This window comes from Aequorivita vitellina, assembly GCF_022008365.1.
In the GTDB taxonomy this organism is placed as follows: domain Bacteria; phylum Bacteroidota; class Bacteroidia; order Flavobacteriales; family Flavobacteriaceae; genus Aequorivita; species Aequorivita vitellina.
This window is the reverse complement of sequence record NZ_JAIRBA010000011.1, coordinates 57,672-106,115: the sequence shown is the minus strand read 5'-3', so window position 1 is coordinate 106,115 and position 48,444 is coordinate 57,672. Positions and strand designations below refer to the sequence as shown.

43 protein-coding genes and 1 other RNA gene (1 of these 44 cut by a window edge) are annotated in these 48,444 nt (G+C 36.9%); 22 read left to right on the top strand and 22 right to left on the bottom strand.

Annotated elements, in window-relative coordinates:
• Positions 1–588 precede the first annotated feature (588 nt).
• Together K8089_RS07735 and dcm are read right to left on the bottom strand one after the other, a co-directional pair.
• Positions 589–1,896 (bottom strand): MvaI/BcnI family restriction endonuclease, encoded by a 1,308-nt coding sequence (locus K8089_RS07735; RefSeq protein WP_237602700.1) that lies wholly within the window; start codon positions 1,894–1,896, stop codon positions 589–591.
• Positions 1,859–3,094 (bottom strand): DNA (cytosine-5-)-methyltransferase, encoded by a 1,236-nt coding sequence (gene dcm, locus K8089_RS07730; RefSeq protein WP_237602699.1) that lies wholly within the window; start codon positions 3,092–3,094, stop codon positions 1,859–1,861. Before dcm ends, K8089_RS07735 begins: the two co-directional genes overlap by 38 nt.
• A gap of 502 nt (positions 3,095–3,596) precedes the next feature.
• Between dcm and K8089_RS07725 the strand changes: the two genes are divergently transcribed.
• Positions 3,597–6,053 carry a helix-turn-helix domain-containing protein gene (locus K8089_RS07725; protein WP_237602698.1) on the top strand — a complete coding sequence of 819 codons (2,457 nt, stop codon included), beginning with the start codon at positions 3,597–3,599 and terminating at the stop codon, positions 6,051–6,053.
• Here K8089_RS07725 and K8089_RS07720 read toward each other — a convergent pair.
• On the bottom strand, positions 6,050–6,718 hold the full coding sequence (locus K8089_RS07720) for a ZIP family metal transporter (protein WP_237602697.1): 669 nt from the start codon (positions 6,716–6,718) through the stop codon (positions 6,050–6,052). The genes K8089_RS07725 and K8089_RS07720 overlap by 4 nt on opposite strands.
• The gene (locus K8089_RS07715; RefSeq protein WP_237602696.1) at positions 6,718–7,449 is read right to left on the bottom strand and encodes a class I SAM-dependent methyltransferase; all 732 of its coding nucleotides are present in this window, start codon (positions 7,447–7,449) and stop codon (positions 6,718–6,720) included. Before K8089_RS07715 ends, K8089_RS07720 begins: the two co-directional genes overlap by 1 nt.
• Before the next feature lie 119 nt (positions 7,450–7,568).
• On the opposite strand from K8089_RS07715, the gene K8089_RS07710 reads away from it, so the two are divergent.
• Positions 7,569–8,726 carry a THUMP domain-containing class I SAM-dependent RNA methyltransferase gene (locus K8089_RS07710; RefSeq protein WP_237602695.1) on the top strand — a complete coding sequence of 386 codons (1,158 nt, stop codon included), beginning with the start codon at positions 7,569–7,571 and terminating at the stop codon, positions 8,724–8,726.
• A 53-nt stretch (positions 8,727–8,779) separates the two neighbouring features.
• Here K8089_RS07710 and K8089_RS07705 read toward each other — a convergent pair whose 3' ends face one another.
• The 5 genes from K8089_RS07705 to K8089_RS07685 form a co-directional block, all read right to left on the bottom strand.
• Entirely contained in the window at positions 8,780–9,529 is a 750-nt protein-coding gene (locus K8089_RS07705) for a DUF6048 family protein (protein WP_237602694.1), read from the bottom strand.
• A complete protein-coding gene (locus tag K8089_RS07700; RefSeq protein ID WP_237602693.1) occupies positions 9,492–9,989 on the bottom strand; it encodes a DUF6452 family protein in 498 nt (165 codons plus the stop codon). The genes K8089_RS07705 and K8089_RS07700 overlap by 38 nt, the downstream gene beginning before the upstream one ends.
• Before the next feature lie 104 nt (positions 9,990–10,093).
• Positions 10,094–11,503: a 23S rRNA (uracil(1939)-C(5))-methyltransferase RlmD gene (gene rlmD / locus K8089_RS07695; protein ID WP_237602692.1), complete on the bottom strand. Its 1,410-nt coding sequence runs from the start codon at positions 11,501–11,503 to the stop codon at positions 10,094–10,096.
• Between the two features lie 76 nt (positions 11,504–11,579).
• The gene (locus K8089_RS07690) at positions 11,580–11,972 is read right to left on the bottom strand and encodes a response regulator (RefSeq protein WP_237602691.1); all 393 of its coding nucleotides are present in this window, start codon (positions 11,970–11,972) and stop codon (positions 11,580–11,582) included.
• A gap of 10 nt (positions 11,973–11,982) precedes the next feature.
• Positions 11,983–13,833: a PAS domain-containing sensor histidine kinase gene (locus tag K8089_RS07685; protein ID WP_237602690.1), complete on the bottom strand. Its 1,851-nt coding sequence runs from the start codon at positions 13,831–13,833 to the stop codon at positions 11,983–11,985.
• A gap of 436 nt (positions 13,834–14,269) precedes the next feature.
• Here K8089_RS07685 and rocD point away from each other — a divergent pair, with 436 nt between their 5' ends.
• Positions 14,270–15,511 carry an ornithine--oxo-acid transaminase gene (gene rocD, locus K8089_RS07680; RefSeq protein WP_237602689.1) on the top strand — a complete coding sequence of 414 codons (1,242 nt, stop codon included), beginning with the start codon at positions 14,270–14,272 and terminating at the stop codon, positions 15,509–15,511.
• A 110-nt stretch (positions 15,512–15,621) separates the two neighbouring features.
• Here the strand turns inward: rocD and K8089_RS07675 are convergent, their stop codons facing one another.
• A complete protein-coding gene (locus K8089_RS07675; RefSeq protein WP_237602688.1) occupies positions 15,622–17,547 on the bottom strand; it encodes a T9SS type A sorting domain-containing protein in 1,926 nt (641 codons plus the stop codon).
• 180 nt (positions 17,548–17,727) lie between these two features.
• Between K8089_RS07675 and K8089_RS07670 the strand changes: the two genes are divergently transcribed.
• A complete protein-coding gene (locus K8089_RS07670; protein ID WP_237602687.1) occupies positions 17,728–18,273 on the top strand; it encodes a Smr/MutS family protein in 546 nt (181 codons plus the stop codon).
• Positions 18,274–18,396: 123 nt separating this feature from the next.
• Here K8089_RS07670 and K8089_RS07665 read toward each other — a convergent pair whose 3' ends face one another.
• Both K8089_RS07665 and K8089_RS07660 read right to left on the bottom strand, forming a co-directional pair.
• A complete protein-coding gene (locus K8089_RS07665; RefSeq protein WP_237602686.1) occupies positions 18,397–18,924 on the bottom strand; it encodes a DUF6933 domain-containing protein in 528 nt (175 codons plus the stop codon).
• A gap of 72 nt (positions 18,925–18,996) precedes the next feature.
• Positions 18,997–19,887, bottom strand: coding sequence for a hypothetical protein (locus K8089_RS07660; RefSeq protein ID WP_237602685.1), 891 nt, complete (start codon positions 19,885–19,887; stop codon positions 18,997–18,999).
• Between the two features lie 281 nt (positions 19,888–20,168).
• Here K8089_RS07660 and K8089_RS07655 point away from each other — a divergent pair, with 281 nt between their 5' ends.
• Positions 20,169–21,323, top strand: coding sequence for a cysteine desulfurase family protein (locus K8089_RS07655; RefSeq protein WP_237602684.1), 1,155 nt, complete (start codon positions 20,169–20,171; stop codon positions 21,321–21,323).
• A gap of 82 nt (positions 21,324–21,405) precedes the next feature.
• Here the strand turns inward: K8089_RS07655 and K8089_RS07650 are convergent, their stop codons facing one another.
• Together K8089_RS07650 and K8089_RS07645 are read right to left on the bottom strand one after the other, a co-directional pair.
• Positions 21,406–23,865: a TonB-dependent receptor gene (locus tag K8089_RS07650; protein ID WP_407932379.1), complete on the bottom strand. Its 2,460-nt coding sequence runs from the start codon at positions 23,863–23,865 to the stop codon at positions 21,406–21,408.
• Positions 23,866–23,874: 9 nt separating this feature from the next.
• Positions 23,875–25,566, bottom strand: a complete 1,692-nt coding sequence (locus tag K8089_RS07645) for a M23 family metallopeptidase (protein ID WP_237602683.1) — start codon at positions 25,564–25,566, stop codon at positions 23,875–23,877.
• A gap of 150 nt (positions 25,567–25,716) precedes the next feature.
• Between K8089_RS07645 and K8089_RS07640 the strand changes: the two genes are divergently transcribed.
• The 4 genes from K8089_RS07640 to rny all read left to right on the top strand — a co-directional run bounded on the left by K8089_RS07640 (position 25,717) and on the right by rny (position 28,088).
• The gene (locus K8089_RS07640) at positions 25,717–26,007 is read left to right on the top strand and encodes a SusD/RagB family nutrient-binding outer membrane lipoprotein (RefSeq protein ID WP_237602682.1); all 291 of its coding nucleotides are present in this window, start codon (positions 25,717–25,719) and stop codon (positions 26,005–26,007) included.
• 10 nt (positions 26,008–26,017) lie between these two features.
• Entirely contained in the window at positions 26,018–26,308 is a 291-nt protein-coding gene (locus K8089_RS07635; protein WP_237602681.1) for a cell division protein ZapA, read from the top strand.
• Between the two features lie 53 nt (positions 26,309–26,361).
• Positions 26,362–26,469: non-coding RNA, 6S RNA (ssrS, locus tag K8089_RS07630), on the top strand.
• A gap of 56 nt (positions 26,470–26,525) precedes the next feature.
• Positions 26,526–28,088, top strand: coding sequence for a ribonuclease Y (gene rny, locus K8089_RS07625; protein WP_237602680.1), 1,563 nt, complete (start codon positions 26,526–26,528; stop codon positions 28,086–28,088).
• A gap of 145 nt (positions 28,089–28,233) precedes the next feature.
• Here rny and K8089_RS07620 read toward each other — a convergent pair whose 3' ends face one another.
• Positions 28,234–29,181, bottom strand: coding sequence for an aldo/keto reductase (locus tag K8089_RS07620; protein WP_237602679.1), 948 nt, complete (start codon positions 29,179–29,181; stop codon positions 28,234–28,236).
• A 141-nt stretch (positions 29,182–29,322) separates the two neighbouring features.
• Positions 29,323–30,219, bottom strand: coding sequence for a site-specific tyrosine recombinase XerD (gene xerD / locus K8089_RS07615; RefSeq protein WP_237602678.1), 897 nt, complete (start codon positions 30,217–30,219; stop codon positions 29,323–29,325).
• A gap of 114 nt (positions 30,220–30,333) precedes the next feature.
• Here xerD and K8089_RS07610 point away from each other — a divergent pair, with 114 nt between their 5' ends.
• The 3 genes from K8089_RS07610 to aroQ all read left to right on the top strand — a co-directional run bounded on the left by K8089_RS07610 (position 30,334) and on the right by aroQ (position 32,085).
• Positions 30,334–30,876, top strand: a complete 543-nt coding sequence (locus K8089_RS07610; RefSeq protein ID WP_237602677.1) for a porin family protein — start codon at positions 30,334–30,336, stop codon at positions 30,874–30,876.
• A gap of 231 nt (positions 30,877–31,107) precedes the next feature.
• The gene (locus tag K8089_RS07605) at positions 31,108–31,599 is read left to right on the top strand and encodes a hypothetical protein (RefSeq protein ID WP_237602676.1); all 492 of its coding nucleotides are present in this window, start codon (positions 31,108–31,110) and stop codon (positions 31,597–31,599) included.
• A gap of 69 nt (positions 31,600–31,668) precedes the next feature.
• Positions 31,669–32,085 (top strand): type II 3-dehydroquinate dehydratase, encoded by a 417-nt coding sequence (gene aroQ / locus K8089_RS07600; RefSeq protein ID WP_237602675.1) that lies wholly within the window; start codon positions 31,669–31,671, stop codon positions 32,083–32,085.
• 86 nt (positions 32,086–32,171) lie between these two features.
• Here aroQ and lpdA read toward each other — a convergent pair whose 3' ends face one another.
• From lpdA to K8089_RS07580, 4 genes are all read right to left on the bottom strand, one after another.
• Positions 32,172–33,548, bottom strand: a complete 1,377-nt coding sequence (gene lpdA / locus K8089_RS07595; protein ID WP_237602674.1) for a dihydrolipoyl dehydrogenase — start codon at positions 33,546–33,548, stop codon at positions 32,172–32,174.
• Positions 33,549–33,738: 190 nt separating this feature from the next.
• Positions 33,739–34,143, bottom strand: a complete 405-nt coding sequence (gene msrB / locus K8089_RS07590) for a peptide-methionine (R)-S-oxide reductase MsrB (protein WP_237602673.1) — start codon at positions 34,141–34,143, stop codon at positions 33,739–33,741.
• Positions 34,127–34,624: a peptide-methionine (R)-S-oxide reductase MsrB gene (msrB, locus tag K8089_RS07585; protein WP_237602672.1), complete on the bottom strand. Its 498-nt coding sequence runs from the start codon at positions 34,622–34,624 to the stop codon at positions 34,127–34,129. Before msrB (K8089_RS07585) ends, msrB (K8089_RS07590) begins: the two co-directional genes overlap by 17 nt.
• 1 nt (position 34,625) lies before the next feature.
• Positions 34,626–35,159, bottom strand: a complete 534-nt coding sequence (locus tag K8089_RS07580; RefSeq protein WP_237602671.1) for a collagen-like protein — start codon at positions 35,157–35,159, stop codon at positions 34,626–34,628.
• Positions 35,160–35,381: 222 nt separating this feature from the next.
• Between K8089_RS07580 and K8089_RS07575 the strand changes: the two genes are divergently transcribed.
• From K8089_RS07575 to K8089_RS07540, 8 genes are all read left to right on the top strand, one after another.
• Positions 35,382–36,200, top strand: coding sequence for a M48 family metallopeptidase (locus K8089_RS07575; RefSeq protein WP_237602670.1), 819 nt, complete (start codon positions 35,382–35,384; stop codon positions 36,198–36,200).
• Positions 36,201–36,295: 95 nt separating this feature from the next.
• Entirely contained in the window at positions 36,296–37,615 is a 1,320-nt protein-coding gene (locus tag K8089_RS07570) for an MFS transporter (protein WP_237602669.1), read from the top strand.
• A gap of 50 nt (positions 37,616–37,665) precedes the next feature.
• Positions 37,666–39,063 (top strand): DUF6252 family protein, encoded by a 1,398-nt coding sequence (locus K8089_RS07565; RefSeq protein ID WP_237602668.1) that lies wholly within the window; start codon positions 37,666–37,668, stop codon positions 39,061–39,063.
• Between the two features lie 292 nt (positions 39,064–39,355).
• Positions 39,356–41,806, top strand: a complete 2,451-nt coding sequence (gene lon, locus K8089_RS07560) for an endopeptidase La (protein ID WP_237602667.1) — start codon at positions 39,356–39,358, stop codon at positions 41,804–41,806.
• A 223-nt stretch (positions 41,807–42,029) separates the two neighbouring features.
• Complete coding sequence (porQ, locus tag K8089_RS07555) at positions 42,030–43,049, top strand: type IX secretion system protein PorQ (protein ID WP_237602666.1); 1,020 nt, start codon at positions 42,030–42,032, stop codon at positions 43,047–43,049.
• Complete coding sequence (gene cmk / locus K8089_RS07550) at positions 43,049–43,744, top strand: (d)CMP kinase (protein WP_237602665.1); 696 nt, start codon at positions 43,049–43,051, stop codon at positions 43,742–43,744. The genes porQ and cmk overlap by 1 nt, the downstream gene beginning before the upstream one ends.
• A gap of 76 nt (positions 43,745–43,820) precedes the next feature.
• Positions 43,821–44,255, top strand: a complete 435-nt coding sequence (gene mscL / locus K8089_RS07545) for a large-conductance mechanosensitive channel protein MscL (RefSeq protein WP_237602664.1) — start codon at positions 43,821–43,823, stop codon at positions 44,253–44,255.
• A 53-nt stretch (positions 44,256–44,308) separates the two neighbouring features.
• Complete coding sequence (locus K8089_RS07540; RefSeq protein WP_237602663.1) at positions 44,309–46,366, top strand: ATP-binding protein; 2,058 nt, start codon at positions 44,309–44,311, stop codon at positions 46,364–46,366.
• A gap of 85 nt (positions 46,367–46,451) precedes the next feature.
• On the opposite strand, the gene K8089_RS07535 is transcribed toward K8089_RS07540, so the two are convergent.
• The gene (locus tag K8089_RS07535) at positions 46,452–46,823 is read right to left on the bottom strand and encodes a PH domain-containing protein (protein ID WP_237602662.1); all 372 of its coding nucleotides are present in this window, start codon (positions 46,821–46,823) and stop codon (positions 46,452–46,454) included.
• A 43-nt stretch (positions 46,824–46,866) separates the two neighbouring features.
• Positions 46,867–47,283, bottom strand: coding sequence for a helix-turn-helix transcriptional regulator (locus K8089_RS07530; protein ID WP_237602661.1), 417 nt, complete (start codon positions 47,281–47,283; stop codon positions 46,867–46,869).
• A 111-nt stretch (positions 47,284–47,394) separates the two neighbouring features.
• On the opposite strand from K8089_RS07530, the gene K8089_RS07525 reads away from it, so the two are divergent.
• Both K8089_RS07525 and K8089_RS07520 read left to right on the top strand, forming a co-directional pair.
• Positions 47,395–47,598 (top strand): hypothetical protein, encoded by a 204-nt coding sequence (locus K8089_RS07525; RefSeq protein WP_237602660.1) that lies wholly within the window; start codon positions 47,395–47,397, stop codon positions 47,596–47,598.
• Positions 47,576–48,444, top strand: the 5' portion of a protein-coding gene (locus tag K8089_RS07520; protein ID WP_237602659.1) for a M14 family zinc carboxypeptidase. It continues 298 nt past the right edge of the window; the window shows 869 of its 1,167 coding nt (coding positions 1–869); it begins with the start codon at positions 47,576–47,578; the stop codon falls past the right edge of the window. Before K8089_RS07525 ends, K8089_RS07520 begins: the two co-directional genes overlap by 23 nt.

Below are 48,444 nucleotides of genomic sequence, written 5' to 3'. Positions count from 1 at the left end.
GGAGTATCTATGGAGTAGAGTCGGCATTGAGTCGGCTAGGAGTCGGCATTACGTCGGCATTTTATCGGCATTAAGTCGGCTTTGAGTCGCCATTTTGGAATAGAAATATGAGTATGGAAGAACAATATTGACACAAGATACAACAAACGGACCCCGAAAGTCAAGTACATGGCTCATTTTTTGGTTTTTATATTTATTCAGCTATAAACTTTATCATCAATTTCACCGATTCTCACAAATGCGCTTATATTCTAAAAACGGTCTTGTGTATGAAACGTAGCGTATAAATAGACGCTAACTTTTCGGATTTAGCACGAGCCGAATTTTTTATTTTTATGTTTAATTTTCTTTTATAAATATAACCAAATAAAAAATTTGGCGTACCTTGTAAATATACAAAAACCTCTCGGAAAGCCTATAATAGCTATGTTTTATACACGTTGTAATTAGTGCTTTTCACGTTCAGCTTGGTTTTCCGATGTTTGTTATTTAGTTCAAATGTGAGCGTTGGCAAGACAGACTCTTTTGCAATTTTTGGCGTAGCCTTGGCTTTAGCGAATTGCAAATGTGTATGGCTTTAAGCGTTGGCTATTCCGCAATATCAATTATTTCATTCTGTTTATATAAATTTGGTAAAAAACCAGACTTTATTCTAAACTGACTTCGTTTCTTAATTTTAGGTTTGGTAGAAATATTTTCCAATTTAATTCCTGGGTCGTAATAAATATTCCCAAGAGCCATTTGCGAAAGAAATAGTTGGAAATCAGTTCCTGTTCCTAAAATTATTTCATTTCCATATCTGTACTTTCTTTCAGGTTTAATTTCTGATAATGAAGGTACATAACAAGCTTGATTATGTTTTCTGTTCCAATGTGTTAGCATTGAGGAAAAACTCCAAGAAGCTGTTTCATTCTCTTTTTCGTCCAGTAATGCAATTCTACCATTCGTATTGCGTATTTTTCCGCTTTCAACGTCAAATCCGATTAATTGCATTGTTAAATCTGTGAGATGATGTTTTTCTCCAACTTTGTGAACTCCTCCAAAATTCAATCTATCTGGTCTTCCTCTTTTGTCTTCGTAACCATAAGTTCTGACAAAATATTCCGTTCCCTCGGTTTTGTATAATCCGTCTGTTGGTTCAGGTGTCATTAGAGTAATGGCTTTGGATTTAGTACGATTGAAATTCGCAACACCAAATTGCTTAACTTCCCAACCCATAAAATCAGGTTCAGAATAGCCATTTGGCGTAACCCCTAATTCTGCTTCTAAAGTATAACCACCACAATTAGGTGCACGACAATCCATAATATTTCCATTAGTGTCTAGTCTTTTTGAATCAATCCAACCTAGTTCGTGAATACGTTTTAGTTCGCCTAGTAAAACTGCTCGATTGTTTTTGGCTTTCGGCAAATCTATTACAGAGAAAACTCCGTGAACTGAATCAAATTCTGTTTGATTAAATTCGTTTGCTATTTCAGAGTCTGGTGCTGTTACATAACCTAAAATTGTTCCATTTTGAGCAACTGAAAAGAAAAGCAATCTACCAGCTAATCTCTGGGTCATTAATTCGGAAGGTGCTTTTTTACATCTTGCAAGAAAGCCAGAGAAACGTACTTCAGGATATTTGGGGTAGAGTATAAGTTGTGCTTGTGGTGCTGGAAAAATAGAACCCTCATCGTCAATCCAAGAAAAATTGATTTTAGCTTTAAATCTTTCTTTATTCCAGTCTCCTGCTTCTTCAGTCACAATTTCTGAAAGTGGTAATATGTTTAAAATTTCAAAACTACCACCAAAATAAACTTGATTTTTAGAGTTGTCATTTGGTGCGAGAGTTTTTACATAAATCTTCTTACATCCATTATTTATGAACAGCGATTTTAGATTGGTTAGATTCATTAATTTTTGAAAGTTCTTTTACAATATTTTTTGCAACAGCTTGTATTAAAGGTGTTACAACAGAATTGCCAAATTGTTTATATGCTTGATTATTTGAGACAGGAATTATAAATTTATCTGGAAATCCTTGAAGTCTCGCACATTCTCTTGGTGTTAATCTTCTTGGATTTTTTCCTTTTTGTGGAATTAAAACCTCTGAACCATCTTTATAATATCTTGCACTAATTGTTCTTGAAATACCATTTAAGTCAGTCAATCCAAAACCAAAACCATTTCCTTTAGCTTTATGTTTTCGTGCGTGTTCTTGTAGATAATTCCAGAGTTTATCAGACAAAGTATATTTGTCGTCAACTTTAGGTTCAAGAATATCTTTGAAAACAAAGTTTGATTCTTGTGGGTCTGGAAACTCAAACGTTTCTTTACTTTTAAAAACAGTCTTTTTGAATCCTACAATTATAATTCGTTCACGATTTTGAGGAACATAGTGTTTGCCATTTAGAATCTTGAAATGAACGTTGTAGCCTAATTTTTCTAAAGTACTAATTATGACTTTAAATGTTTTCTTTTTGTCGTGAGACACGAGATTTTTTACATTTTCAAGCATAAAAGCCTTTGGCTTTTTATGTTTTATTATTCTTGCGATGTCAAAAAATAAAGTTCCTTGAGTTTCATCCAAAAAACCGTGTTTTCTTCCCAACGAGTTTTTCTTCGAAACTCCTGCGATTGAAAATGGTTGACAAGGAAAACCACCTAACAGAACATCGTGGTCAGGAATATCCTTTTCTGAAATTTGAGTTATGTCTCCAAAAGGTACTTCTCCAAAATTAGCTTCATAGGTTTTTTTTGCATAAGTGTCCCATTCACTTGTGAATACACACTTTCCGCCATTATTTTGATAAGCCAATCTTATTCCTCCAATTCCAGCAAAAAGGTCAATAAACTTGAATGTTGGGTTTTCTGTTGGTGGAAATGGAATATCCCATTTTATCGGTAAATAATATTGAAAGTTTGGTTCTTCTGCTATATTCAGTTCCTCGTGCAGTTCGCTCAAATATTCAGTTGCAGATGATCTAAAACATTGAGAAACACCATTTTTGTGATTTTGAAAATAGTGTGTCAAATGTGCCAAGTCGTTAGTAGTTTTCTTATCTACAACGATTTGAAGTTTTTCTTTTATGTCTGAATATTTTTTGCCCATAACTAATCTGTAAAGTAACGAAAATTTAGGATAAATTCCATTTTTCCATTTTCCATTTTTTAACAATCTTATGAACGTGTGTAAGCGTTGAAAAAAGACAAGCTCTTTTTATTTTTTGAGGCACGAAAAAAATGAAATGTGCTTGACTATGCGGTTGGCTTTTTTAGTTCAAATGTTCAATTTCAGCTCAATTTCTGCATTACTTACAACTTGGCTGTAACTCAATTCATAGTAATTACAGGAATAACCACAAACTTTCAGTCTGTATTTGAACTGTGGGAGCTTTGTTTACATGCTATCGCATTGTGATGGTAGGGGTGTTAGGCGGGAAAGCTGTACAATACTATTATTGCATTTACTTCCGTCAGTACCGAATATAAACTGACTAAAAGGCTCAAACAACTATTACCATCCAATTTTACAATTCAGATTTTATTTTTCTGCTATATTTAGTATATTTATTCATCGAAAAACGAAAGCCTCCCCGCCACAATTTTTTATAATGATTCAAAATCCTGAAATCGATCTGGCTTGGAACTTCGTCAATTATACCGACAGGAATATTTTCCTGACCGGAAAAGCGGGGACGGGGAAAACTACGTTTCTACATAAATTAAAAAAGGATTCCCTAAAAAGAATGGCAGTTGTAGCACCCACCGGAGTGGCGGCTATCAACGCGGGAGGGGTGACCATCCATTCCTTTTTTCAATTGCCTTTTGGCCCCATCTTACCCGAAACTGCAAATGCACAAGGCAATTCACTTTCTAAAAAATTCAGTAAAAAGAAAATCAATATAATTAAGTCTTTAGACCTCTTGATAATCGATGAAGTAAGTATGGTTCGAGCCGATTTACTGGATGGTATAGACCAGGTTTTGCGCAGGTTTAGAGATAGAAGTAAACCTTTTGGTGGTGCCCAACTATTGATGATTGGCGACTTGCAACAGCTGTCGCCAGTAATAAAAAATGATGAATGGCAGCTTTTAAAAAAACACTACAATACAGGGTTATTCTTCGGGAGTAATTCCTTCCAAAAATCCAACGCGCTTACCATTGAATTGAAACACATCTACAGACAGGAAAGTGCAGATTTTATAAAAATATTAAACGAAATTCGAAATGATTCCCTAACGCCCCAATCTTCCGAAACACTCAACAAACGGTATATTCCTAACTTTTCGGCAAAAGACGGCGACGGCTATATAACATTAACCACGCATAACAATAGAGCCGATAGAATTAATTCTGTGGAACTAAAAAAACTGAAAAAGAAAAGTTTTATCTACGAAGCAGAAGTAGAAGGTAAGTTTCCAGAATATACCTTTCCCACGCATTTAAAATTAGAACTAAAAGTAGGCGCTCAGGTCATGTTCGTTAAAAATGACAGCTCTCCAGAGAAGCGTTATTTCAATGGAAAAATTGGAACTGTTATAGATTTAGACGAAGACGAAGTGCTAGTGCGTTGTCCCGGCGATAATTTCGATATCGTCACTAGCCCAGAAATATGGAAGAATATTCAATATTCCATCAATCCAGAGTCAAAGGAAATAATAGAAGATGAAATAGGTTCCTTCACACAGATTCCGCTGCGCTTGGCTTGGGCTATAACTATTCATAAAAGTCAGGGGCTCACTTTTGAAAACGTTATTATCGATGCCCAAGAAGCCTTCGCCCACGGGCAAACCTATGTGGCTTTAAGCCGCTGCAAAACTTTGGAAGGAATTGTTTTAACCGGTCCGCTCTCCCGAAAAAGCATCATCAACAATCACGAAGTTGCCTCCTTTAGCAAAAATGCTGAAGCGAACCAACCAGATTCTTCCATTTTGGAAACTTCGCAAATAGCATATCAACTTAATTTAATCAACGATATTTTTAACTTTCATACTTTTTTACATCCGGTTAGTCGTATTATAGATATTTATTTTAAAAATAAAGGCAGCATCAACGGAAACTTACTCGACCAACTTACCATTTTAAAGGAAAAAGGAGTGACGGAACTTTTAAAAATTAATACGAGCTTCCAGTTTCAATTAAAAAATTTAAGTGAGCACGATGCTCCAGAAAATAATCTTCTGCTACAAGAGCGCTTTAAAAAGGCAGTTTTTTATTTTGAAAAGCATTTGCAAGATTTTATCATTCAACCTTTAGCCGATCTAAATTTTACTACCGATAATAAAGCAATTAAAGAAGATATTTCAACTCAGCTAAATAATTTGGAAGAATTGATTGCCGTAAAACAGTATTGCTTTAAAGGTTTAAAAGAAGGTTTTAAAACTTCAAAATATTTGGATTTGCGGGCTAAAGCAGCGCTGCAGGAAATAGAAAAACCAAAACGCAAAACTAACTTTGTCGCATCAACCGAAAATAACGAATTATTTGAAATGTTGCGAGAACTCCGTACCGTATTTTCGGAAGAAGAAGCTATCCCGCCCTTTCAAGTTTTTACTCAAAAAGCGCTTTTTGAAATGTGCGAAGTATTGCCGACAAACGCAAAACAACTACGCGCAATTACCGACATAGGAAAAGTTAGGCTCGAAAAATACGGCGCTGCTATTCTTGAAACCATCAGTGATTATTGTGAAGAAAATGCAATTGTACCCAATAAGAAAAACATTTCAGTTCCTAAAAGAAGTGAAACTCAGCAAATCTCCTATAATTTATTTAAATCGGGAATGAGCATTCCCGAAATTGCCGAGGAACGCGGTTTCCCCATTGGCACTATTGTACGGCATCTCGGTGTTTTTTTGGCTTCGGGAGAAATAAAAATAACCGAATTAAAACCAGCTGAAAAATATCTGGAACTCAAAAAAATAATGGAAACCACAACTTACAAAGGGCTTAGCGATTTAAAGAATAAAATAGACGATAAATATTCTTTTGGCGATTTGCGAATGGTTACCAATGCACTTCAATACGAGAAAAGCATCAAATCCCACTCAAATACTATAAAAGTAAATTAAATAAAATACGCAATTATAACCGCTAAAATTACTGCCGTCATCTTCGAAAGATTGAACTTGTGATTTTTTGAGCTTTCAAATAGAATTGTAGTTGATACATGAAGAAATATCCCAATTACCACTGCTGTGATGGGGGTTTCATATTGATGAATTAGATTGTAATTGGTAGAAATAAAACTTCCCAAAGGCGTCATAATCGCGAAAAAGAAAAGGAAGAGCAGGGTGGTAGTCTTTCTGTATCCTGCTGTTATAAAAAAGAACGACAAGATTATCGCTACCGGAATTTTATGAATAATAATAGCAATTAATAAGTTATTGTGTTCCGAAATGGGAAAACCTTCCATAAATGCGTGTATGCTTAAACTGATAAACAAAATCCACGGAAAGTGTTTCGCTTCTGAATGTAAATGTACGTGCCCGTGTTCGGCTCCTTTTGAAAAGAATTCTAAGAATATTTGCAACAATATTCCCAGCATAATATAAACTCCTATGCTTTTTGAATGGTCTTCAAAAACGTGTGGCAATAATTCAAAAACGGTTATAGAAAGTAAAAATGCACCGCTAAAGGCCAGAAAAACCTCCATGTTTCGCAACTCTTTTTTCTTCAAAAAAAGTGCGACAACGTAACCTAGGGCTACAGATAAAAATAATAATAGATAACTCATTAATTAAAAATTAATATTAATCGTTCGGAAGTGTTTTTATCAAAATCGTTCAAACTATAATCGCCAAATACGTGTTTTAATTCGGCTGTGGTTTCGTCAAAATAAGCTTTAAAATCTTCTAAAGTCAACGCTTTTACCCGTTCTGCAAAAAAGTAATCTTCACCTTTATCTGTAAAACGAATGTTTTTAATTATGTAGCCGTCTTCAACATATTTTTCAATATGAAATACAATATTGCCCACTTTCTTTTTTTCGGAAGGTATTAAGTTTTTTATAACCAATTCAGCATTTAAAAAGTCGATAACTCCAAAACCCGAAGGCTTTAATTCAGCTTTTATGGCGCGAATGGTTCTTAAATTGTCTTCTTCATTTTCAAAATACCCAAAGCTTGTAAATAGATTAAAAACTGCATCAAATTGTTGTGGATACGGCAAGCACATATCGTGCACTTCAAAGTGAAGGTATGGTTTTTCATATTGTTTTGCATAGCGAATACTTTCCGCAGATAAATCTACACCGGTAACATCAAAACCTTGTTTGTAGAGATATTTTGAATGCCGCCCTTTTCCGCAGGCCAAATCTAAAATAGTGTCTTTGGGTTTTAATTTTAAAAAAGTGGTAAGCTGGTTCATAAAAAGAGCCGCTTCCCTGTGGTTTCGGTCTTTATAAAGTATGTGATAATATGGGGTATTGAACCACGAAGCGTACCAATTGTCTTTATCTTTTTGCATAGTTATCGTTTCGCCCTGCAAAAATACTGTATTTTTGTGGCCTTATTAAATTGAAGTTTTTTAATTTCATTAAAATATACAATTAATTAAAAAGTTCTCTGCTTTTAAAGGGATTACTTATGACGAATAATTTTAAAATGGTTGCTAAAACCCTCTTTGGGATGGAAGAACTCCTCGCGCAGGAGCTTCGCCAATTGGGAGCTTCAGCTATAGAAATTGGTGTGCGGAACGTTTCGTTTGAAGGCGATACCGGGTTTATGTATAAAGCAAATCTTTGTTGCCGAACGGCTATTAAAATATTAAAACCAATTTCGGCTTTTAATATTTTTACCGAAGACGATTTATATAAAAAGATTTATGAAATGCCGTGGGAAAACTATATGGATGTAAAAGGCTCATTAGCCGTTAATGCAACCGTTTTCTCTGATGTTTTTACGCATTCGCAATACATTGCTTTAAAAACCAAAGATGCTATTGTAGATAGGTTTCGCGATAGGGAAGGGGTTAGGCCCGATGTAGATTTAGATCATCCTACCTTGCGAATAAATATCCATATTGATAGAAATATTTGTACTGTTTCTTTAGACAGTTCGGGCGAATCTTTACACAAACGCGGTTATAAGGTAGAGAGTACCCTCGCGCCCATAAACGAAGTACTTGCAGCAGGAATTTTAATGCTCGCAGGATGGCAAGGCCAGTGTAATTTTCTGGACCCAATGTGTGGTGGTGGAACGATGCTTACCGAGGCCGCATTGATAGCTTGCAATATACCGCCAAATTTAAATCGCGATGAATTTGGCTTTGAAACTTGGCCAGATTTTGATGTAGATTTATATGAAAAAATTGAAGCAGCCGCTTTAAAAAAGGTGCGCGATTTCCCGCATAAAATTTATGGATACGACACCGATCCAGTGGCAATCCACAAAGCGAAAGAAAATATTAAAAGTGCCAATCTTCAGGATTTTATTGAGGTGAAGCAACAAGATTTTTTTGAAAGTGAAAAGGAAGAAGACAAGTCGCTTTATATTGTTTTTAACCCACCATACGACGAACGTATTTCAGTAAACGATGTGAAAGCGTTTTACAGTTCCATTGGGAATACGCTTAAACGAGGCTATCCCGGCACCCAGGCTTGGATGATTACTTCAAATATGGAAGCATTAAAATTTGTTGGCCTTAGACCGTCACGAAAGATAAAACTCTTTAACGGGAAGCTAGAGTCTAAACTTGTACGTTACGAAATGTACGAGGGAAGTAGAAAGACTAGTAAGCAATAATTCAGTCTTCAGTGTTCAATGAATCAGTTTCAGAGAACCTTTAAACCCTAGCGTTACTCTCCCTTCGGGGGTTGGAGATTTTGTTGGGGGGTAGATTGCTTCTTAAAAATTGGCACTAAGTACGAAATAGAGTACCCATAACCCACGCCAAATTCGCTATAATCGTACGTTCTATTATAACCTGGGATGTACAAATTCGCAAAATTATCTGGTTCTGTTTCTGAAATTTTTCGTTTCAATTGTACATTTAAGGAGAGGTATAAGTTGTTGAGTATTTCAGTTTTAACGCTAATAATTAACTCTGCCCAATGTGCTGTAAGGCCACTAAATTCTTGAGGATCATAAATGGTTTCGGTAGGAAATGCAGGGTTGTCTGTATAAATTCGGTAACTGAGTAACTTCTGGGTAAAACTAGAAATTCCGTAGCGCATGCCAAGTGTAATGGCGTTTTCCATCCCTAGCCAATTTTCATACGCATTGTAGTCAAACCCAATTTTAGCGTAGCTTCCGCTGGTATTTGTTGAAATATAAGGCTCAATCCAATCTTTCTTTTCATTACCGAGTTCTACTGCAGCATAAAACTTTTTGGATACTCTAAAGTCACCCATAATTTCAAATCCAGAATAACCATCTTCAATTATGGTTCGCAACGGTTTTGCCAAATCTACGCCCACCCGAAGGCCAAACTTTTCAATTTTGGGGAGGGTGTCGGTTGCAGTTTCACTATTCTTTTGCGCCACCATAAAATGTGTGCCGCAAAAAAGGCTAATGCAGCATAGTAATGTGGGCGCTATTTTCAACATTTACAGTATCTCGTTTTACAACAATTTCTTGAATCCAATTTTCGTTTCCTTCAGGTGCTAAAGTTGCCTCAAGGTTAAAGTATTCGGTATTAAATCCGCAGGCACGATTAACATATCCAATGCGTCTCTGGTACACAAACATCACTTTATCTGTATTGATTAGTGTGTCGTTGGTAGTGAAGGTTGTGCGAATAAATTTATATTTTGTAGTATCTGAAGTAGTGCTAAGCGGTATCGCAATTTCTCCTGTTTCAAGCTTTGAAATTAACACAACGCTATCTTCATAGTCTGTTTCAACGGTTAAAACATTTACTTTCTTTTCATTGACGGGGTTCGCAATATCGTTAAACGTGATAACCATTTTTGCGGTCGTCGCAGTTCCATCGGGACAGATGTCGTCCTTGGTACAACCTTTAAAGGCGAAGATTATAAATATGAGAAGAATAATTTTTTTAAACATAATTCTTTTTAAATAGACCTAAGGCTTTTTGACATAAACGAAAGACTAATACCGCATCAAAACATTTATAAAAAATTAAAACCCATCTCTGTTCTTTTGATGAATTAACGTTTTTCCAAAAATACAACATTTTCTACGTGATGCGTTTGTGGAAACATATCTACCGGCTGCACTTTTGTAACTTTATATTTTGAATCTAAAAGTGCTAAATCGCGAGCTTGGGTTGCGCTGTTACAACTTACATAAACAATTTTTTCGGCGGCTAAATTGAGCAGCTGTGCAACAACATCGGCGTGCATGCCATCTCGCGGTGGGTCTGTAATTACAACGTCTGGTTTTCCGTGGGTATTAATAAATGCTTCATTAAAAACCTTTTTCATATCGCCCACGTAAAACTCAACGTTATCAATATTGTTTAATTTAGCGTTTGCTTTAGCTGCCTTTATAGCGTCGGGCACAGATTCAACACCAATTACTCTTTTAGCTTTTCTGGCCACAAATTGCGCAATTGTGCCTGTTCCGGTGTAAAGGTCGTACACTAATTCATCGCCACTTAAACCGGCAAAATCGCGGGTTATTTTATAAAGTTCGTAGGCTTGTTCGCTATTGGTTTGGTAAAAAGACTTGGCGTTTATCTTAAATTTTAAACCTTCCATTTCTTCAAAAATATGATCTCTTCCGTAGAATAGTTCAATATCTTGATCGTAAATGGTGTCGTTTCCTTTTGAATTAATTACGTATAAAAGTGATGTGAGTTGCAGAAATTCTTCAGCTATCGCCTGTAAAAGAAGCTTTCTATTTTCTTCATCTTCGTGAAAAAACTGCAGCAAAACCATAGTCTCCCCAATTGAAGATGTACGAATCATTAAAGTGCGTAAAAACCCTTCCTGATTTCTTGAATTGAAAAAACTGAGGTTTAATTCTTCGGCCTTTGCTTTTACAAAATCGCGAATAGCGTTGCTGGGGTCGCCCTGCAAATAGCAAATATCGAGGTCTAAAATTTTGTCCCACATTCCGGGAATATGAAATCCTAAGGCATTTCGGTTTTCGATTATTTCATCGCTTTTTATTTGGTCCAGCGTTAACCACTTGCTATCACTAAAAGAAAACTCCATTTTATTGCGATAGAAGTATTGTTTCTCAGAGCCCAAAATAGGCTGAATTGGCGGCAATTCTACTTTGGCAATGCGGGTTAAATTTTGCTCAACTTCCTTCTGCTTGTAAAATAGCTGGTGCTCGTAGCCCATATTTTGCCATTTGCAACCCCCGCAGGTACCGAAGTGCGGACAAACAGGCTCGGCTCTTTTTTCAGAATATTTTGAAACTGAAATAGCAGAACCTTCGTAATACGCTTTGCGTTTTTTATGGGTTTGTACGTTTACAACATCGCCGGGCACGGCATTATTTATAAAAACCACTCTGCCATCGGGCGCTTTTGCTATTGCTTTTCCTTTTGCTCCCGCATCAATTACTTCAAGGTTTTCTAAAACCACCCTTTTATTTTTTCTTGCCATAGGCGCAAAAATAGAACGTTTTTGGCATTTAAACGAACCTTTAAGACTATGATTCGTGTAATTTAAAATTAGACAATTATAAATCGTTCTTTATATCGCTAATAGCTTCCAAAGCAATTGGTTTAATGATGTAATTATTTACACTTTTAAAATTCTTTGCGCGGTTTATATCTTGTGGGTCTAAAGAAGAACTCACAATATAAATTCTAATTTGTACCGGCGTGGGAATTGCGGTAAAGGCTTCTAAAAACTCCCATCCATCCATAATGGGCATATTTAAATCTAACAAAATTATCTCCGGGAGTATTTCGCCACCTTTAATAATTGCCTTAAGGCTATTTAATGCATCCCGACCATTGTGGAAAACCATAAAGCTCTCACAAAAATCTGCCACTTGCATTATCTTTTTGGTTCCAAAAACAAAAATGGGGTCGTCGTCTATTATACAGGCTAAGTTTATTTTTGTCATAGCTTTTTATTTATTGGTTTAAAATAGTGTTTTGTGTTTTCCATTTTTTGAAGTAGATAGTAAATTGGGTGCCTTTACCAACTACGCTTTCCACTTCAATTTTCCCACCCATTGCTTCTATTTGATTTTTGGTTATAAATAACCCGATACCACGGGAATCTTCATTGTTGTGAAAAGTTTGATACATACCAAATAACCTTTTGCCATCACGTTTTAAATTTATTCCCACGCCGTTATCTTTTATTTTTAATAGAATATTATCGTCTTCGCTATTTGCCGAAAGTTCTACACGTGGCGTACCCTTTGGGGTTTTATATTTTATAGCGTTGGTTAAAAAGTTGAGCAATATGCTTTCTAAATAAGCGGGAATTCCTGCTATATAAATTTCCTTTTCAATATTAATAATTACCGCTGTATGTGTTGCTGTCACTAAGCCCTGAATGCTTCCCAATGCATTTGAAACGTACCGATACAAATTTAACGGAACCAGATTGTCGTAAATTTTAGTGTTTATAACTACTACTTCATTTAAGTGTTTTACCGTTTCAGTTAAATTATTTGAAGCCGTTTTTAAGTGTTCTATATATTCGTTTTCTGAAGAATCTTCCATTTCGGGAATCATCAAATCTAATAGCATTGCAATATTGCCGGTGTGCGACCGCAAGTTGTGAGATACAATATACGCAAAGTTGATGAGTCGCTTGTTTTGATCCTGAATGGCTTCGGTCAATTTTTTGTTTTCGTTTATATCTTGTATTTGCGAGACAAAATGCAGCGGATTACCATCGTCATCTCGCACCAACGAAACCGATAAATTAGCCCAAACAACATCGCCGTTTTTACGGATATAACGCTTATCCATTTGATAGTTTTTAAGATCGTCATTGAGCAATTCCGTTAACAACTCTATGTCTTTTTCAAGATCGTGGGGATGTGTTATGTCTTTAAAAGTTAAAGCATAGAGCTCCTTTTTAGAAAAGCCTAAAAAGTGACATATTTCTTCGTTCACTTTTAGCCACGTTCCGTCTAAGTCAACCAATGCCATCCCAATGGGCGCATGCACAAAGGTTTGTCTAAATTGCTCTTCCTGAATTATCGTTTTAATCTGAATCTTTTTAAATGCATCTATATCTTGAACAATTCCGTATAACCGGATACATTTTGATTTTCTGAATTCAGCAATGCCAATCATTCGAACCCATTTAAGCGACTTATCCCGGCTATTAACTTGTACTTCAAGATCGAAGTTCTTTTTATTTAAAACGGCATCCTTAACTGCTTGTTTAACGCGTTCCCTGTTTTCGCCTTCGGGAAAATAATTTAGTACTTCCTTTTCCTTGGGTTCAAAGTCTTTAGATTCCCCATAAATTTCCTTGCTCTTGGGGCTCCAATAAAAAGAATTGGTTAAATAATCTATTTCCCAATAGCCTGTTTGCGCGACCTCACTGGCTATTTCTGAAATGTCTTTATACCGTTTCAGTTTTAATTGATCTTTTTTCTCTTCGCTAATATCTCTATTTGTCCCTACTACCAAAACAGGCTTGCCATTTTGCTTGCGCGTTACAACTCTGCCTTGTGCATAAATCCAAATATAGTGGCCTTTTTTGTGCTTTAATCTAATTTCGCATTTGTATTGTTCGGTTTTGCCTTCTAAATGTGCTTTAAATAAATCTTTTGATTTCCCAATATATTTTGGATGAAACAGATTGTTCCAAGTATCGGTTGTAATTGGCTGCAATTCCGAAACTGTATATCCCAATATTGCCGCCCAATTTTCATTACAGTTAATATGTTGGGTTTCAACGTTAAATTCCCAAACACCCAAATCCAAGTCATCTATTATATGTGAATAAATTTTCATGTGTAATTTATGTGGCTTCTCTAAGTTAATAAGTTTATTTAAAACAGCCTGCTAAAATATTCAATTAAAATACTTTCAAGTTGCAACAACGATTAAAAATAAAACCTAAAAAACAATTATGCAACCCTAATAAAGTATATTGAGTTTTATGGGAAGGTTGGCTTATTGGCAAACGCTTAATTACCAAAATGTAAGTGGCCATAGCCAATTATAATACGCGTAGGCATTGAATATTGGAAAAAACAAAACCCACTTACCGCAGCGGACACTATAAAACATACGTGTTTCTCAATACAGCCATTGCTTTTTATGAACAACAATTATATTATATGGTTTAATTATAAAGATAATAATCGTTAATTTTGCAAATCCAAGGATGATTTCTCTCCACAAGTAGGAATCACAACATTTTTTACTTCAAAATTATTACAATCTTATGTCAGTTTTAGAGCAAACAGCTTCGCAGAAAGCTATCGATTTAGAAAACAAATATGGAGCCCATAACTATCACCCGCTGCCCGTGGTTTTAAATAAAGGCGAAGGCGTTTATGTGTGGGATGTTGAAGGCAAGAAATACTACGATTTTCTTTCAGCTTACTCAGCCGTAAACCAAGGTCACTGCCATCCTACAATTGTCGATGCAATGATGCAACAGGCAAAAACACTAGCGCTTACCTCCCGCGCTTTTCATAATGATATGCTTGGGAAATATGAAAAATTTGCCTGCGAGTTTTTTAATTTCGATAAATTGCTTCCTATGAATACAGGTGCCGAAGCTGTAGAAACCGCTTTAAAAATCTGTAGAAAATGGGCTTATGAAAAGAAAGGCTTAGATGAAAATGAAGCCGAAATAATTGTTTGCGAAAACAACTTTCACGGAAGAACTACTACTATTATTTCCTTTAGTAACGACCCCGTTGCACGTAAAAATTTTGGCCCATACACCAAAGGGTTTATAAAAATAGAATACAACAATCTTGAACAACTTGAACAGCAGTTGGAAAGCAATAAAAACATTGCCGGATTCTTGGTAGAGCCTATTCAAGGAGAAGCTGGGGTTTATGTGCCTTCAGAAGGGTATTTGCGCAAAGCAAAAGCCTTGTGCGAAAAACACAACGTGCTTTTTATTGCAGATGAAGTGCAAACGGGAATAGCTCGTACCGGGAAACTGCTTGCAGTAGATCACGAAAACGTAAAACCCGATCTTTTGATTTTGGGGAAAGCATTGAGTGGAGGAGCATATCCAGTTTCTGCGGTTTTGGCAAATAATAATATTATGGAGGTTATCCAGCCCGGAAACCACGGCTCTACTTTTGGTGGAAATCCTGTGGCCGCCGCTGTAGCAATGGCTGCGTTAAGTGTAGTTAAAGATGAAAACTTAGCTGAAAATGCTGAAAAACTTGGAAAACTATTCCGAAGTGAATTGAATAAATATATTGAAACCAGCAGTATTACCAAACTTGTTCGCGGAAAAGGTTTGCTAAATGCAATAGTAATCAACGATTCTGAAGATAGCGACACCGCTTGGAACATTTGCTTAAAACTTCGCGATAACGGATTGCTGGCAAAACCTACCCACGGAAACATTATCCGCTTTGCGCCGCCATTGGTGATGAATGAAGAACAATTAATGGATTGCATTTCAATTATTATTTCAACACTTAAAGAGTTTGAATAAATAATTAAAAGTTCGCATAATTTTAGAACGATCAAATAAAAACGGCTTCGAAAATATCGAAGCCGTTTTTTATTTAATAATAGCTGAAGATACCTTCCGCTAAACTGTATTTATTGATTGTGAACTACAGCTTTGTAGTCGATAACAATATCATTTTCGGTAATTAATTTTACCAGATAAACGCCACTACTAAGATTTCCTGTAAAGAAACTGAATTTTGTATTATCGCCTAAATTCTTTTCTGAGATAACCAGTTTCCCGCTCATATCGTAAACCGAAGCAGCTTTTATTACATAACCCTCCGGATTTCTAACCTCTAACTGTTTACCAGGATTGTTTTGGAAAAAGCTTACGTTTTCGGCAACTAGACTTTTAATATCTAATTCTGTGTCAGGTTCTCCACCCGGTCTATTTGTGCCGCGGAAGAATATAAAGAATCTATTGTCATATGTTCCCGGAGGCAAGGTTAACGTAACTCTTGCAAGCGTGGCCCCATTTAATTGTTTGTATGTGTTTTCTTGACTATCGTAAAGATACGCACGCTCGTACGGCTGATTAATTTCCTCAACCAATCTTAACTCAATTAAGCTGGTGTTTCTAATTTTAAAAGCAATTGGTATATACTTTTCAGGCACATAGTTTGTGCCGTTAATTACGTAGGGAAGGCGAGCGTTATCTGGGCCAATGGGGAAATAAGCATCTGTATGTAAATCTTGAGCGCTTAAGCCATCTAAACCGCGGTCATAACCATCAGTAGCTTGATCGTAAAAAGCAATTACCATATCTCTGGTTACTGCTCTATCAAAAATAGCCCACAGACGCATCATTGGGGTACGGTTACTTAAACTTGCTGTTTCTGAAACCGTTGAATAATTTCTACCTTCAGTTTCTGGAGAATCACTTCCTTCATAACTATTAACGCTTTCTGGCCTTTGGAAAACGGAACCAGCAGTATCTTCTTTATAAAAAACTCTTTGTTTATTTCTAATTTTTACAGTGCCATCGGCTTCACCAACGAACATAAAGCCTTGTCCTATTGGAGCATACCTTTTATTCTGGTCTGCACCACCAGTACCAGCCCCGGTTCCAGTGCTTCCTCCAGCATTATAGATATAAAAAGGTGCAGCCGTATAAAAACCGCTAGGGAAGTTGTCTGTATTGTTCGCGTCGGTATCTTTTTCGTCCGGAACCCAAACTCCATATCCAAAAGGTTTTTGGGAATAATAATGAGATGCAACAGATCGGTTCTCATCGTAATACCAAATTGCACCTAATTCCCCATTTCCATTATCATAAAAAAGTTTGTTAAGATCTAGAGCGGAAGGATAGGGATTTCCTGTAAAGGTCATTTGAGCTTCACCATTAACTGGAGCTTTGACTTCTACCTCAAAGGTTCCGTTATTAGGTCTTCCTCTAAATTCGTAAATTTGATCGCCTCCTGGAACATCCGTTCCCACTCCTTTCATAGTAAATCCAAAACCAGGAGGAGCATTCAAACCTCCACCCATTGCTTGATAGTTACCCTCTCGTTCCGTACCAGGATTTACAAAAGTATATAACCACCGTGTGGAAATTCTCAGTGGGCCAGTGCTTCCATTAAGACCTGTAGTTGTAGCTACTTGTTGTGCAGCGGTGGTACTATTGGTAGGTTCATAAATCAAACCAACTCCAAAATTTTGGTTGCCATTATCTGTGGGGTTTCCTTCAATTCCCGGATCACCCACTGGCGAACACCAATAATAGTAAGCCCAAGCGTTTGTAACAGGTGTGTTTTGTTGTACCGAAAGTTGGCCTGATTTTTTGTTTTTTCTATTATTATTACCTTGAACCAATTGTCCATTGTTTCGTAAATAAATACTAGCTTCTAAATCATTATTGGCATTATTTCTAAACAATCGCACATCTTTTTCAACGAAAAGGACTTCATCGTCTACATATATAAATGATTCACTTGCTCCATTTGGTCTCACAGTCAATTGTGCAAAAACACTAACAGTTGTTAAAAGGAAGATTGAAAAGAGTAGTAGGTTTTTCATATTTTTGCATTTTTAAAAGTCTTGGTGGGGGGCACCAACAACTTCTTTTTACGGGTTAAATTTAAAAATAATATACAACATAATCCGTAAAACGCTGCAAAATACGTAATATTTTCGATAAGAGGGGTTTAGGCTTTTTTAAAATCTGTTATTTTGAAGTAGTAAGTTGTTTAAAATTATATGAAAGTACACGATAAAGTTTCAGTATTAGACGATGCCATTTCGGGCGTGGTTACTGCCGTTAAAGGTAACGAAGTAACAATTATAACCACAGATGGCTTCGAATTAGATTTTTTTAAACACGAACTTATTGTTATGGATGGCTCGCTTTCAAAAAGAAAATTAGCGCAGATGGATGTTTCGGAAGTGCTTTCAGAAAAAGAAAGCAAAAAACCTGGAAAAACCAAACGCATAAAACCCAAGGAACGCAGCTTACCGCCAATGGTTGTAGATCTTCACATTAATCAATTAGTGCCAAAAACCCGCGGTATGGACAATTATGAAATGTTAACCATTCAACTAGATACCGCAAAAAGACAATTGGATTTTGCCATTTCAAAACGCATTCAAAAAGTTGTTTTTATTCACGGAGTAGGTGAGGGGGTGCTTCGCGCCGAGCTGGAATTCCTTTTTAATCGCTACGAAAACCTAAAGTTTTACGATGCCGACTACCAAAAGTACGGGCGCGGGGCTACTGAGGTTTATATTTATCAAAATGTGAAATAGGGATTTCGTTAAATAAGTACTTCAACTGCGCTCAGTATGACATATTCATTAAATTATTAATTTGGGGTTCGAAAGCTTTGTGCGTTGCTGATGTTGCTTGATATCTTTATTGCTTTAGCTTCACTAAAAATTCGTCAATACTTTTTTTATTTCTTCAATAGAGGTGGTGTAATCAGACATCTTTCGGTCTTTCCCGACGTGAATTAACTCTGAATTCAACCTACTTGCCAATTCTTTAATTGGCATATTCTCTAAACTTCCAAATTCATATATCCAATAATCAAAGGTTAGAAGCCGCTGATTTTGAAATCCGGTTGTTCTTCTGTCATTGTCTGTTCGGTAAAAATCAAGTTTGCCAATTTGTGCGCTCAGTGCGTCGTATTTTACAAGAATGCCGTCGTATATCAATTGACTGTAAAAGGCATTTTTAAATATTTGCTCAATATTTTTTAAGTCAGCAGCTTTAATGTCCGTTAAAATAACTGAATACTGGGATTTTGCATTGGAGATGAGCCAGCATTTTTTTCGAGCCACATAAAACACGGTTGCATTCCATTTTCCCAGAATGCCCGGAGTGTTGTTTGAATCTGACTGGATTAATTTCTTAATTAACTTTTCAAGTTTTTTTGTGGTGTAAATAGGTGTTCGCATTAAATTTTGCAAAATAATTAAACAATGTTAAAAGAAAAAATAAACTATATTTCAAATAAACCAAATACACATTTAAAATGCTGGTTTCTTTGTTTTATTAATGGTTTCAACGTTTTCAAGCGTTCCCATTACTAGTGTTTCAATTGTTATTTCTTCTTCTCCACTTACCAACACTAAGTTTTTCAGTACAATTTTTACGCTTTTGGTAATCGTGTATTTGTGTTGGTAATATTCATTTACTTCGTAAGTGTCGGCAACTGCCGGGTTTAAATAGTCGGCGCCAACATTTGGATCCGTAACATCGTTTCTAGGGTTCAGGTCCCTGTTTTTATCTTCGTTACGGGTAAGTACGCCATCGCCGTCGTCGTCATTGTCTAAATAATCCGGAATTCCGTCCTCATCCGTATCTAACGGATTTGTTAGTGGGTTGTTATCGCCATCTTCATTTTGAATGTCCAGTTCGCGTGCAGTTGGCACGTTGTCGCCATCGTCGTCTTCATCGTAAATATCAGGGATGCCATCGCCATCGGTATCGCCATCAAATTCTTTATCAGTGGGAACACCGTCATTATCGTCATATATAAAAACGGTTGTAAATTCAGCAATTCCCGACGCCGCAAAATAATCTACCGTAACCCGCGGCGAAGTAGGCGGAATGCTACTACAAAAATAATTAGCCTCCAAAGCCCCGTCGTAGGTGCGATAGTTTACAAAATTGCTGGTGCCATTCAAGATGTATTCTTTTATTCCTTCAATTTTATAAAGGCTGTCTGTAACCCCTAAACGCAGGGAAAGACTTTCAAGGGCTTCGGGATTTACCTTGTAAAAAACGTGATTGCCAGAGGTGCCACATTTTTTAAGTTGGGCATCGTCAAAATTGAAGGAGGTTATAATAATATCGCCATCGTCGCAGCTTTGCAGAAGGAGAGAAGCGAAAATGAAAAGGATAAAAAATTTATTCATAGATATAATATTGAAACAGCTTTAAAGCGCAACTATTTTAACGGATTAACAAATGCTAAATTTCGATACAATTGCAGTTGAAACGCACAATTTTAAAAAGTAAGCCCTGTTATTGCGGAAAATTTCCACACCACAAAGTAACACATTTCTTTTTAACTGAAATGCTGGCAAAACTGTTTTAATATGTATTTTTGCAAACTGAATCACGGAAGCGGAAATTGCTTCCAAAGTTTAATGAAAACAGTATTTTAAAACTGTTTTTTTAGGAAAAAAATTGCTCAATGAAGAAAGTATATTTTGATAGCGCAGCTACTACTCAGTTACGCGACGATGTAATAACCTGCATTTCAGAAGTGTTAAAAACCGAATTTGGAAATCCCTCATCCACACATTCTTACGGAAGGTCTTCTAAATCATTACTTGAGAACGCCCGAAAGGAAATTGCGAAACTTTTAAATGTATCTGCAAGCGAAATAATCTTTACTTCTGGAGGAACAGAAGCCGATAATTTAATTTTGAATAGCGCCGTTCGCGACCTCGGTGTAAAACGAATTATCACGAGCCGAATTGAGCATCACGCCGTTTTGCATACGGTGGAATGGCTTCAAAAAGAATACAATATCCAGGTAGAATTTGTAAAACTCGATGAATGCGGACGCGTAGATTTTGAAAACTTGGAAAGTCATTTGGCAGATACTTCACATAAAACATTGGTTAGCTTAATGCACGTTAACAATGAAATAGGAAATGTTTTGGATTTACAGCAAGTTGCAAATTTGTGTAAAAGGTACAATACGCTTTTTCATAGCGATACTGTGCAGTCTGTTGGGCATTTTGAATTGGATTTTAAAGAAACCCCAATCGATTTTGCTGCTGCTGCTGCGCATAAATTTCACGGGCCGAAAGGAGCTGGCTTTGCTTTTATTCGAAAAAACTCTGGTTTGCGCGCGCTAATCCACGGTGGCGAGCAAGAACGCGGAATGCGAGCAGGAACCGAAGCGGTTTACGCTATTGCTGGAATGGCCGAGGCGCTTAAAATTTCGTACCACAAACTTAAAAAGGAACGCGCGTATATTACCGAACTAAAAGATTATTTTAAAGAGCAGTTGATACAAAATTTTCCGGGAGTAAAATTCAACGGTAATTGCGATAATAATGAGGAAAGCACCTACACACTACTAAATGTGTGTTTGTCTATTTCTGCTGAAAAAGCAATGCTGCTGTTGTTTCAATTAGATTTAAAAGGAATAGCTTGTAGTAAAGGTAGTGCCTGCCAGAGTGGAAGCGAGGGCGGTTCGCATGTGTTAAACCAAATACTTTCCGACGAAGATTTAGGCAAACCATCCCTGCGTTTTTCATTCTCTAGCTTTAACAAAAAAGAAGAAGTAGATTACGTGGTAGATGTATTGAAAGATTTTGTTGAAAATGGTGTTTAAATAAAAGACTAATTTCAATTATTACTTATCTGAAATTTTTTTAGCTTACAACCTACAGCCAACAACCTGAATTGTCTCCCAATTAAAACTTCGCAGACAATTTAACGTTAAATACGCGCGGCGTTAAATAGTTGGGGATTGAATATTGCACTTTTGTGTACACATCTCTTACAAACGTATTTGTAATTGAGTTCTGTACATCGAAAATGTTGAATATTTCGGCCCCTATTGAAAACTCTTTAAATGGCTTTAACCAGCCGGTTTCCCTTAGTTTTGAATCGTCCACAATTACATAGCTCACACCCAAATCGGCGCGTTTGTAATCTGGCAACCTTACTTGGTAATTGTACGGATCGGCATAGCTTGGCGAACCTCCGGGCAGCCCTGTATTGTACGTTAAATTAAGGTACATTTTAAGCGAAGGAATAACTTTTACATAATCTTGGAAAAGCACTCCAATTTTTAAACGCTGATCTGTGGGACGAAAAATATAGCCGCGATCGTCAATGTTTTCTTCAGTTTTTAAATACCCAAGACTTACCCAGCTTTCTGTTCCGGGAACAAATTCGCCAGCCAATCGTAAATCGAGTCCGTATGCATAGGCAACCGCATTGTTGTTTGCGCGATAGCGAATACGCACGTTTTCTAAAGTATAGGGGTTTACGTCTGTTAAGTGTTTGTAGTATAATTCTGAATTCAATCTAAAAGCGCGGTCCCACATTTTAAAGCTGTAATCGTTTCCAAATACAATGTGAATGGATTGTTGCGCCTTTACTCCAGGACGCACGGTACCCGACGAATCGCGCAGTTCTCTATAAAAAGGTGGTTGGTGATACACCCCACCCGAAAGACGGAAAAGCATATCCATTTCCCAATCTGGTTTTAATGAAACCTGTGCTCTGGGACTAAAAACGGTTTGTGTAGTGCTTGTAATATTTTTACCGCTAACCGTCCAATTGTGTGCGCGTACACCAGCATTCATCCAAAGTTCGCTGTTGCCAACATTTGTTTTTCTGCTCCACTGTGCATATCCTGAAATACGGTCTATTTGCGTGTCATTTAGAGCGCGAACGTCTGTATATGGCTCAATTGGTGAAGTGTAAGGCTCATACGGTTGGTTGTTTGGAGGAAATATTGGTGGGCGGATAGAAAACCCAGCCGAGTCAATTATTTCATATTCCTGCACGCGATCACGAATGTCTTCACGTGTATATTTAAGACCGTACTCTATGTAGTTGTCTTCAAGCGCAAGATTTCCTTTGTGCTCTATATTTAGTATTAGTGCATCTAGGTCGTTTCGGGCGTGGGTAAGTTGGCCACCAATGCCACGAGTGAAAGTTACTTCGCCTAAATCTTCCCCGCCAATTTCAGTGTTTACTTCCCCTAATCTATATTCCGCAAGTATATCAAAATACTCCTGTTCGGTGGTTTGATAGAGGGATCCAATAAATTTCGCAGTGTAATTATCGGAAACTACCCAAGTAGATTTTAAAGCTCCGAAATACGTATTGTAACGATCTTCTTCGCGTCCTTCGTAATACACTTGCAATGCAATTGGGTTTGTAATTGTACCAAAGTTGGTCTGTCTTGTTAATGGTCTATAATTGTAATCATTTATAGAAACATTCCCTAAAAAACTCAATTCAAATTTATTGGTGAATTTATAGGTAAGATAGGTTTGGGCATCGGCAAATTTTGGACGGTAATTGGTTTCGGTCTGTTTAGCTTCCACAAATAGACTGTTGTCGCGATAGCGAATTCCTAAAATTCCAGAAAGGCGGCCATCTTTTGAAATGCCTTCTACAGAGCCGCTAGCCCCCAAAAGACTTAAATCTACCGATGCGCCAAAATCTACTGGTCGGCGGTAGGTAATATCTAAAACAGATGAAAGTTTATCGCCGTATTTGGCTTGAAATCCACCCGCAGAAAAATCTACATTACTGGTAAGGTCGCTATTTACAAAGCTTAAGCCTTCTTGTTGTCCACTTCGTATTAAAAATGGACGGTAAACCTCTATTTCGTTTACATACACTAAATTTTCGTCGTAGTTACCCCCACGCACTGCGTATTGCGTACTTAGTTCGTCGGTTTTATTTACACCGGGGAGTGTTGCCAATAAATTTTCTACACCCGCATTTGCACCCACCATTTTTTGAGCGAGTCTTGGCGAAATAGTTAAAACCCCTTCCACGCGTCTGTTTTCACGACCGGTAATTACCACTTCGCTTATTTGCTCCACACTCGTGCTCATTACCGGATTTAATTGATAATCTTCTGCCGGCGAAAGATTTACGGTAATCTCAATTTTCTTATGAGTTAAGTGAGAAAATGTAATTAGCACATCTTCATTGGATGGAATTTCCAATAAATAAAAGCCGTTAAAATCTGAAATGGTTCCGGTATCTTTATACGTTACGTTTGCGCCATAAACGGGCACGTTGTTTTCGTCTAGAATAATTCCTTTAATTACTGCTTTTTGAGCAAACATTACAGTTGCAAATAAAATAAAAAGCAGTGTGAGCGGTAGTTTAATTGTTTTCAAAAGCAAGGGTTAGGGTTGTTTTCTGAAAAATTGAGCTTCAAATGTAGCACTATTTCCAACATTATCTATTACAATAACTTTCAAATTATTTTCTGTTTCCAAATTTATATTATCATTGAAATTATAAGTTAGAACGTCTTTTTTGTAATCATATTCCATCAAAATGAATTTATTATTGATGGTTGCCCGATAGGAGCTTATTCCACTAAGGTCATCGGTTATTTTTACTTTTAGAAAATTTTGATTGCTAATCCACTTTCCTTCCGAAAAATTTACAGGTTTTATTTTGGGTGCCGTTGTGTCTGCAGCTACGGTGTAGCTTCCAAAGGTGCGTGTTCTTGCAGTTAGTTTGTCGCCACTGCGCGTTGTAGCCGTGTAATAGGGCAGGCCTTTGTAATTTAATCTGCCTATGTATAACTTATCTTTATCTGCTTCGTTATAGGCCGAAATATCTGCCGTAATTGAAATATTACTGTGAATTGGAATTACATCTTCGTGAAATTTTAAAACTTCGCCTTCATCTTTTATATCTAAATAGGTGTCTTCATAAAGACTGTTGGCGGGAATGTAAATACTAAACTTGCCTTTGGTGATAGACGTGGCGTGATCTGCATAAATATAATCGTCTGTTTTGACAATATCTTTTGGTTCTAAAATTTCGAGTTCAGCCCCCTCAATTGGTACCGAAATATACATTCTGTTGCCTTTAAAATCATTCACTTCAATAGTGTAAATAGATTGCAGGCTATCTTGTACGGTAATATATCCGTTTTCGTCTTCCTTTGTAATAATACTCAAGGGATTGTTGCTTTCGCGAAACAACTTCTGAACCATACTTTTGTTGGTTTTGTAATAATTGTAGTCGGTGTAGCGGTTTAAATACCTGGTTTCAGAAAAGGCGAATTTATTAAAGAGCACTTCAAATTTTTCGGAACCATTAAATCTCGTTTCTATTTTGTAAGACCCGTTTTTGTTTGAAGCACCGTCTTGCTGGTCGTAGGTTGTAATTCCGAAGCCTAATTTACCAAATGCGGTGATGTTTTCGGCTTTATAATTACCGTCCTTTTGTTTAATTAAACGCAGTTTTGTTCGGTTTTGGCCTTGGTTAACGTGTGCATCTTCGCCTATTGGGTAGGCAAACACAGCGCTCACAATAGGTTTTTTTGTATCGGGAATTTCAATTCCAAAGAGTAATGGGTTCATAGGTCGCTGCGACGAATCGCGTATTTCAAAGTGCAAATGCGGACCGCCGCTGCCGCCAGTATTTCCTGAATAAGCAATTAAATCGCCTTTTTTAACAGGGAGCAGTGTTTTATCGGGAAAGCGTTCCAACTCAAACGTTTCTTTGCTGTATTGTGTGTCTTTTACATATTTTTCAATATCGCCGGCAAAACTTCTCAAGTGTCCATAAACCGTAGTATATCCATTTGGGTGAAGTATGTACAGCGCTTTGCCATAACCGTAATGCTGGACGTTTATTCTACTAACATATCCGTCTGCCGGGGCGTAAACTGGCAGGCCTTCGCGCTGCTGGGTTTTAAGATCTAAGCCACTGTGAAAATGATTGGAGCGCATTTCGCCAAAATTGCCAGATAGTACTAATTTTATATCTAGTGGGTTGGAAAAATAATCTGTGGGAATGTCGTTCTGTCCGTACGCGAGCCCGCAAGAAAGTAGGAGGGCTGATAAAAATTTCTTCATAATACAAAAGTATGAATACGTTGTAATTAAAGAAGAAAGGAGCTCAAAATTTATTAGTATTTTTCAATAACACAAAAAATTATGAAAAACTGTTTGTGTATTACCAATGGTATGCTAACTTTGTGATAGAAGTATTGAACATAAATTTTAATGGGTAATCTTTCTGAAATAGTTGATTCTCTTGAAAGTAGAATTAACGAGCTGCTAAAAAGGCACGAAAAATTGAGTAAGGCCAATGCAGCATTAGAAGAAGATATAAAAGATTTACAATCGAAACAGCTGCAATTTGAAAATGAAATTGAAGTTTGGGTCGAGAAGTGTAACTCCTTAAAACTAGCAAATTCAATGCTCGGCAGCGACCAGCATAAACGAGAAACTAAACTCAAGATAAACGCTCTAATTCGGGAAATTGACCATTGTATAAGTCAACTTTCAGAATAAAAATATAACAATGGCCGAACCATTAAAAATTAAACTATCAATAGCGGACAGGGTTTACCCTTTAACTATTAACCCTTCGCAGGAAGAAGGACTTAGGTTAGCTGCTAAAAAGATAGAAAAAATGATTAAACAGTTCGAGCAAAGTTACGCCGTTCGCGACAAGCAGGATGTATTGGCCATGTGTGCCCTCCAGTTTGCCGCACAGGTGGAGCAAAAACAAATTGATAATTCTAGCGATACGCAGGAAACAGAGGAAAAGCTAAAAGCTTTAGACCGTTTACTGCAGGAGCAATTATCATAACGTTCTTTAAATTAAATAAGGTTACTGCCTACATTAATACAATTTTTTGGTAAACTCAACACGAATTCTTTAAAAAGGGTGAGTTGAAGTTGTAAAAGCGAGCCGTCTTTGAGCGGATACTTGATCAGCTTGTTAGCCCTAAACATTCTTTAAAGGAGTTTATTCAAAACAAATATATTGATGTAGGCTTTTTTTATATATATAATTCAACGAAAAAATGGATATCATAACTATAGTAATTAGTGCCATCGTTGGTATTGCGATTGGGTTTTTTATTGCAAAATTACTAGAACGCAAAAACGCGTCTCAACTAATACTTAGAGCAAAAAAAAGCGCAACAGCAATACTAAAAGAAGCAAAATCTGAAGCTGAAACGATAAAAAAAGATAAAATACTCCAAGCAAAAGAAAAGTTCTTGGAATTAAAATCGGAGCACGAAAAAGTAATCTTAAACCGTGACAAAAAGATTTCAGAAGCCGAGAAAAGAACACGCGATAAAGAATCGCAAGTTTCTAGTGAGCTTGCAAAATCGAAAAAATTAAACTCCGAACTTGCTGAGAAAAAAGCTGACTACAACGAAAGGATTTCTATACTGGACAAAAAGCAGTCAGAGGTAGAAAAATTACATCGGAGTCAAGTAGAACAATTAGAGGTTATTAGCAGTCTTTCTGCTGAAGACGCAAAGTCTCAGTTAATGGAAAGCCTAAAAGATGAAGCTAAAACCCAAGCTATGGCCTTTGTGCAATCTTCTATGGAAGAAGCCAAAATGACCGCACAACAGGAAGCTAAGAAAATAATTATAAACACCATTCAACGCATTGGAACCGAAGAAGCGGTAGAAAATTGCGTCTCGGTTTTCAACCTTGAAAGCGATGATGTTAAAGGTAGAATTATTGGTCGTGAAGGTAGAAACATTCGTGCAATTGAAGCCGCGACAGGGGTAGAGATTATTGTTGATGATACGCCCGAAGCAATAATCCTTTCGTGCTTTGATTCTGTAAGAAGAGAAATTGCGCGTTTATCGCTTCACAAATTAGTGACTGATGGTCGTATTCACCCAGCCCGTATTGAAGAAGTAGTGCAAAAAACCACAAAACAAATTGAAGAAGAAATAATAGAAGTAGGAAAAAGAACCGTTATTGATTTAGGTATTCACGGCTTACACCCCGAGCTTATAAAAGCGGTGGGACGTATGAAATACCGCTCGTCTTACGGTCAAAACCTGCTACATCACTCACGAGAGGTTGCGCGACTTTGTGGCGTAATGGCTGCCGAATTAGGTTTAAATGCCAAACTGGCAAAGCGCGCCGGTTTACTTCACGATATAGGTAAAGTACCCGAAACTGAAACTGAAATGCCTCACGCACTTTTAGGAATGCAATGGGCAGAAAAATACGGTGAAAAACCAGAAGTGTGTAACGCAATTGGTGCCCACCACGACGAAATTGAAATGACAGGATTGCTCTCTCCAATCGTTCAGGTTTGCGATGCTATTAGTGGCGCAAGACCTGGAGCAAGACGTCAAGTGTTAGACTCTTACATTCAGCGTTTGAAGGATTTAGAAGATATTGCTTTTGGTTTTGGCGGTGTTAATAAAGCCTACGCAATACAAGCGGGACGTGAGCTTCGTGTTATGGTTGAAAGCGAAAAAGTAAGTGATGAAAAGGCAGCACAACTTTCGTTTGAAATTTCACAAAAAATACAAACAGATATGACCTATCCGGGGCAAGTAAAAGTTACCGTAATTCGTGAAACCCGTGCGGTGAATATTGCGAAATAAAAAGCCTTCATCCCGAAGGGGAAACTTTATTGCTATAATTGAAAAAAGCTCCGTTTGGAGCTTTTTTTATTACGTATGAATAAGAGTTTCCTTTTCAGGAGCGGAGTGGGCTGTACTCCCTCTTTAGGGGTTAGAAGGACTGGGCTTATTCATCATAAAGATTCTTATAACCTTTAGATTCTTCTTCAAAAAACTTTCCATTTATATATCTATAATGGCGATCTAATTTGGCTATTTTTTTCATATCGGCATCGGTTAGTGCAACGTCTGCTGCTTTAAAATTAGACACTATATGTTCTTTGGTAGTAGATTTTGGAATGGCCGCACAACCTCTGTGATTGTGCCAAGCAATTAATACCTGTGGCACAGTAGCACTACGGTCTCTGGCTATTTCGTTTAAAACACCTATATCCATCATATTAGGTTCGTCGCTAGCTTTCATTGCTTTAATGCGGTCGCCCGAACCTAATGGCGAATAGGCCGTAACTAGAATGTCTTCCCCTTTACAATAATCCAATAACGCATTTTGTTGCAATAGGGGATGGAGCTCTATTTGGTTCATTTCTGGTTTTTGAGTCGCTTTCCCAATTAAATCTTTTAATTTCTTTTCACTAAAGTTGGAAACGCCAATATGTTTGGCCATTCCATCATTTTTGGCTTTTTCCATCTGTTTCCAAGTTTCAATGATGGGAGCTTCTTCTGGTGTAAGGTAATCTTCAGGTTTTTCAGGAAAACTAATGCCGTGCCTAAATGCAACAGGCCAATGAATCAAATACAAGTCGAGGTAGTCGAGCTTTAATTTTTTTAACGATTCTTGCAGGGCTGGAATTACTTGCCCTTCGGCGTGTGAATCATTCCAAAGTTTAGACGTAATAAATACATCTTCGCGAAAAATTTCTCCTTCGGCGAATATTTCGGCTAAAGCCTCGCCAATTATTTCTTCATTTTCGTAATTTTTTGCTGTATCAATATGTCGATATCCGGCGTAGATAGCATCTTTAATGGCTTTTTTTAATTCGCTTCCCGATGCTTTCCACGTGCCTAAGCCTATAGCGTGCATGGTATCGCCGTTTTGGAATTTAAGTGTTTTCATTATATTTTTTTTTGATTTTTAATATTTCACTTGAAAATACAAAACTATACCGCCAGACTAAAGGATTTTATGAAGTTTGGGTTTTTTTTAACCGAATTGAAGTTGGCCAAATGGCTTAAAGTTTGAACTGAAAATTGCCGACTATTTTCTGGGATGGAACCTATTAATAACTTCGGTTAAGTGTTTGCGGTCCAAATGCGTGTAAATTTCGGTGGTGGTAATGCTTTCGTGACCGAGCATTTGCTGGATGGCGCGAAGATCGGCACCGTTTTCTAAAAGATGTGTGGCGAAAGAATGCCGAAACGTATGCGGACTTATTGTCTTGCGAATTCCCGCTTTTTCAACCAGCTGTTTTACAATTGTAAAAATCATTGCACGCGTTAATTGGCGGCCGTGTTGGTTAAGGAAAAGCGTGTCTTTGGCAGTGGGATCAATTTTTTTGTGCACCCTAATTTCCTTCCTATAAATAGTAATGTATTTTTCGGTTGCAGGGCTAATGGGCACCAAACGCTGTTTGTCGCCTTTACCGGTAATTTTAATAAATCCTTCGTCAAAATACAGATCCGAAATTTTTAAATTAGTCAGCTCTGAAACCCGAAGGCCGCAACCGTAAAGGGTTTCGAGAATTGCCCGGTTGCGTTCGCCCTGTTTTGAGCCCAAATCGATAGCGGCGATTAATGCATCAATTTCTTCAATTGCAAGTGTATCGGGAAGTTTTCTGCCAAGTTTTGGTGCTTCAATTAGCGCCAACGGATTGGTTTTTCGGTAATCTTCAAAAATTAAATAATTGAAAAAACCTTTCAGACCAGAAATTAAGCGACTTTGGGACCGCGGATTCACTTTTTTGGCAATTTCATAAATAAACTGTTGCAGCGTTTCTTCAGAAATAGAAATAGGGGAGGCTTCTATTTTATTGGTTTCCAACCATCGCATCAGCTTTTTTACATCTAGGGAATAATTAATGATAGAATTTTGGGAAAGCCCGCGCTCCAATCGCAGGTAATTTTGATAATCCTTTAAGCCTTGATGCCACTTCATACTGCTATATTACTACTAAAAACAATAGTTAACAAAAATCTAAATGTATTTTAAGGTATAAGATAAGCGGTATATTTACGTTTAATGTAAAACTCAAAAAAAAATTAAAACGTTATGAAAAAATTAATTGTAGTAGCAATCACTTTATTTATAGGTACGACGGCATTTTCGCAGGAGCTCGATCTTGGTATAAAAGCGGGTGCTAACTTTGCGAATATTTCGGATGTAAACGATCTTTCTAGTAAAACGGGTTTCCAAGCCGGTGTTTTTGCGGGAATAAAATTTACAGACAAAGTTGGAATACAGGCAGATTTACTGTACTCTCAGCAAGGTGCAGAGTTTGACGCTGGCGAGTTTGATTTAACCTATGTGAATGTACCTGTTGTTTTGAAATATTATTTAGTGAAAGGCTTGAATATACAAGCTGGTCCGCAATTCGGATTTATTGTAGATGATAATATAGCAGATGTTCTTGGAAATATATATGAAGCTGAAAGTTCTGATGTTTCCGGAATTATAGGAGCCGGTTACGATTTTCCCTTTGGAATTCGCGTAGATGCACGTTATAATTTTGGCTTGTCTGATGTTTCGAAAGACGTGGATGGAAAAAACAAGAACAATGTATTTTCAGTTGCCCTAGGCTATTCTTTTTTATAATAAAGAGGAAATGACTAAACTTTAAAGAGCCATTCTTAATTGAATGGTTCTTTTTTATGAAGAAAAAGTACGTTTTTTTGTCTTTAAAAAGATAAGATAGACTCAAGTTTGGTAGTCGTAATAAGTGCTTGACACCCTTTGCGTTATTTGGATTATTTCTATTTAGGACTAATTTGCACTATTTAAAAGTTTTGCCTATTTTTAAAGCACTAATCTTAAAACCTTTTAATTATGAAAAAACTATTATTATTAACCGCACTTGTTGTATTATCGTTTACAACAGCACAATCACAAAACTTTAATATTGGTGTTAGTGCTTCACTACCCGTTGGAGATAGCTCGGATGGTTACACCTTTGGAGCTCAATTAGATTTTTCTTATCTATTTGATATCAACGATTCTTTTTATGTAGGGCCAATGGCCAGTTTACTGTATTACAATGGCGATGAAATTGATACACCAATAGGCACCTTTGAAGTTGATTCAGCGGTTTTTTTACCAATAGGTGGATCTGCAAGATTTATGCTTGAAGAGTTCTTTTTTGGAGCAGATCTTGGTTACGGAGTTGGTATAAGCCCCGATGGAAATGATGGAGGCTTCTTTTACAGACCAAAAGTAGGTTACAACTTTGGATCTATAGCGGCTATTCTGTCATATTCCGGAGTTTCTATGGATGGCGGAACCTTTAGCTCTGTGAACGCTGGAGTGGAGTTTGGACTATAATAAATTATATTAATATTTATAAAAGGCAGGGACAATGTTCCTGCTTTTTTTATTTCATATATTTACTTTATGAAAATAATCATTATCAACGGCCCTAACTTAAATCTTCTCGGTAAGCGTGAAAACGATATTTATGGAGATGAAACCTTCAACGATTTTTTTGAGAAACTACAGCAAAAATATCCCAAAATAGAACTCGCCCAATTTCAATCGAATATTGAGGGAGAACTAATTGATAAAATTCAGGAAACAGGTTATAGCTTTGATGGCATTATCTTAAATGCCGCGGCTTATACACATACATCTGTAGCAATTGGCGATGCCGTTAGAGCAATTAAAACGCCCGTGGTAGAAGTTCATATCTCCAATACTTTTTCAAGGGAAGATTTTAGACATAAAAGTTACATCGCTCCAAATGCAAAAGGTATTATTGTTGGTTTTGGATTGCAAAGTTATGAATTGGCTTTACAAAGTTTTTTGAAGTAGTTTTGGTATATTATAAATAAAAAAAACCGCAACATTTAAGTGCGGTTTTTTTATTCGTCTAACGTCTAATATCTAACGTCTATTATCTATAAATGAATCACTTCCCCATACGCATCAGCAACGGCTTCCATTACGGCTTCGCTCATTGTTGGGTGCGGGTGAATAGCTTTTAAAACTTCGTGTCCTGTCGTTTCTAGTTTTCTTCCTAAAACAGCTTCAGCAATCATATCGGTTACGCCAGCACCAATCATATGGCAGCCTAACCATTCGCCGTATTTAGCGTCGAAAATCACCTTTACAAACCCATCTTTTTCACCGGAAGCACTTGCTTTTCCGCTAGCTGAGAAAGGGAATTTTCCAACCTTCAATTCATATCCAGCTTCCTTAGCCTGTTTTTCAGTCATTCCAACACTTGCAATTTCTGGCGAAGCGTAGGTACATCCTGGAATATTTCCGTAGTCAATTGGTTCCACATTTAAACCTGCAATTTTTTCAACACAAGTTATTCCTTCCGCGGAAGCAACGTGGGCTAGGGCAGGACCGGGAACAACATCGCCAATTGCATAGTAACCTGGAATGTTAGTTTGGTAGAAATCGTTAACCATTATTTTGTTTTTGTCGGTAACAATACCTACATCTTCAAGGCCAATACCTTCAAGGTTTGAAGCAATACCAACTGCCGAAAGCACTATTTCAGCTTCAAGGGTTTCTTCACCTTTTTTAGTTTTTACAGTAGCTTTTACCAATTTCCCCGAAGTGTCTAATTTTTCTACGGAAGAATTCGTCATTACTTTAATTCCCGCTTTTTTAAACGAACGCTCAAATTGTTTAGATACATCTTCGTCTTCCAGTGGTACGAGATTTGGTAAAAATTCAACGATAGTAACTTCGGTTCCCATAGCATTATAGAAATGTGCAAACTCAGAGCCAATTGCGCCACTACCTACAACTATCATACTTTTGGGTTGTTTTTTAAGCGTCATTGCTTCGCGGTAGCCAATCACTTTTTTGCCGTCCTGTTTAAGGTTTGGCAATTCGCGAGAACGTGCGCCGGTTGCAATAATTATATGATCTGCAGTATATTCTTTACCATCGACGTCAACTTTCTTTCCGGTTTTTAATTTTCCGAAGCCATTGATAACGTCAATTTTATTTTTCTTCATTAAAAACTGAACCCCTTTGCTCATTCCCTCGGCAACCCCGCGGCTTCTTTCAATTACTTTCCCGAAATCTTTATCAAATTCCTTTACGGTAAGTCCGTAGCTGTCTGCGTGTTTTAAATAATCAAAAACCTGTGCACTCTTTAAAAGTGCTTTGGTAGGGATACAACCCCAATTTAAACAAACGCCTCCAAGGCTTTCTTTTTCAACAATAGCGGTTTTTAAACCTAATTGTGAAGCCCTAATTGCAGTTACATAACCACCGGGTCCGCTTCCTAAAACTATTACGTCGTATTTGCTCATTACTTATATTTATATATTACTTTTCAAGCCACGAATTTACGAAATCTAAAAAGAAATTGCGATAGCTATCGCGGTCAAATTCTAAATTACGGCAATGTGTTAAGGGATTAAATGGTGTAATTGAAAAAGCATCAATTTTCAAGTGATAGTCTATTTGAAAATTGATGCCTAAAATTTTAAATACTGAAAATTATTTTTTCTGAAATTGTAATGATAAAGAGTTTACACAATAGCGCTGACCGGTTTCTGTTGGGCCATCGTTAAATATATGCCCTAAATGACTTCCGCAATTTGAGCAGAGAATTTCTGTACGGATCATGCCGTGGCTTTCGTCTTTTACATACTCTACGGCTCCCTCGATAGAATCGTCAAAAGAGGGCCATCCACAATTGCTTTCAAACTTGTTGTTACTGTCAAAAAGCGGTGTATTGCAAGCACCACAAACGTAAGTTCCTTCATTGAAAGTTAGGTTGTATTCTCCCGTTCTGGGAAATTCGGTGCCTTTTTCACGCAGTATATGGTAGCGTTTTTCGCCTAGTTCTTCGCGCCACTCGGCTTCAGATTTTGTGACGGGGTATTTATTTGGCTTCTCCATTATCGGGAATAAAATTTAATGCAACTCCATTTATACAATGCCTTTTGCTCGTGGTTTCTTTTGGCCCATCGTTAAAAACGTGTCCTAAATGTCCACCACATTTGGCGCAATGCTCTTCCGTTCGTGTATAACCGAGCTTGTTATCAGTTGAAAAAGCTACATTACCATCAATTACTCGGTCAAAACTTGGCCAGCCTGTGCCACTATCAAATTTGTGTTCGCTTTTAAAAACTGGATTGCCGCAGGCTGCACACACGTAAGTTCCCTTTTTATGATTGTCGTTTAACGGACTTGAGAACGCGGGTTCCGTGCCTTCGTGGCGAAGTACATTATATTCCGCTGGAGTGAGTTCTGCTTTCCACTGGGCATCGGTTTTTACAATTGGAAACGCTTGTTGTACAGTTTTAACCCCCTTTTGCGCAGGCGAATTGCAACTAAAAATCAACGCACTCGTAATTAATAATGTGCTTAAAATCTTCATATTAAAGCTCTAATTTCTCTATTTGTAAATCATTGGCTTGCATTACTTCCAAAACGTCTTCCATTGAAGGATTTGTTTTTGCAAATTCTGCTGGAACTACTGCAATTCTAAATATTTGATTTGTATCGTGAATTGGGTCAATATTGGTTAAATCGAAATTTCCTTCAATAGTAAACTGAACGTCAACAAAGGTGTTGTTAAAGTTATATTGAAAAAAATCGCCTGTACCGTCATTATAAAATATGTTTTGTGGCAATTGCGTCCAGATATCTGCCGATTCTCCATTACCAATATCGTCTTGTCCTTCATAACGATAAGCCAAAACTACGTCACTTTCGAAGACGGTAAAGGGATAGCCATAAAAAGATGAGTACAATGTATTTTTGGCTGCGTCGTACTGATAGCTGTTTACATTAACTTCAAATACCTGTGCATAAACCAATCCGCCATCCTGTCCGGGAGGTCCTGGATCACCTTCGCAAGAAGTAAATAAAATAGTTGAAGAAAGGGCTAAAAAGAGAAGTATGTTTTTCATAATAAGTTTTTTTAAGATTACAGTTTACAACATTCAAAAGTCGTTCCAACTTTTACAAGTCCATAAATTTAAAGGCTTCATTTACATTTCACTATTAAAGAAACACTAAATTTTATGGGTGTGGTATAATAATTGAAAAATATAATTTTAAAATAATTTTGGGAGAATACAATTTTTATATATCTAAATTTAACTTTTGAACGAACAAACGAAACCATCATTATGAAATTTACAAAATCAATTGCAATACTCTTATTAGGAATGGTCGTGGTGGCATGTAGTACCAATCCGTTTACTGGTAAGCAGACTTTGGCTTTGGTGCCTAATTCGCAAATCCTTCCAATGGCTTTTCAACAGTACAACGAGTTTCTATCGGAACACAAAGTGGTGAACAACACAGCTGACGCCAGAATGGTGAAGAGTGTGGGCCAAAAAATTGCAACCGCCGCAGAACGATATTTAAATGCCAACGGATATGCAGGCTACTTAAAAGACTATAGATGGGAGTACAATTTAGTTCAAAGTCCAGATATAAATGCTTGGTGTATGCCGGGCGGTAAAATAGTAGTATATACGGGTATTTTGCCCATAACTAGCAATGAGGCCGGTTTGGCTGCGGTAATGGGGCACGAAGTTGCCCACGCATTGGCAAACCACGGACAGCAAAGAATGAGTGCAGCCCAATTACAACAATTGGGTGCCGTTGCCGGAAATATTGCCTTAGCTGGTGATGCTGAAAATCAGCAGATTTTTAACACGGCTTATGGTTTGGGTTCAAACTTAGGGGTTATGCTTCCTTTTAGCCGTAGCCACGAAACCGAAGCAGATAGAATAGGCTTAACCTTAATGGCAATTGCAGGATATGACCCGGCCGCTGCGGCCCAACTTTGGCAGCGCATGCAAGCACAAGAAAATGGCGCACCCCTAGAATTTTTAAGTACACACCCAGCGAGCAGCACCAGAATTCAGAATATCCAAGCTTGGGTGCCTGAAGCAAAGGCTGAAGCACGAAAATTTGGGGTAACCAGTTTTAAACGATAAAACAACCCTTACTTTTTAGCATCTAAAATTTTTAAAATCCTGCTTTATGCAGGATTTTTTATTAGTTTAGTATCCTAAAAAATTGAAACCGCCCTATGCCCAATCTTGCTAAAGGAAGTAGAAAACTGCTAAATGCTTGGGCTTTTTATGATTGGGCGAATTCAGTTTACAGTCTAGTGATTGCTTCGGCAATATTTCCAATTTTTTATCAGGCACTTTTTAAATCGGCTGGCGTAACTACAGTTGTTGTTTTTGGAGGTACTATTAGAAGTACGCCACTAATAAGCTATACAACCGCAGCTGCTTTTTTGTTGGTCGCTTTTATTTCACCGTTACTTTCAGGGATTGCCGATTATGTTGGGAATAAAAAGAATTTCATGAAATTTTTCTGCTATCTGGGCGCCCTTTCGTGTATGGGCCTTTATTTTTTCAGTATTGAAAATATTCATATAAGTCTTCTTTTTTATTTTTTCGGATTAATTGGTTTTTGGGGCAGCCTTGTTTTTTACAATTCGTATTTGCCCGATGTTGCTTTTCCCGAACAACAAGATAGATTAAGTGCAAAAGGGTATTCGTTGGGATATATTGGAAGTGTGGTCTTGCTACTTTTCAATTTGGGAATGGTAATGTTTCCGGAAGTTTTCGGTTTTGGTGAAGGTGGCGCAGCAAGTGTAAAGGCAATGCGTTGGTCTTTTGTTAGTGTAGGAATATGGTGGATTCTCTTTAGCCAGTACTCTTTTTATTTTCTTCCGAAGGGCAACAAAAGCGGTAAAAAAGTTAGCACCAAAATATTATTGAATGGGTTTAGAGAATTAAAAGGAGTTTATAATTCACTTTCAGAAAATATTCAGTTAAAAAGATATTTGGCAGCATTTTTTGTTTACAGTATGGCGGTACAAACCGTGATGCTGGTTGCCACGTATTTTGGCGAACAAGAAATAGATTGGGGAGGCGACAACGCTAAAACCATGGGTTTAATACTCAGTATTCTTATCATTCAACTCGTGGCCGTTGGCGGTGCAATAATCACGTCTTTTGCTTCTGAAAAGTTTGGCAATATTCCCGTGCTAATTGTTATAAATATTATTTGGGTAGGTATATGTATCGTCGCGTATTTTATTGTTGCGCCAAATCAATTTTACTTGACTGCGGGAGTGGTAGGCTTGGTTATGGGCGGTATACAATCACTTTCGCGATCAACTTATTCAAAATTTTTACCCGATACTAAAGACACCACTTCCTATTTTAGTTTTTATGATGTTTCAGAAAAAATAGGAATTGTTATCGGCATGCTCATTTATGGATTTATCGATCAAATAACCGGTAGTATGCGCAATTCAATATTGTTTCTTGTTTTATTTTTTATGGTTGGCGTATTTTTATTATTAAGAGTGCCAAGAAATAAAAAGTGTTAAACAATTTTTGTTTAAGTTTGCGTTTAATACCTACCAAACATATTTATTTTATGAAGAAAATGTATTTTTTGAAGGGAATGCTTTTGGTATTTCTGGCATTTCAATTTTACTCCTGTGAAAACGAGCCCCTTACAGGAGAATTTGTTGAGGAAGAACAAAATGAAGCAGAAGAAGGACAATTTAAAGCCCAAATTGAAGGTCAAGAATATATAGCAAATTCTGTTTCTGCAACACTTACTACCGATAACCAATTGGTAATAACGGGTTCTAAATCTGGCGGCGAAAACATAACCCTAGCCATTGTTGATGCAGCGGTAGGCTCGTTTAACTTAACATATGGTGGCGCAAATCAAAACTCAGGTTCGTATTTTGACGGTTCCATAAACTTGCTTCCCTATATTTCTGCAGAAGCTTTGGGAGGTTATGGCCTTATGGATATTACTGCTTTAGATACCAGTGCGCAAACCGTTACAGGTACTTTTAGCTTTGTGGGAACACGTATTAAAGTAGATGGTGATGGCAATCCAATTTTAGATGCAAATGGCGATCCCGTGTTAGAGCAAATTTCAATAACTGCTGGTGCATTTAACGAAATACCTTATGTTTTAGACGATACCGGCGGTGGCGGAACAGGTGGTGGCGATCCAAATAATGAATTTTTTGCCAAGGTAGATGATGTTGATTTTGTGGCAGAAACCCTTACGGTTACAGAACCTATGATTGGCGACGTACATATGATTAAAATTGAAGCCAAAAGTGCTGCAGGGGAACAATTACGTTTAGACATTCCACGATCGCTTGGCGTAGGTACTTTTAATATGGTTCGAATTTCAGACGGAACAAACCTAATTGCACTGTATAACGATGGTGCGGGCGGCGAAAATTTAACATCCAATCCCGGAACAATTACCATTACAGAATTTGATTTAGAAGCTGGAGTATTAGAAGCAACCTTTGCTTTTACCGGTACCGATCCGTTAAACCAAGCTCCCGAAGTAGTTGAAGTTACCGAAGGCAGTTTTACTGTTTATTTTGAAGGGGTGCCAGGTGCCAATAATTTGTTTAAAGCGAATGTTGACGGCGCTGCCTTTAATCCTGATGAATTTATTATTACTACAGACATTTTCAACCAGTATCCTACCATTACACTTACGGCAACTATGGATGGGCAAAGAATGAAACTTACTTTTCCTGCAACAGTAACTGAAGGTACTTTTGAAATGAGCACCGAAGTAATTGAAGGCGATGAAATAGTTGGATTTTACACTCCTATTGTTGGAACATCAATTACGTATGTTTCAAATCCCGGAACTATTGTAATTACTAATTACGACGTCGATAACGGTATAATTGAAGGAACTTTCAATTTTAGCGCTGTAGATGCAACGGGACAGGACCCAACAGTTTATCAAATAACTGCTGGTGAATTTTTAGCTGTGCTTCCGTAAATAGAAAATTAATCACATAAATGGCCATTTTTAGTCTTTCTAAAAATGGCTTTTTGTTTTTAATATTTCTTAGTAGTACGTATCCTATTTCGATTGTTTTCTAACTTTCAGAAATCATCAATAAAATTACTTATATCCGCTTCGGTAATAACTGGCATAACTCTTGAATTATAATAGAAAAGGCACTTCAAAACAGTTGAAATACAGTGCTTTTTTATTAATAAATACTTAAAAATTAAAAACTAGTACATTGTGGCTACTACATTTGTGACACAATGTCTTAAACATATTTATGGGCAATTCAAAACTTACATCAATAGACAAGTTGTCATTTCAGGATTTAAAGGAAGATGCAGAATTCATTCCGTTAATGTCTGCCGAAGATGAAGATGCAATGAGCAAAGAAGATCTTCCAGATATTCTTCCTATTTTACCTTTGCGAAATACGGTCTTGTTCCCCGGAGTCGTTATTCCTATTACCGCAGGGCGCGATAAATCTATAAAGCTTATTAATGAAACCAATAAAGGAAACAAGGTAATAGGCGTGGTTTCGCAAAAGGACGAAAACGAGGAGGAACCCGGACTTGGCGATATAAATACCATTGGCACCGTTGCGCAAATTCTGCGTGTTTTAAAAATGCCCGATGGCAATACTACGGTTATTATTCAGGGTAAAAAGCGCTTTGAGGTATCTGAAGTAATTACAACCGAACCTTATATTACCGCTACAATTAGCGAAGTGGCCGAAGCGCGCCCCGAAAACGAAAGCGAAGAATTTACAGCAATAATAGATTCTATAAAAGAAATGGCGCTAAAGATCATAAAAGAAAGCCCGAATATTCCTTCGGAAGCGGCCTTTGCTATCAAAAATATTGAAAGCTCTAGTTTTCTGATAAACTTTGTTTCTTCAAATTTAAATATTGAAGTGGAACAAAAACAGGCACTTTTAGAAATAAACAATCTAAAAGATCGCGCCTTGGAAACGCTTCGGTATATGAATATGGAAATTCAGAAGTTATCGCTTCGCAATGATATTCAGTCTAAAGTACAAAGTGATATCAACCAACAACAACGCGAGTATTTTCTTCAACAACAAATGAAAACCATTCAACAAGAGTTGGGCGGGTCTTCAATGGAAGAAGAAATAGAAGAGATGCGCGAGCGCTCCAAAGCGAAAAAATGGAGTAAAGAAGTTGAAAAGCATTTTCAGAAAGAGCTTGCAAAAATGCAACGTATGAATCCGCAGGTTGCCGAATTCAGTATTCAACGCAACTATTTAGATTTACTTTTAGACCTCCCGTGGAATAAATACAGCAAAGATAAATTTGATTTAAAACGCGCCCGAAAAATCTTGGATCGCGATCATTACGGGCTTGACGATGTAAAGAAGCGCATTATAGAATACTTGGCTGTTTTAAAACTTCGGAACGATATGAAATCGCCTATACTATGTCTTTACGGTCCTCCGGGAGTTGGAAAAACTTCGCTTGGAAAATCTGTTGCCGAAGCTTTGGGTAGAAAATATGTGCGTATGAGCTTAGGTGGTTTACGCGACGAAGCTGAAATACGCGGACATAGAAAAACATACATTGGCGCGATGCCCGGACGTATTGTGCAGAGCATTAAAAAGGCAGAAACCAGTAATCCGGTTTTTGTGTTGGATGAAATAGATAAAATTTCTGTTAGCAATCAGGGCGATCCATCTTCGGCAATGTTAGAGGTGTTGGACCCTGAACAAAACCACGCTTTTTACGATAATTTTTTAGAACTAGGTTACGACCTTTCTAAGGTTATGTTTATTGCAACTTCAAACAGTTTAAGCACCATTCAACCTGCTTTGCGCGATAGAATGGAAATTATAAATGTAACTGGTTATACGATTGAAGAAAAAGTAGAAATTGCAAAACGCCATTTACTTCCGAAGCAATTGAAAGAACACGGAATGGATAGCAAAGCATTAAAAATAGCCAAGCCGCAACTCGAAAAAATTGTGGAAGGATATACGCGCGAAAGCGGCGTGCGTGGTTTGGAGAAGCAAATTGCAAAAATGGTTCGTTATGCTGCGATGAAAATTGCCATGCAAGAGGACTATAACGTAAAAATAACCAATGAAATTATTGTTGAAGTTTTGGGAGCTCCCAAAATGGAACGCGATAAATATGAAAACAACGAAGTAGCCGGTGTGGTTACCGGACTTGCTTGGACTAAAGTTGGAGGTGACATACTCTTTATTGAATCTGCGCTTTCCAAAGGAAAAGGAACTTTAAATATGACCGGAAACCTTGGAAAAGTAATGAAAGAATCTGCCACCATAGCTCTAGAATACATTAAATCTAATGCCGATAAACTAGGAATAGATCCTGAAGTTTTCGAGAAATATAACGTTCACATTCACGTGCCAGAAGGAGCAACCCCTAAAGATGGACCAAGTGCGGGAATAACGATGCTTACTTCGCTTGTGTCGCTTTTCACCCAAAGAAAGGTGAAGAAATCGATCGCGATGACTGGTGAAATTACGCTCCGCGGAAAAGTTCTGCCTGTAGGAGGTATTAAGGAAAAAATTCTGGCAGCAAAGCGTGCGCGAATCACCGAAATACTACTTTGCGAAGATAATAAAAGGGATATTGACGAAATAAAGCCAGAGTATTTAAAAGGACTCACTTTTCATTATGTGAAAGAAATGAGCGATGTGCTAGATCTGGCACTAACTAAAGAGAAAGTGAAAGACGCCAAAACCCTTTAGATTATTTTATAATAATGAAAGGCTAAGGTATAAGTGATTTGTATTTATACTTTAGCCTTTTTTTTAATTCGGTAGCAAAAAACCGTTGCATTTTTATTAATTCCATTTAAAAAACGTCGTGATTTCACCGTCATATTGTAGATTATTCATAGATGTTTCTTTCCTTTGCGAAAATAAATTATACTTACCTTCGTTAAGTTTTTAGTTACGGTAACACGCGTCTATGTCCCAAAAAGTTTTCTTACTTTTTTCTCTGTTTATATCTCAGCTATTGACGGCACAGGTAGGAGGTAGGGCAACGTATCAATTTCTAAACTTAGTGAATAGTCCACGCATGGCTGCGCTTGGCGGAAAAGTAGTTACTAACTATGATTATGACCCTACCCAAGCCCTGTTTAACCCCGCTAGTATTAATTGGGCAATGGACAACCAGCTATCACTTAACTATACCAATTATATTGGCGACGTAAATTACGGAACGGCTGCTTACGCCTATTTATGGGATAGACGCACACAAGTGCTGCACACCGGAATTACCTATGTAAACTACGGAAAATTTGATGGTTACGACGAAGCCGGAAACCCAACAAGCAGTTTCAGTGGCAGCGAGGTGGCGCTTTCCATGGGGCACGCCAGAAACATTGCCTTTACCAATTTTCACGTTGGAATAAACGTCAAGCTTATTTCCTCAACTTTAGAGAACTACGGTTCATTCGGAGGCGCTATAGATGTAGGAGTTATGTACGTTTACGAAGCATGGGACTTACACATTACAGGAGTTGCCAGAAACTTAGGAACGCAGTTTACGCCCTACCACGAAACCTACGAACCATTGCCGTTTGAGCTTATCTTCGGAATTTCACAGACATTAGAAAATGTACCTATACGTTGGCATTTCACTTTAGAAAATATGCAACAATGGAACGTCGCTTTTTCAAATCCATCGAGAGAAGAAACCGATTTGGAAGGAAATGTTACCAAAGAAAACATTAATTTTATAGATAATACTTTTAGACACGCCATTGTGGGAATTGAACTTTTCCCAGAAAGCGGTTTCAATATTCGTTTGGGTTATAATTTTAGACGGGGGGAAGAACTTCGCATTGAAGAAAAACGGGCTTTTGCAGGCTTAAGTGCCGGTTTTGGAATTAAATTGAATAAAATGCGATTGAGCTACTCCTACTCAAAATACAGTACTGCAGCTTCATCAAGCTTTTTTGGGTTAAATATAGATTTTCAATAATGAAAAAAATTACCATTGCTATAGACGGGTATTCCTCGACGGGAAAAAGTACGGTAGCCAAACAACTGGCCGATTATTTAGGATATGTTTATGTTGATAGCGGTGCTATGTACCGGGCTGTCACACTTTACGCTATGCAACAAGGAATAATCTCAGATAACCATTTTGATGTTGAAAAATTAAAAGAATCACTTCCGTCAATTCATCTGCGATTTTTAAAAGAAGCTGCTTGGAATAAAGCACACATTTTTTTAAACGGGAAAGATGTAGAAGACAAGATTAGAAACTTGGAAGTTTCAGAATTTGTAAGTCCCATTGCGACTATTCACGAAGTACGCGTAAAGTTGGTCGCCCAACAGCAAAAAATGGGACTGGAAAAAGGCGTTGTAATGGACGGACGAGATATTGGCACGGTGGTTTTTCCGAATGCCGAATTAAAAATTTTTATGAATGCTTCTGCGAAAGAACGCGCCCAACGTAGATACCAGGAATTGGTAGCTCGTGGCGACGATATTCAATTTAACGATGTTTTAAAGAATATTGAAGAACGGGACTATATAGATACTACACGCGACGATTCGCCGCTGCGTAAAGCATCTGATGCTATTGAAATTGATAATTCAGATATGAACTTGGAAGACCAATTTCACACCGTACTTCAATTAGCTAAAGACCGAATAGCCGGCCGTATTTAAGGTTGGTTGTTACTTTCACTTTTCTATCTGCAGAAAGTTTCCTAAACTTGTATTTTTCTAATCCAGAAATTAATCTATGGCTACATTCTTTCAAGAGTTTAAAAACTTTGCAATAAAAGGCAATATGATAGACATGGCGGTGGGAATCGTCATTGGTACCGCCTTTAATAATGTAATTAGCACTATTGTAAAAAAAGTGGTAATGCCCCCACTATCTATGCTTACAGATGGTGTTAAGCTTTCTGATAAAAAATATGTACTGCGTACTGCCTCAGACACCGCAGCCGAAGTTGCAGTGGGTTACGGTGAACTTCTGGAAGCATTAATTGACTTTTTTATTATTGCTTTTACAATATTTGTGGTTATTAAATTCATTAATCGCTTCAAGAAAAAATCTGAAGATCCTCATGACAAAACGGTAGAAACGCCTAAGAATATTCAGCTTTTATCAAATATTGAAAAATTGATGGAAGAACAAAATACAATTTTAAAAAGTAAAGACACCTTGTAAAAATAGCACTCAGAAAGTTATTATAAAAAAAATATTTTTTAGTAACTTTAGAGATGCTGACAGCCAAACTCAATTCATTTTACAAGAGGTACAAAATTGTCATCTTTTCGCTCGTTTTATTTTTCTTCTTTACGGCGATAAGTGTTGTTAGCTACTACCGAGTTATCAATGAACAAAAGCAATTCAAGCTCAGGCAACTAGAAATTGTTGGCAGCCTTACTTACCAAGATTTTAAAAAGATTATTTATCACAATATTCATTCTCTCGAAGGGTTACGCGACCGAATTGTAGAGAGTAATGGAAATTTCAAAACCTTTATTAAACCTGATTCAGAACGCATTTTAAAACAAAACCAGTCAATCAAGTTTGTTTTTTTTATTGATAGTACCGGGGTTATAAATTTTATAAATCCTTTAGAACCCAACAGGAAGGCGCTAAACTTAGATATTAAAAAATTATCGTACCGGTATCCAGATTGGTTTGCAAATTCTAAAGACACGTTAACAAATATAACCTCGTGGTTAGACCTAACACAAAGTGGCAAGGCATTTTTAGTAGATGTACCTGTTTATTATAACAATGCTTTTCAAGGCACTGTCTCGGCAGGGATGGATTTTAAAAGCCAATTTGATAATATTAGTTCTAAACAAAACATTTTCAGTATATTAATAAAAGACAATACGGGTAAAACTTTTTATAGTTACAACGAACCTAATCCAGCTATTTTTAAAAAAAACCAAGTCTACGTTAAAAAACTGAGGCCATTTTCTAACCGATCGAGTAGCACGTGGAATTTTGAGTTTATGTACGACTCTAAAAGTGAACTAAAAGCCACCCCACTGCAAAATTTTATTCTCGCACTTAGCATTTTTGTTTCATTTTTAATTGGGTTGCTGTATTATTTCTATATGCTAGACAAATACCAGTTAAAAAAGGATAAGGCAGTAAACCAACGTCTTAACACCCTTAATGAAGAATTGAAAAAGGAGCGGCTTAAAGCCGAAGAAGCTTCAATAGCCAAAACTCAGTTCCTTTCGCATATGAGCCATGAAATAAGAACCCCGTTAAGTGCTATTCTTAGTATTTCTGAAATATTAGAGGGTAAGAAGCTTTTAGCAAGCGAGAAAGAATTTTTAAAACTAATGCAAAACTCTTCGCGAACTTTATTGAATCTAGTTAACAATATTCTTCACATAGATAAAATAGAATCTGGTAAAATAGAATTGACAAAAGAAACTTTCAATCCGTTTATCACACTTAAACACATTGTAGAAATATACACACAAGCAGCCAAAATTAAAGGCCTACAGCTAACTACTAATTTTGCCGATATTGAAGATACCAAAGTTGTAATGGGCGATATTTCACGTACCGAGCAAATTTTTACAAATTTAATAAGCAATGCTGTAAAATTTACAGATGTAGGCGCCATAACTGTTTATTATGAGGAAAAGGAAGTGAATGGCCAACTTCAAATTAATTTTCGAATCACTGATACAGGTGTAGGAATAGATCCGTCGCAGTTAGAAGTTATTTTTGAACGATTTAAACAACTCGATTTTGGCATTACAAAAAAACACCAGGGAAGTGGTTTGGGCCTTGCCATTACTAAAATGCTGGTTGAGTTAATGGGGGGCACCATTCATGTAAAAAGCAAATTAGGAGAAGGAGCAACGTTTAAAGTTTTTCTGAAATTTCCAACGGTCGATCCTCAAAATAAAAAGGTAAGTAGAAAGAAATTTAGAAACTTAGGTCACTTAAATGTCTTGATTGTAGACGATAATCTTTTAAACTGTAGGATTTTGGAAAAAATTCTGTCCAAAAAAAGTATTAAACCAGATATTGCTAAAGATGGCGACGAAGCTTTGCTAAAATGCGTTTCAAAACAATACGACCTCATATTTATGGACGTACACATGCCCGGCAAAGATGGGTTTGAAATTGTTCAACATTTAAGAAAGATAGGGAATAAAGCCATCATTTTGGGTTTTTCGGCAGATGCTACCAAAGAAGCAATTGAACGTGGCATTAAAGCGGGTATGAACGATTATCTAACAAAACCTATAGAACAAGAAACCCTTTTTGCTATTTTGGGAAAATACTTTTTTTAAAGCTATTTTAAATTTTGGCTACCACCCAATTAATGGGGACTAGTAAATTAAATTTTAAAGTTTAAGAAGGAAATGACAAGTCGTGCTATTTAGCTCTTTTGGCAGTAGCTTTACTTTTTTTAACCTTCCCAACTTCACTGAATTCAAATGTATATTCATCTTTACTAGTGGTTAAAATTTTAATAAGAATTGCCTTCTTTTCAGCCTGATTTTTTGGATTTATTTTTGTTAGTACGTATTCGCAATCGTTTATCCATCTAATTGAAGACGAATCGGTCTTTCCTTGATAGTAATCTACCTCTATAGAGTCATTTCGAGTGATAGTAGTTGTAAATACTTCGGTGCCTGAGAGGGCTTCAAATTCAAATGTTCCAGTTTTAAAATCGCTACAATTACGTTCAGATTCGTAACAACCGCTAAACAAAAAACAACCGAATAAAAATAAAAGAATTCGCATAATCAATTTTTATGCGAATTTCCGAAAAATTACTGTAAACGACTCAGTTTTGGTAAACATTAAAGCTTCCATCTTTATAAAAGATCACGATTTTATCAATCTGTTTTTGATTTTCGGTTCTGTGCTCCATTTTCACTTGTTGCCTTATTGTTTCGTTTGAGAAAAGATCGATTGGTTTTTTTTCTGAGACAGTCGATTTTTTAGTTACATTTTCCTTTACATCATTTTGCGATGGAGTAGGGAAATTTCCTTTTCCAAATAGCAACCAATCCATATCTACCTCGGGAAATTTTTCATAAAGTTTCATTACAAACTCTAAACTTGGTTTGTTTCTTCCAGACAATAAATGTGAAATGGTGGAGCGGTTAAAATCAATTTCTTCGGCAAATGCAGCCGCAGTGAGACTGTAATATTGCAGAATTTTTTCGAGTCTTTTTGTAAATTGCGCGCTGTTTACCATTGTAACACTATTTAAGAAGATTTGATGGTTACAAATGTAATTTATAATTAATGAACCGCAAAAACAAATCATATATAATCAAATTATGCTTATAATCTAACTTTAATTAATGTGCTTTATCTAACTGAAAATAAATTTATTGAAGTTGATTTAACGCATTGGTCTATTCTTGATGTTTTAGATTGGAAAAAACCGCGTTATCGGGTTTACGCCTGTAATCAAAACACACGTATTCGTTCGGTTACAATTGTAAACAAGCCATTGTTTAACTTTGTAAACTATTATTTTAGATATGAAAATAGCGCATTGGTATAAAGATTATTTTGAATCGCGAATAAGTGGCAGGTATGTTTTTTTAGATACTATATATCCGCTGCTAAACGATTATAAGTTGAATTTTGAATTAACCGTGGTAGGTCATTCCGAATTGGGTGAAGACATTCCCATGCTTAAAATTGGGAATGGAAAAAAAATTGTTTTGGGTTGGTCTCAAATGCACGGAAATGAATCAACAACAACAAAAGCTATTTTCGATTTTATAAAATTTATTAATCAAAAAGATTACTTTCAATCAGAGATAAATCAATTTTTAAAAGATTATTCATTTTATGTGTTGCCAATGCTTAATCCAGATGGCGCCCGCAATTATACGCGCCATAATGCAAATAATATTGATTTAAATCGCGATGCACAAACTTTATCGCAGCGGGAGAGTCAAATCTTGCGTCGCGTTGTTGATGCAGTTAAACCATCTTTATGCCTCAACCTACACGATCAACGTTCCATTTACGGCTTTAAAAATGGCAAACCTGCAACAGTTTCATTTCTTTCGCCTGCAGCGAATAAAAATAGAACTTTAACTGAAGCTAGAATAGTAGCTATGCGGCATATTGTTGCAATAAATAAAACCTTGCAAACCTATATTCCGGGCCAAGTGGGGAGGTACGACGATAGTTTTAATCCGGCCTGTGTTGGCGACACTTTTCAGATGGAAGGTATTCCTACGATTTTATTTGAAGCGGGACACACAAAGCAAGATTATCAACGCGAAAAAACAAGGGAATATATATTCTACGCCTTATTATCGGTTTTTGATATAGTGGGACCTAAGGCTAGTACAGTAACCCACGCAGCTTATTTTGACATTCCAGAAAATCTTAA

Coding starts and splice junctions, on each gene's coding strand:
- K8089_RS07735 (WP_237602700.1), bottom strand. CDS start 1,896: ATGAATCTAACCAATCTAAAATCGCTGTTCATAAATAATGGATGTAAG.
- dcm (WP_237602699.1), bottom strand. CDS start 3,094: ATGGGCAAAAAATATTCAGACATAAAAGAAAAACTTCAAATCGTTGTA.
- K8089_RS07725 (WP_237602698.1), top strand. CDS start 3,597: ATGATTCAAAATCCTGAAATCGATCTGGCTTGGAACTTCGTCAATTAT.
- K8089_RS07720 (WP_237602697.1), bottom strand. CDS start 6,718: ATGAGTTATCTATTATTATTTTTATCTGTAGCCCTAGGTTACGTTGTC.
- K8089_RS07715 (WP_237602696.1), bottom strand. CDS start 7,449: ATGCAAAAAGATAAAGACAATTGGTACGCTTCGTGGTTCAATACCCCA.
- K8089_RS07710 (WP_237602695.1), top strand. CDS start 7,569: ATGACGAATAATTTTAAAATGGTTGCTAAAACCCTCTTTGGGATGGAA.
- K8089_RS07705 (WP_237602694.1), bottom strand. CDS start 9,529: ATGTTGAAAATAGCGCCCACATTACTATGCTGCATTAGCCTTTTTTGC.
- K8089_RS07700 (WP_237602693.1), bottom strand. CDS start 9,989: ATGTTTAAAAAAATTATTCTTCTCATATTTATAATCTTCGCCTTTAAA.
- rlmD (WP_237602692.1), bottom strand. CDS start 11,503: ATGGCAAGAAAAAATAAAAGGGTGGTTTTAGAAAACCTTGAAGTAATT.
- K8089_RS07690 (WP_237602691.1), bottom strand. CDS start 11,972: ATGACAAAAATAAACTTAGCCTGTATAATAGACGACGACCCCATTTTT.
- K8089_RS07685 (WP_237602690.1), bottom strand. CDS start 13,833: ATGAAAATTTATTCACATATAATAGATGACTTGGATTTGGGTGTTTGG.
- rocD (WP_237602689.1), top strand. CDS start 14,270: ATGTCAGTTTTAGAGCAAACAGCTTCGCAGAAAGCTATCGATTTAGAA.
- K8089_RS07675 (WP_237602688.1), bottom strand. CDS start 17,547: ATGAAAAACCTACTACTCTTTTCAATCTTCCTTTTAACAACTGTTAGT.
- K8089_RS07670 (WP_237602687.1), top strand. CDS start 17,728: ATGAAAGTACACGATAAAGTTTCAGTATTAGACGATGCCATTTCGGGC.
- K8089_RS07665 (WP_237602686.1), bottom strand. CDS start 18,924: ATGCGAACACCTATTTACACCACAAAAAAACTTGAAAAGTTAATTAAG.
- K8089_RS07660 (WP_237602685.1), bottom strand. CDS start 19,887: ATGAATAAATTTTTTATCCTTTTCATTTTCGCTTCTCTCCTTCTGCAA.
- K8089_RS07655 (WP_237602684.1), top strand. CDS start 20,169: ATGAAGAAAGTATATTTTGATAGCGCAGCTACTACTCAGTTACGCGAC.
- K8089_RS07645 (WP_237602683.1), bottom strand. CDS start 25,566: ATGAAGAAATTTTTATCAGCCCTCCTACTTTCTTGCGGGCTCGCGTAC.
- K8089_RS07640 (WP_237602682.1), top strand. CDS start 25,717: ATGGGTAATCTTTCTGAAATAGTTGATTCTCTTGAAAGTAGAATTAAC.
- K8089_RS07635 (WP_237602681.1), top strand. CDS start 26,018: ATGGCCGAACCATTAAAAATTAAACTATCAATAGCGGACAGGGTTTAC.
- rny (WP_237602680.1), top strand. CDS start 26,526: ATGGATATCATAACTATAGTAATTAGTGCCATCGTTGGTATTGCGATT.
- K8089_RS07620 (WP_237602679.1), bottom strand. CDS start 29,181: ATGAAAACACTTAAATTCCAAAACGGCGATACCATGCACGCTATAGGC.
- xerD (WP_237602678.1), bottom strand. CDS start 30,219: ATGAAGTGGCATCAAGGCTTAAAGGATTATCAAAATTACCTGCGATTG.
- K8089_RS07610 (WP_237602677.1), top strand. CDS start 30,334: ATGAAAAAATTAATTGTAGTAGCAATCACTTTATTTATAGGTACGACG.
- K8089_RS07605 (WP_237602676.1), top strand. CDS start 31,108: ATGAAAAAACTATTATTATTAACCGCACTTGTTGTATTATCGTTTACA.
- aroQ (WP_237602675.1), top strand. CDS start 31,669: ATGAAAATAATCATTATCAACGGCCCTAACTTAAATCTTCTCGGTAAG.
- lpdA (WP_237602674.1), bottom strand. CDS start 33,548: ATGAGCAAATACGACGTAATAGTTTTAGGAAGCGGACCCGGTGGTTAT.
- msrB (WP_237602673.1), bottom strand. CDS start 34,143: ATGGAGAAGCCAAATAAATACCCCGTCACAAAATCTGAAGCCGAGTGG.
- msrB (WP_237602672.1), bottom strand. CDS start 34,624: ATGAAGATTTTAAGCACATTATTAATTACGAGTGCGTTGATTTTTAGT.
- K8089_RS07580 (WP_237602671.1), bottom strand. CDS start 35,159: ATGAAAAACATACTTCTCTTTTTAGCCCTTTCTTCAACTATTTTATTT.
- K8089_RS07575 (WP_237602670.1), top strand. CDS start 35,382: ATGAAATTTACAAAATCAATTGCAATACTCTTATTAGGAATGGTCGTG.
- K8089_RS07570 (WP_237602669.1), top strand. CDS start 36,296: ATGCCCAATCTTGCTAAAGGAAGTAGAAAACTGCTAAATGCTTGGGCT.
- K8089_RS07565 (WP_237602668.1), top strand. CDS start 37,666: ATGAAGAAAATGTATTTTTTGAAGGGAATGCTTTTGGTATTTCTGGCA.
- lon (WP_237602667.1), top strand. CDS start 39,356: ATGGGCAATTCAAAACTTACATCAATAGACAAGTTGTCATTTCAGGAT.
- porQ (WP_237602666.1), top strand. CDS start 42,030: ATGTCCCAAAAAGTTTTCTTACTTTTTTCTCTGTTTATATCTCAGCTA.
- cmk (WP_237602665.1), top strand. CDS start 43,049: ATGAAAAAAATTACCATTGCTATAGACGGGTATTCCTCGACGGGAAAA.
- mscL (WP_237602664.1), top strand. CDS start 43,821: ATGGCTACATTCTTTCAAGAGTTTAAAAACTTTGCAATAAAAGGCAAT.
- K8089_RS07540 (WP_237602663.1), top strand. CDS start 44,309: ATGCTGACAGCCAAACTCAATTCATTTTACAAGAGGTACAAAATTGTC.
- K8089_RS07535 (WP_237602662.1), bottom strand. CDS start 46,823: ATGCGAATTCTTTTATTTTTATTCGGTTGTTTTTTGTTTAGCGGTTGT.
- K8089_RS07530 (WP_237602661.1), bottom strand. CDS start 47,283: ATGGTAAACAGCGCGCAATTTACAAAAAGACTCGAAAAAATTCTGCAA.